General features: G+C 29.1%; 54 protein-coding genes, 1 riboswitch and 1 other annotated feature (2 of these 56 running past the window's edge). Of the genes, 49 read left to right on the top strand and 5 right to left on the bottom strand.

What is annotated here, in order from left to right; genetic code table 11:
* The 38 genes from topA to gdhA all read left to right on the top strand — a co-directional run.
* Positions 1-1,578, top strand: the 3' portion of a protein-coding gene (gene topA / locus FGL08_RS06970; RefSeq protein ID WP_138210097.1) for a type I DNA topoisomerase. The gene continues 483 nt to the left of window position 1, outside the view; 1,578 of the gene's 2,061 nt are visible here — the last part of the coding sequence; its start codon lies beyond the left edge, outside the window; its stop codon occupies positions 1,576-1,578.
* 262 nt (positions 1,579-1,840) lie between these two features.
* Positions 1,841-2,614: a GTP-sensing pleiotropic transcriptional regulator CodY gene (gene codY, locus FGL08_RS06965; RefSeq protein ID WP_138210096.1), complete on the top strand. Its 774-nt coding sequence runs from the start codon at positions 1,841-1,843 to the stop codon at positions 2,612-2,614.
* Between the two features lie 209 nt (positions 2,615-2,823).
* Entirely contained in the window at positions 2,824-3,525 is a 702-nt protein-coding gene (rpsB, locus tag FGL08_RS06960) for a 30S ribosomal protein S2 (protein ID WP_138210095.1), read from the top strand.
* A 50-nt stretch (positions 3,526-3,575) separates the two neighbouring features.
* Positions 3,576-4,496, top strand: a complete 921-nt coding sequence (tsf, locus tag FGL08_RS06955) for a translation elongation factor Ts (protein ID WP_138210094.1) — start codon at positions 3,576-3,578, stop codon at positions 4,494-4,496.
* An 86-nt stretch (positions 4,497-4,582) separates the two neighbouring features.
* Positions 4,583-5,293 carry a UMP kinase gene (pyrH, locus tag FGL08_RS06950; protein ID WP_138210093.1) on the top strand — a complete coding sequence of 237 codons (711 nt, stop codon included), beginning with the start codon at positions 4,583-4,585 and terminating at the stop codon, positions 5,291-5,293.
* Positions 5,294-5,313: 20 nt separating this feature from the next.
* Complete coding sequence (gene frr, locus FGL08_RS06945; protein WP_138210092.1) at positions 5,314-5,871, top strand: ribosome recycling factor; 558 nt, start codon at positions 5,314-5,316, stop codon at positions 5,869-5,871.
* A 127-nt stretch (positions 5,872-5,998) separates the two neighbouring features.
* On the top strand, positions 5,999-6,781 hold the full coding sequence (gene uppS / locus FGL08_RS06940; protein WP_138210091.1) for an undecaprenyl pyrophosphate synthase: 783 nt from the start codon (positions 5,999-6,001) through the stop codon (positions 6,779-6,781).
* A 2-nt stretch (positions 6,782-6,783) separates the two neighbouring features.
* Positions 6,784-7,587, top strand: a complete 804-nt coding sequence (locus FGL08_RS06935) for a phosphatidate cytidylyltransferase (protein ID WP_138210090.1) — start codon at positions 6,784-6,786, stop codon at positions 7,585-7,587.
* 149 nt (positions 7,588-7,736) lie between these two features.
* Positions 7,737-8,714: an AI-2E family transporter gene (locus FGL08_RS06930; RefSeq protein WP_171012007.1), complete on the top strand. Its 978-nt coding sequence runs from the start codon at positions 7,737-7,739 to the stop codon at positions 8,712-8,714.
* Positions 8,715-8,727: 13 nt separating this feature from the next.
* Positions 8,728-9,882 carry a 1-deoxy-D-xylulose-5-phosphate reductoisomerase gene (locus FGL08_RS06925; RefSeq protein WP_138210088.1) on the top strand — a complete coding sequence of 385 codons (1,155 nt, stop codon included), beginning with the start codon at positions 8,728-8,730 and terminating at the stop codon, positions 9,880-9,882.
* Positions 9,883-9,907: 25 nt separating this feature from the next.
* Entirely contained in the window at positions 9,908-10,918 is a 1,011-nt protein-coding gene (gene rseP / locus FGL08_RS06920) for an RIP metalloprotease RseP (RefSeq protein WP_138210087.1), read from the top strand.
* A 16-nt stretch (positions 10,919-10,934) separates the two neighbouring features.
* Positions 10,935-11,990, top strand: coding sequence for a flavodoxin-dependent (E)-4-hydroxy-3-methylbut-2-enyl-diphosphate synthase (gene ispG, locus FGL08_RS06915; RefSeq protein WP_138211292.1), 1,056 nt, complete (start codon positions 10,935-10,937; stop codon positions 11,988-11,990).
* A gap of 57 nt (positions 11,991-12,047) precedes the next feature.
* Positions 12,048-16,370, top strand: coding sequence for a PolC-type DNA polymerase III (locus FGL08_RS06910; protein WP_138210086.1), 4,323 nt, complete (start codon positions 12,048-12,050; stop codon positions 16,368-16,370).
* 187 nt (positions 16,371-16,557) lie between these two features.
* Entirely contained in the window at positions 16,558-17,016 is a 459-nt protein-coding gene (gene rimP / locus FGL08_RS06905; protein WP_138210085.1) for a ribosome maturation factor RimP, read from the top strand.
* Between the two features lies 1 nt (position 17,017).
* The gene (gene nusA / locus FGL08_RS06900) at positions 17,018-18,097 is read left to right on the top strand and encodes a transcription termination factor NusA (RefSeq protein ID WP_138210084.1); all 1,080 of its coding nucleotides are present in this window, start codon (positions 17,018-17,020) and stop codon (positions 18,095-18,097) included.
* Positions 18,098-18,121: 24 nt separating this feature from the next.
* Complete coding sequence (rnpM, locus tag FGL08_RS06895; RefSeq protein ID WP_138210083.1) at positions 18,122-18,391, top strand: RNase P modulator RnpM; 270 nt, start codon at positions 18,122-18,124, stop codon at positions 18,389-18,391.
* Entirely contained in the window at positions 18,381-18,692 is a 312-nt protein-coding gene (locus FGL08_RS06890; protein ID WP_138210082.1) for a ribosomal L7Ae/L30e/S12e/Gadd45 family protein, read from the top strand. The genes rnpM and FGL08_RS06890 overlap by 11 nt, the downstream gene beginning before the upstream one ends.
* A 20-nt stretch (positions 18,693-18,712) precedes the next feature.
* Complete coding sequence (gene infB, locus FGL08_RS06885; protein ID WP_138210081.1) at positions 18,713-20,797, top strand: translation initiation factor IF-2; 2,085 nt, start codon at positions 18,713-18,715, stop codon at positions 20,795-20,797.
* A gap of 12 nt (positions 20,798-20,809) precedes the next feature.
* Positions 20,810-21,163 carry a 30S ribosome-binding factor RbfA gene (rbfA, locus tag FGL08_RS06880; RefSeq protein WP_138210080.1) on the top strand — a complete coding sequence of 118 codons (354 nt, stop codon included), beginning with the start codon at positions 20,810-20,812 and terminating at the stop codon, positions 21,161-21,163.
* On the top strand, positions 21,164-22,123 hold the full coding sequence (locus tag FGL08_RS06875; protein ID WP_138210079.1) for a DHH family phosphoesterase: 960 nt from the start codon (positions 21,164-21,166) through the stop codon (positions 22,121-22,123).
* The gene (gene truB, locus FGL08_RS06870) at positions 22,116-22,991 is read left to right on the top strand and encodes a tRNA pseudouridine(55) synthase TruB (protein ID WP_138210078.1); all 876 of its coding nucleotides are present in this window, start codon (positions 22,116-22,118) and stop codon (positions 22,989-22,991) included. The genes FGL08_RS06875 and truB overlap by 8 nt, the downstream gene beginning before the upstream one ends.
* A gap of 17 nt (positions 22,992-23,008) precedes the next feature.
* The gene (locus FGL08_RS06865; RefSeq protein ID WP_138210077.1) at positions 23,009-23,932 is read left to right on the top strand and encodes a bifunctional riboflavin kinase/FAD synthetase; all 924 of its coding nucleotides are present in this window, start codon (positions 23,009-23,011) and stop codon (positions 23,930-23,932) included.
* A gap of 129 nt (positions 23,933-24,061) precedes the next feature.
* A complete protein-coding gene (rpsO, locus tag FGL08_RS06860; RefSeq protein ID WP_138210076.1) occupies positions 24,062-24,325 on the top strand; it encodes a 30S ribosomal protein S15 in 264 nt (87 codons plus the stop codon).
* A gap of 112 nt (positions 24,326-24,437) precedes the next feature.
* Positions 24,438-26,534 (top strand): polyribonucleotide nucleotidyltransferase, encoded by a 2,097-nt coding sequence (locus tag FGL08_RS06855; RefSeq protein ID WP_138210075.1) that lies wholly within the window; start codon positions 24,438-24,440, stop codon positions 26,532-26,534.
* Between the two features lie 90 nt (positions 26,535-26,624).
* Entirely contained in the window at positions 26,625-27,893 is a 1,269-nt protein-coding gene (locus FGL08_RS06850; RefSeq protein ID WP_138210074.1) for a M16 family metallopeptidase, read from the top strand.
* Between the two features lie 74 nt (positions 27,894-27,967).
* On the top strand, positions 27,968-28,228 hold the full coding sequence (locus FGL08_RS06845) for a YlmC/YmxH family sporulation protein (RefSeq protein ID WP_415578690.1): 261 nt from the start codon (positions 27,968-27,970) through the stop codon (positions 28,226-28,228).
* A 15-nt stretch (positions 28,229-28,243) separates the two neighbouring features.
* On the top strand, positions 28,244-29,428 hold the full coding sequence (gene dapG, locus FGL08_RS06840) for an aspartate kinase (RefSeq protein ID WP_138210072.1): 1,185 nt from the start codon (positions 28,244-28,246) through the stop codon (positions 29,426-29,428).
* A gap of 60 nt (positions 29,429-29,488) precedes the next feature.
* On the top strand, positions 29,489-30,187 hold the full coding sequence (locus tag FGL08_RS06835; protein ID WP_138210071.1) for a ClpP family protease: 699 nt from the start codon (positions 29,489-29,491) through the stop codon (positions 30,185-30,187).
* A 67-nt stretch (positions 30,188-30,254) separates the two neighbouring features.
* Complete coding sequence (locus FGL08_RS06830; protein WP_138210070.1) at positions 30,255-32,522, top strand: FtsK/SpoIIIE family DNA translocase; 2,268 nt, start codon at positions 30,255-30,257, stop codon at positions 32,520-32,522.
* 27 nt (positions 32,523-32,549) lie between these two features.
* Positions 32,550-33,881: a 30S ribosomal protein S12 methylthiotransferase RimO gene (rimO, locus tag FGL08_RS06825; RefSeq protein ID WP_138210069.1), complete on the top strand. Its 1,332-nt coding sequence runs from the start codon at positions 32,550-32,552 to the stop codon at positions 33,879-33,881.
* Positions 33,865-34,410 (top strand): CDP-diacylglycerol--glycerol-3-phosphate 3-phosphatidyltransferase, encoded by a 546-nt coding sequence (gene pgsA / locus FGL08_RS06820; RefSeq protein ID WP_138210068.1) that lies wholly within the window; start codon positions 33,865-33,867, stop codon positions 34,408-34,410. The genes rimO and pgsA overlap by 17 nt, the downstream gene beginning before the upstream one ends.
* A 172-nt stretch (positions 34,411-34,582) precedes the next feature.
* Positions 34,583-35,632: a recombinase RecA gene (recA, locus tag FGL08_RS06815; protein WP_138210067.1), complete on the top strand. Its 1,050-nt coding sequence runs from the start codon at positions 34,583-34,585 to the stop codon at positions 35,630-35,632.
* 286 nt (positions 35,633-35,918) lie between these two features.
* A complete protein-coding gene (rny, locus tag FGL08_RS06810) occupies positions 35,919-37,463 on the top strand; it encodes a ribonuclease Y (protein WP_138210066.1) in 1,545 nt (514 codons plus the stop codon).
* Between the two features lie 144 nt (positions 37,464-37,607).
* Positions 37,608-37,868, top strand: coding sequence for a stage V sporulation protein S (locus FGL08_RS06805; protein ID WP_138210065.1), 261 nt, complete (start codon positions 37,608-37,610; stop codon positions 37,866-37,868).
* Positions 37,869-37,961: 93 nt separating this feature from the next.
* Positions 37,962-38,675, top strand: a complete 714-nt coding sequence (locus tag FGL08_RS06800) for a pseudouridine synthase (protein ID WP_197733558.1) — start codon at positions 37,962-37,964, stop codon at positions 38,673-38,675.
* Between the two features lie 11 nt (positions 38,676-38,686).
* Positions 38,687-39,232, top strand: coding sequence for a tRNA 5-(aminomethyl)-2-thiouridylate-methyltransferase MnmM (gene mnmM / locus FGL08_RS06795; protein ID WP_138210063.1), 546 nt, complete (start codon positions 38,687-38,689; stop codon positions 39,230-39,232).
* A 110-nt stretch (positions 39,233-39,342) separates the two neighbouring features.
* Positions 39,343-40,248 carry a MurR/RpiR family transcriptional regulator gene (locus tag FGL08_RS06790; RefSeq protein ID WP_415578689.1) on the top strand — a complete coding sequence of 302 codons (906 nt, stop codon included), beginning with the start codon at positions 39,343-39,345 and terminating at the stop codon, positions 40,246-40,248.
* Between the two features lie 158 nt (positions 40,249-40,406).
* Positions 40,407-41,774, top strand: coding sequence for an NADP-specific glutamate dehydrogenase (gdhA, locus tag FGL08_RS06785; protein WP_138210062.1), 1,368 nt, complete (start codon positions 40,407-40,409; stop codon positions 41,772-41,774).
* Between the two features lie 27 nt (positions 41,775-41,801).
* Here gdhA and FGL08_RS06780 read toward each other — a convergent pair whose 3' ends face one another.
* Both FGL08_RS06780 and asnA read right to left on the bottom strand, forming a co-directional pair.
* The gene (locus tag FGL08_RS06780; protein ID WP_138210061.1) at positions 41,802-42,530 is read right to left on the bottom strand and encodes an HAD-IB family hydrolase; all 729 of its coding nucleotides are present in this window, start codon (positions 42,528-42,530) and stop codon (positions 41,802-41,804) included.
* A 273-nt stretch (positions 42,531-42,803) separates the two neighbouring features.
* A complete protein-coding gene (asnA, locus tag FGL08_RS06775; protein ID WP_138210060.1) occupies positions 42,804-43,817 on the bottom strand; it encodes an aspartate--ammonia ligase in 1,014 nt (337 codons plus the stop codon).
* 62 nt (positions 43,818-43,879) lie between these two features.
* Positions 43,880-44,138: a binding site (T-box leader), on the bottom strand.
* Positions 44,139-44,358: 220 nt separating this feature from the next.
* Here asnA and FGL08_RS06770 point away from each other — a divergent pair.
* From FGL08_RS06770 to FGL08_RS06760, 3 genes are all read left to right on the top strand, one after another.
* Entirely contained in the window at positions 44,359-45,510 is a 1,152-nt protein-coding gene (locus FGL08_RS06770) for a CapA family protein (protein WP_138210059.1), read from the top strand.
* Between the two features lie 80 nt (positions 45,511-45,590).
* On the top strand, positions 45,591-46,277 hold the full coding sequence (locus FGL08_RS06765) for a cysteine hydrolase family protein (protein ID WP_171012005.1): 687 nt from the start codon (positions 45,591-45,593) through the stop codon (positions 46,275-46,277).
* Between the two features lie 14 nt (positions 46,278-46,291).
* Positions 46,292-47,680 (top strand): ADP-ribosylglycohydrolase family protein, encoded by a 1,389-nt coding sequence (locus FGL08_RS06760; protein ID WP_138210057.1) that lies wholly within the window; start codon positions 46,292-46,294, stop codon positions 47,678-47,680.
* 43 nt (positions 47,681-47,723) lie between these two features.
* Here the strand turns inward: FGL08_RS06760 and FGL08_RS06755 are convergent, their stop codons facing one another.
* Positions 47,724-48,902, bottom strand: a complete 1,179-nt coding sequence (locus FGL08_RS06755; RefSeq protein ID WP_138210056.1) for an NAD(P)/FAD-dependent oxidoreductase — start codon at positions 48,900-48,902, stop codon at positions 47,724-47,726.
* A gap of 203 nt (positions 48,903-49,105) precedes the next feature.
* A riboswitch (TPP riboswitch) is annotated at positions 49,106-49,213 on the top strand.
* Positions 49,214-49,295: 82 nt separating this feature from the next.
* Between FGL08_RS06755 and thiC the strand changes: the two genes are divergently transcribed.
* Positions 49,296-50,603: a phosphomethylpyrimidine synthase ThiC gene (gene thiC, locus FGL08_RS06750; protein ID WP_138210055.1), complete on the top strand. Its 1,308-nt coding sequence runs from the start codon at positions 49,296-49,298 to the stop codon at positions 50,601-50,603.
* Positions 50,604-50,670: 67 nt separating this feature from the next.
* Complete coding sequence (locus tag FGL08_RS13385) at positions 50,671-50,826, top strand: hypothetical protein (RefSeq protein ID WP_171012004.1); 156 nt, start codon at positions 50,671-50,673, stop codon at positions 50,824-50,826.
* A gap of 39 nt (positions 50,827-50,865) precedes the next feature.
* Here the strand turns inward: FGL08_RS13385 and FGL08_RS06745 are convergent, their stop codons facing one another.
* Complete coding sequence (locus FGL08_RS06745; protein ID WP_138210054.1) at positions 50,866-51,357, bottom strand: YajQ family cyclic di-GMP-binding protein; 492 nt, start codon at positions 51,355-51,357, stop codon at positions 50,866-50,868.
* A 277-nt stretch (positions 51,358-51,634) separates the two neighbouring features.
* Here FGL08_RS06745 and potA point away from each other — a divergent pair, with 277 nt between their 5' ends.
* From potA to FGL08_RS06730, 4 genes are read left to right on the top strand one after another with little or no spacing between them, the layout of a single operon-like run.
* Positions 51,635-52,687, top strand: a complete 1,053-nt coding sequence (potA, locus tag FGL08_RS13380) for a spermidine/putrescine ABC transporter ATP-binding protein (RefSeq protein ID WP_171012003.1) — start codon at positions 51,635-51,637, stop codon at positions 52,685-52,687.
* Positions 52,688-53,509 carry an ABC transporter permease gene (locus tag FGL08_RS13375; protein ID WP_171012002.1) on the top strand — a complete coding sequence of 274 codons (822 nt, stop codon included), beginning with the start codon at positions 52,688-52,690 and terminating at the stop codon, positions 53,507-53,509. It begins immediately after the preceding gene.
* On the top strand, positions 53,503-54,279 hold the full coding sequence (locus tag FGL08_RS06735; RefSeq protein ID WP_138210053.1) for an ABC transporter permease: 777 nt from the start codon (positions 53,503-53,505) through the stop codon (positions 54,277-54,279). Before FGL08_RS13375 ends, FGL08_RS06735 begins: the two co-directional genes overlap by 7 nt.
* Positions 54,280-55,323, top strand: coding sequence for an ABC transporter substrate-binding protein (locus FGL08_RS06730; RefSeq protein ID WP_138210052.1), 1,044 nt, complete (start codon positions 54,280-54,282; stop codon positions 55,321-55,323). It begins immediately after the preceding gene.
* Between the two features lie 36 nt (positions 55,324-55,359).
* Here FGL08_RS06730 and FGL08_RS06725 read toward each other — a convergent pair whose 3' ends face one another.
* Positions 55,360-55,788, bottom strand: coding sequence for a CBS domain-containing protein (locus tag FGL08_RS06725; RefSeq protein WP_138210051.1), 429 nt, complete (start codon positions 55,786-55,788; stop codon positions 55,360-55,362).
* A 231-nt stretch (positions 55,789-56,019) separates the two neighbouring features.
* On the opposite strand from FGL08_RS06725, the gene purB reads away from it, so the two are divergent.
* Both purB and FGL08_RS06715 read left to right on the top strand, forming a co-directional pair.
* Positions 56,020-57,450, top strand: coding sequence for an adenylosuccinate lyase (gene purB / locus FGL08_RS06720; protein ID WP_138210050.1), 1,431 nt, complete (start codon positions 56,020-56,022; stop codon positions 57,448-57,450).
* Positions 57,451-57,665: 215 nt separating this feature from the next.
* Positions 57,666-57,671, top strand: the beginning of a protein-coding gene (locus FGL08_RS06715) for a tyrosine recombinase XerC (protein WP_138210049.1). 984 nt of this gene lie beyond the right edge of the window; the window shows 6 of its 990 coding nt (coding positions 1-6); it begins with the start codon at positions 57,666-57,668; its stop codon lies off the right edge, out of view.

The following is a 57,671-nucleotide window of genomic DNA, read 5'->3' as shown; positions in this document are numbered from 1 at the left end:
CTTAGTGCCGGAAGAGTTCAATCTGTAGCTTTAAAGATAATATGCGACAGGGAAAAAGAGATCGAAGCTTTTATTCCAGAAGAATATTGGACAGTTGAATGTGTGCTTCAAGATAAGAATAAAAGTAACATTAATGTGAAGGTGTTATATTATGGAAAAGAAAAGTTATCTATAAAAAATGAAGAAGAGAGTAACAAAATAATAAAAACATTAAAAGAAGGAAACTTTTTAATTAAAAAAGTAAAAAAGACTAAAAAGGAGAGAAGTCCACTAGCGCCATTTACAACCAGTACTATGCAACAAGAGTCTTATAAGAGATTAGGATTTTCTACACAAAGAACTATGTCAGTTGCTCAATCTTTATATGAAGGTATAGATATAAAAAAGATTGGGACAGTTGGTTTAATTACATATATGAGAACCGACTCTGTAAGGGTCTCCGAAGAGGCTAAAAATATGTGTAAAAATTACTTGCTTAATAATATGGGAAAAGAGTATGTGCCTGAAAAAAGCAGAGACTTTAAAGGAAAGAAAGATATTCAAGATGCACATGAAGCCATAAGACCATCTAATGTCGGATTAACACCACAACATATTAAAGAAAGTCTGAAACCCGAGCAATATAAATTATATAAACTAATATGGGAAAGGTTTGTTGCAAGTCAGATGAGAAACTGCATTTATGAAAGTACTACTATAGATATAGTGAATGGGGAGTATACTTTAAGGGCTAATGGAAGTGTGATTTTATTTGATGGGTTTACTAAGATATATGAAAATACTTCTGAAAATGATGAGGGGAGTCTTCCTCATGTAGAAGAAGGTGAAGAATTATACTATAATGATATCTTAGGTAAACAACATTTTACTCAACCACTACCTAGATTTTCAGAAGCTACATTAATAAAGACTATGGAGGAAAATGGCATAGGAAGACCAAGTACCTATGCACCAACAATAACAACTTTACTAAGTAGGCAGTACTTAGAAAGAGAGAAAAAAACATTAAAACCTACTGAGTTGGGTGACATAGTAAATGATATAGTAAGCGAATATTTTAAAGACATTGTGGACGTAGAATTTACAGCTGGCATGGAGGGAAAACTAGATAAAATTGAAGAAGGTAGCCTTAGTTGGAAAAAAGTAATTGAAGAGTTCTTCATTCCCTTTAAAAAGACCATAGAAGTGGCTGAAAATGAAATAGCAAAGATAACTATAGAAGATGAAGTTACAGATGTTAAATGTGATAAATGCGGTAAATTTATGGTTATAAAGAGAGGTAGGTATGGAAACTTTTTAGCTTGCCCTGGATATCCTGAATGTAAAAACACCAAACCAATTGTAGAAGAGTTAGATGTTAAATGCCCTTTATGTGATGGAAATGTACTAGTTAGAAAAAGTAAAAAGGGAAGAAAATTTTTTGGGTGTAGTAACTATCCTAATTGTAATTTTGTAAGTTGGTATGAACCAACAGAAGAAAAATGCCCTGAATGTAAATCTATTTTAGTTAAAAGAAGCTCTAAAGCTAAAGGTGATTATCTTCAGTGTATAAATAAAGAGTGTGGATACAAGAAATAATCTCATTGTATACCTAGATAAAAAAACCATTTATAATAAAAAATTACAAGGTGTATATAAATATATATAGTAAATTTAAATTAAGAATATTAATTTATTAAAAATTTGTCGAAAAAATTACAATTTCTTATTGAAATCAGAATTTTATTATGATATTATATATAAGGATAAGGTATAATTCGTAAAATTTAAAATTATAATTAAATTTTGAAAATTTGCAATATTTTAGATGAATAGATTCTTAAGGAGGAAATAAAGTAATATGTCACTTTTAAATAAAACAAGAATGTTAAATAAGATATTACAGAAGACAGGAAATGAGCCAGTTTCATTTTCAGATATATGTACTTTGCTAAGTGAAGTTTTAGAGTGTAATGTGTATATAGTTAGTAGAAGAGGAAAAATATTAGGTTATAATTTCTCAAGTAATTTTGAATGTGAAATTGTAAAAGAAGAAGTAGTAGATAAGTTAAGATTTCCTGAGGATTATAATAGTAAGCTAATGACTATAGAGGGAACTAGGGAGAATTTAACAAGTAAAGGGTACTGTGTATTCAAGGATAAAAAAGCATGTGACCTTGATAATAAAATAACTACAATAGTTCCGATTATAGGAAATAGAGAAAGACTTGGAACACTTTTACTTGCTAGATTTGATAAACCTTTCGCTGAAGAAGATTTAGTTTTAGCTGAATACAGTGCAACAATAGTAGGTATGGAGATATTAAGATCTAAGAACGAGGAAATGGAAGAAGAAGCTAGAAAAAAAGCTATAGTTCAACTGGCTATAGGAACATTATCTTATTCTGAGCTTGAAGCTGTAGAACACATTTTTAATGAATTAGATGGAAATGAGGGTTTACTAGTTGCATCTAAAATAGCTGATAAAGTAGGCATCACTAGATCAGTTATAGTAAATGCCCTTAGAAAATTTGAAAGTGCTGGAGTAATAGAGTCCAGATCTTTAGGTATGAAAGGTACTCATATTAAAATTTTAAATGAAAAATTATTAGATGAGTTAAATAAAATTAAATAATTTGTATATACTATTTTCAGGATGTTATGCATCCTGTTTTTAATGTAATAAATTTTTAATAATTTTATATTGAATACGTAGTTACCTTGTGTTATACTACATAAGGTAAGAATTACACACACTACCTAATTTATAAAAAAGGTTCCTAAAGTGTTAGGTATTTTATAAAGTCGAAGGTAGTGGAGGAAAAAACCAGGAGGTATATAATTATGGCAGTTATTAGCATGAAACAATTATTAGAAGCAGGTGTTCATTTTGGACATCAAACAAGAAGATGGAACCCTAAAATGGCTCCATATATATTCACAGAGAGAAATGGAATATACATAATTGATTTACAAAAAACAGTTAAAAAGGTAGATCAAGCTTATGATTTCATTAAATCAGTATCAGTAGAAGGAAAAGATATATTATTCGTTGGAACAAAAAAACAAGCTCAAGAAGCTGTTCAATCAGAAGCTATAAGATCTGGAATGCATTTTGTAAACAATAGATGGTTAGGTGGAATGTTAACTAACTTTAACACTATAAAGTCAAGAATATCTAGATTAGAAGAGATTGAAAAAATGGAAGAAGAAGGCGTATTTGAAGTTCTTCCAAAAAAAGAAGTAACACTACTTAAAAATGAGGCTGAAAAGCTTGAAAAGAATCTAGGTGGTATAAGAAACATGAACGTAGAAAACATCGGTGCTATGTTCGTTGTTGATCCAAGAAAAGAAAAAAATGCTGTATCAGAAGCTAAAATCCTTGGTATACCAGTAGTTTCTATAGTAGATACTAACTGTGATCCAGATGATGTTGACTACGTAATTCCAGGTAATGATGATGCTATAAGAGCTGTAAAATTAATAACAGCAAAAATGGCTGATGCTATTATTGAGGGCAGACAAGGGGAACAATTAGCTGAGTAATAATATGATTTAAAGTTAAATTGTTCAATTATCATTAAGGAGGAATATAAATGATTAGTGCAAGCATGGTAAAAGAACTTAGAGAAAGCACTGGAGCAGGTATGATGGACTGTAAAAAAGCTTTAACAGAAACTAATGGAGATATGGAAGCAGCTATAGAATTATTAAGAAAAAAAGGTTTAGCTGCTGCTGCTAAGAAAGCAGGAAGAGTTGCTTCAGAAGGATTAGTTAAAACTTTCATAAATGAAGATGGAAAAAAAGCAGCTATGGTAGAAGTAAATTGTGAAACTGATTTCGTTGCTGCAAATCCTGATTTTAATCTTTTCGTTGAAAATGTAGCAAAACAAGCATGTTTATCTTCAGTAAATACTGTGGAAGAATTATTAGAGGAGAAATTCATCGAAGATGAGTCTATTTCTTTAAAAGATGCTCTTACAGCTTTAATAGCTAAATTAGGTGAAAATATGTCTGTAAGAAGGTTTGAAAGATTCTCTGTTGATAATGGCATGATTAATAGCTATATTCACGGAGCTGGTAAAATAGGCGTTATGGTTGAATTAGGTTGTGAAAATTCAAGCCCAGAGCTTGCTGAAGTAGCTAGAGAAGTTGCAATGCAAGTTGCTGCAGCTAATCCATTGTTTTTAAATAGGGATTCCGTTGATAATGAAGCTTTAGAAAAAGAAAAAGAAATTTTCAGGGTTCAAGCTAAAAATGAAGGAAAACCTGATAATATAGTAGAAAAAATGGTTATGGGAAGAGTAAATAAATACTATAAAGAGAATTGTTTAGTAGAACAAATTTGGGTTAAAAATCCAGATCTAACTATTGAAAAATTCTTAAAGGAAGAATCTAAAAAAATTGGATCAGATATAAATATAAACATGTTTGTTAGATTCGAAAGAGGCGAAGGTATAGAGAAAAAAGAAGAAAACTTTGCTGAAGAAGTAGCGAAGCAAATGGGTGGTAAATAAAAATTAAAGAGAACACGCAGTGTTCTCTTTTTTTAAAATAAAGATCTTTTTATTAGTAAATTTTCGCTTTGGAGGTATAATATTAGATGAGCACAGCAAAGTATAATAGAGTTATGCTAAAGCTATCCGGTGAAGCTTTAGCCGGAGAAAAGGGTTTTGGGATAGATTTTAACTTAGTTAAAAATATATCGTCACAAATAAAAGAATTAGTTAATATGGGTGTGCAGTGTGGTATGGTTGTTGGTGGTGGAAACATTTGGAGAGGCAGGAATGGCGAAGAAATGGATAGAGCGACTGCTGACTATATGGGTATGATGGCTACCTGTATAAATGCTTTAGCTTTACAAGATTCATTAGAAGCTATGGGTGTACCAACAAGAGTTCAAACTGCTATAGAAATGAAAGAGGTTGCAGAGCCTTATATTAGAAGAAGAGCTATGAGACATCTTGAAAAAGGAAGAGTTGTTATTTTTGCTGCAGGTATAGGTAAACCATATTTTTCTACAGATACCACAGCAGCATTAAGAGCAGCAGAAATTGAAGCCGAAATTATATTGCTTGCTAAAAATGTAGATGGTGTATACGATAAAGATCCAAGAAAATTCGAGGATGCTAAAAAATACTCTTCTTTATCATATATTGAAATATTAGAAAAAGGTTTGCAAGTTATGGACTCAACTGCAACATCTTTATGTATGGATAATAATATACCAATACTTGTATTTGGATTAGAAAAACCTGAAAATATTATTAGTGCTGTTTGTGGAGAACAAATAGGTACAATTGTAAAAAAATAACTTCACGGGAGTGGTAAAATATGGTATCTAATGTTATAAATAATGCTAAAGATAAAATGAGCAAGTCCATTGCTGTATTAAAGGAAGAACTAGCAGGAATGAAGGCAGGAAGAGCAAATCCTAAGATGCTTGAAAAAATAGAGGTAGAATATTACGGGACATTAACTTCTATTAATCAGCTTGCTAATATATCTGTACCAGAGGCAAGAATACTTCTAATTCAACCATATGATAAATCATCTATTAAAGAGATAGAAAAATCTATTTTGAAGTCTGATTTAGGATTAAACCCATCAAATGACGGTTCTGCTATAAGACTTATAATACCTGAGCTTACAGAAGAAACTAGAAAAAATTTAGTTAAAACTGTTAAAAAATCCGGAGAAGATTTAAAAATTGCTATAAGATCAGTGAGACGTGATGCTAATGATAAAATTAAAAATCTTAAAAAAGAAGCTGAAATAACAGAAGATGAAGCAAAAACCTATGAAGATAAAATTCAAAAAGAAACTGATAATTATGTAGCAGAAGTTGATAAATTAGTTAATGAGAAAGAAAAAGAGATAATGACCGTTTAATTATAATAAACCTGCAAAAGCAGGTTTATTTAATAAATGAAAGATAAATATTTAATAATTTTTTAAATATTATAACATACATAAAATATACTCTACATATAAATTTATTAGGAGAGTGCTAACAAAAGTGAGAAATTTTTTTAAATGTTTTACTAAAAATAAAAAAAATATTGATACATATGCTACACTAATAGAGGATCTAGATATTAATAATATACCTAAGCATATAGGGATTATTATGGATGGAAACGGAAGATGGGCTAAAAAAAGAAATATGCCAAGAACATTTGGACATAAGGCAGGGGTAGAAACTATAAGAGATATTGTTAAAGAATGCAGTGCACTTGGAGTAAAATACTTAACTTTGTATGCATTTTCTACAGAAAATTGGAAAAGACCAAAAGAAGAAGTAAATACACTTATGAATCTTCTTGTTTCATATTTAAAAAATGAATTTGATGAACTACATAAAAATAATGTTATCATTAATAGTATAGGAAATATCTCATATTTACCAGAAATGTGTCAACATGAACTAAGATCTGCCTATGAAAAAACTAAAAATAATTCAGGATTAACATTAAATTTAGCTCTTAATTATGGTGGTAGGGATGAAATACTAAATGCAATAAAGATGCTCTATAAAGATATTGAAAGTAATAATCTAAATATAGATGATATAGATGAAGAGGTATTTGAAAATTATCTTTATACAAAAGGCATGCCTGAACCTGAAATACTAATAAGAACCAGTGGAGAACAAAGAATAAGCAATTTTTTATTATGGCAAAGTTCCTATTCTGAAATTTTGTTTACTAAAGTTCTTTGGCCAGATTTTACAAAAAAAGATCTTAGAAATGCAATAAAAGAATATCAGGGCAGAGAAAGAAGATTTGGAGGAATTAAATAGTTATGAATGCGGTTTACAACAGATACTTAGGGGCTATAGTTTTACTACCTTTAGCAATTTTTCTATTTATAGGTGGAAATCACTTGAAGTTTCTAGTTTTAATTTTGTCTTTAGTTGGATTATATGAATTTTATGGTATATTAAAGAAGAAAGATTATCATACTTTTAATTATTTAGCTTATGCCTTTGTAATTATATATTTTTTATATTTAGATAAGTTAACCACAGACTATTTTTTATTTATAGTAGTATTATTTATATGTATTTGTTTAAGTATTCCAGTTTTTCAGCTTAAGCATAACTTTATAGAATCTGCCTTGACTATATTTGGTTTTTTATATGTTCCTTTATTATTTAGTTTAATACCTAAAATAGAGATGAAAGATTTTGGTCAATATTTTACTTGGTTAGTTTTTATATGTTCTTGGGGTAGTGATACTTTTGCTTATTATAGTGGAAGATTATTTGGCAAAAATAAATTATGTCCTAATGTAAGCCCAAAGAAAACCATAGAGGGATCTATTGGAGGTCTTATTGGTAGTGTTGTAGGATGCTGCGTATACGGTGTTATTATCAATAAATTTGGGGTACATATAAATTTATATCATTATTTCATTATTGGACTCATTGGTGGTATACTTGGTCAAATAGGGGATTTAGTAGCCTCCATAATAAAGAGATATTTAAATGTTAAGGATTATGGAAATATAATACCTGGTCATGGAGGAATATTAGATAGATTTGATAGCATATTGTTTGTCTCTGCAGCTATATATTTTTATATAACATTAATAATAAAGTTATAATAAAAAAAGTTTAAGATTGATTATCTTAAACTTTTTTTATTATAATTGTTTTATTATTATTATATATAGGTTTTATTATCTACATTATTAATATATAATTATATGAGTGAATATAATTATATAGTAAAATAATACTAAAGGAGAATAGTTTGCTAAATTCATATAAGAAGTTACTTGTTTCAATCTTTTTATTTTTTTTACTATGTATTATATTTAGATTACTAGGTAGGTATTTTCAACCTTTATTTATTATGATATTTTTAATAATATTAATAAAACCTATATATAGATTTTTATGTAAGGTTAGGTTTTTAAATCATAAATTAAAAGTTATAATTAGCCTATTAATTGTAAATATATTTTTTTTAGGTATTTTATTAAGAATAGGTAATATCTTAATTAGAAATTATAACATTTTAATAGAGGGATTTTATTATATTATAGGAATATATAAAAATATTTGTAAAAATATTTTAAGTAAGAATAATAATTTAAATTTAATTTTTCATATGTTAAAACCTAATAAGATTAATTTTCTAAATGGTAATATTATAAAGCATGGAGCAGAAAGTACTACAAGTTTCTTATTTTCTTATTTTATAAGTAATATAATGACTTATTTTATTTTAGCAGATAAGGAAAAAATATTAGATTTTTCAAAACATGTTTTTCCTGAGAAAGTGATAGCTACAATATATAAAAGTTTAAAAACTTTGAGTTTTATACTTATAATAGAAATTAAACTAATGATAATCTGTACATTCATTACCACCATAGGTTTTTATATGTTAGGATTAAATAACTTCTTTTCAATGGGTATTTTATGTGGTATTTTAGATATTTTACCTTATGTAGGAACTATATTTATATTTTTACCTATTATACTGTACGGTATTATTATTAAAGATTACCTAAGAGTTATAGGATTTATATGCTTATATCTTTTAATTTTAATATTAAGACAAATATTGGAGACCAAATATCTTAGTAAAAGTTTTCAAATACATCCATTAGCTACGATAATTTCAGTATATATTTTTATAAAGTTCACTGGAATAATTGGTTTTTTCTTAGGACCTATGTATATAATTATTATAAAAGAAATAATAAATTTAGGTGATCAATAAAGGAGAGATTATTTTGAGGAACATAAGTATTTTAGGGGGAACGGGATCTATAGGAACTCAAGCCTTGGATATTATAAGAAAAGAAAGTGAAAAATTTAAGTTGATTGCTATAAGTGCTAACAACAATGTTAATAAAGTTATAGAAATTATAGATGAATTTAATCCTAAATATATAGCTATGATGGATGAATATGCAGCTAAAAAGATAGAAGAATACTGTAGAATAAATTATAAAAAAACACAAACACTAAAAGGAATGGAGGGATTAATTGCCACATCAACCCTTCCAGAAGTGGATATGGTTTTAACTTCTGTAGTTGGAATGATAGGTTTAAAACCTACAATAGAAGCTATAAGGCATAAGAAAGATATAGCTTTAGCCAATAAGGAGACATTAGTTGTAGCAGGCGATTTAGTAATGGGAGAGGCAAAAAAGTATAATGTTAAGATTTTACCAGTAGATTCTGAACATGGGGCTATTTTTCAATGCCTCCAAGGACATAAAAAGGAAGATATAGATAAGATATTACTTACAGGGTCTGGAGGTCCTTTTAAAGGAAGAAAAGCTGAAGAACTTCAAGAGGTATTACCAGAAGAGGCATTAAAACATCCTAAATGGAATATGGGTAGAAAGATAAGTATAGATTCTGCTACTTTAATGAACAAGGGTTTAGAAGTTATTGAAGCACACTATTTATTTGATATAGATTATGAGAATATAAAAGTGATAATTCATCCCGAAAGCATTATACACTCTATGGTACAATATAAAGATGGAACTGTAATATCTCAAATGTCATGTACTGATATGAAACTTCCAATTCAGTATGCCATGAATTATCCAAATAGAGGAAAGAGGTTAATTTCTAAATTAGACTTATTCAAAATAAAAAGTCTAAATTTTTCAGAACCAGATATGGAAACCTTTAAATGTTTAAAACTTGCATTTAAAGCAGGAAAAATGAAGGGAAATATGCCTGTGATTTTAAATGCAGCTAATGAAGTAGCAGTACAATTATTTTTAGAACATAAAATAAAATTTCTAGATATAGGTAACTTAGTAGAGGATTCTATGAATTATTTTGAGTATAAAAAAAATCTTTCTATAGAAGAAATAATAGAAACAGATTTAAATGTTAGGAAGTACATAAAAAATAAATTTAATTAGGTAAATTAAGAAGGGAGATTTGGAATTGACTATATTATATATAATAGCTGCCGTACTATCCTTTAGTGCGCTCGTAATAGGGCATGAATTGGGGCACTTTATTGCGGCTAAGTTAAATGGGGTTAAGGTTGAAGAATTTTCATTAGGCATGGGGCCTAAATTATTTAGTATAAAAGGAAAAGAAACAGAATATTTAATTAAAGCCGCACCTATCGGTGGATATGTTAAAATGTTAGGTGAGGATGGAGATATAAAAGATGAAAGGGCATTTTCTAGTAAAAGTCCTTTACAAAAATTAAGTATAGTAATAGCAGGTCCAATGATGAACATACTTATGGCTATAATTTTCTTTGCTATTACAAGCAAAAATTTAGGATATATAATACCTAAAGTATCAGAGGTTGTAGATAAATCGCCGGCTATGACTGCTGGGATAAAGGTTGGGGATGAAATAACTAGATTCAATAACGAAAAAATATCTTCATGGAATGACTTTTTACTTAAAATGTCTAAAATAGATGGAGAAAAAATAAATGTAACTGTAAATAGAGAAAATAAAGAACTTAGTTTCTATTTATCTCCAGATAAAAAAGACGGAAGATACATGATAGGAATAGCACCATCCTTAATTAAACCTAATACAGGTATGGCTCTTAAAAGTGGCTTAGACCAAACATGGGATACGACAAAACAAACATTTTCTTTCTTTAAAACTCTATTTAAAGGTAAAATTAAAAAAGATGATGTAGGTGGACCTATTACTATAATGAAAGTGTCAGTTAAAACTGCCTCTAGAGGAATAATTTATTTAATATACTTTATGGCTTTACTAAGTGTGCAACTTGCTATATTTAATATTATACCTTTTCCAGCCTTAGATGGGGGATGGATATTTATTTTAATTTTACAGATAATAACTGGCAAAAAGTTCGATGATGATAAAATAGGGGTATTAAATTATATAGGATTTATTATACTAATATCCTTAATGATATTAGTTACTTTAAAAGATATTATAAGTCCTATAAAACTTTAGGAGTGAACGTTTTATGATAGATAGAAGAAAAACAAGAGAAGTTAAAGTAGGGAACATAAAGATAGGTGGTAATAATAAAGTAGCTGTTCAGTCTATGACTAATACAGATACTCGTGATGTTTTAAAAACTGTTAATCAAATAAAAGAATTAGAAAGCGTTAAATGTGATATTGTAAGATGTGCTATTCCTGATAAAATAGCAGCAGAAGCGATAAAAGATATTGTAAAGTCTGTAAATATACCAGTTGTAGCAGATATTCACTTTGATTATAGATTAGCTTTAAAGGTAATAGAAAATGGTGTTTCTGCAGTTAGAATAAATCCAGGGAATATTGGTAGTGAAGAAAGAATTAGAGAAGTTATAATGGCTGCAAAGGATAGAAATATACCTATAAGAATTGGAGTAAATTCTGGTTCTTTAGAAAAAGAGCTTTTACAGAAATATGGTAGTCCCACAGCAGAGGCATTAGTAGAAAGTGCTCTAAGAAATGTTGAGATTTTACAAAAATACAACTTTGATAATATAGTTATTTCAATAAAATCTTCTGATGTATTTAAAACTATACAAGGATATAGGTTACTTTCAAAACAAGTAGATTACCCATTACATTTAGGTGTAACAGAGGCAGGAACTATATTCTCTGGTACAATAAAATCTTCTATAGGTATGGGAACATTGCTTGCTGATGGAATTGGAGATACATTAAGAATCTCCTTAACAGGTGATGTGAAAGAAGAGGTTAAAGTAGGAAGGGAGATTCTGAAGTCTTTAGGATATATTGAAGATGGAATAAAATTTGTTTCTTGTCCTACTTGTGGAAGAACACAAATAAATTTAATCAAAATTGCTGAGGAAGCGGAAAAAAGACTTGCAGGCATAAATAAAAACATAAAAGTTGCTGTTATGGGGTGTGCCGTTAATGGGCCTGGTGAAGCTAGAGATGCTGATATAGGTATAGCAGGTGGTAATGGTGAAGGCTTAATCTTTAAAAAAGGTATTATTATTAGAAGGGTTAAGGAAGAAGATTTAATTGAAGAACTTATAAAGGAAGTAAATAACTTTGAGGAATAATGGCTATGGTTTCATGGCCATTCTTTCTTCAAAAATATATTTATAAGGAGCTTTAAAATGGATGTAATACTACAGGTGCTTAAGGAAAAATTAAAAGAAGAAGAGTTTTTAAAACTTAAAGATTTTAGATTTCTAAAGGTACAGTATTATAAAACTTTAAATAAAATTAGTTTAATTTTAAAAGGTAAAAATGCTCTTGGAGTTTCCTTACAAGAAGACATAAAGATAATATTAAAAGACTTTTTTAAGTGTTTCGATGAAATTGAACTTATATTTTATAAAGATATTTCTGATATAAAATTACAAGATATTTGTAACGAATATTGGATAGAATTAGTTGAAAATATATCAGATAAAATGCCCCTTTTTAAAGAATGTCTTTTAAATTCTAAAAGGGTTATAAAAGAAGATACATTAAGTATCTATTATGGCAATAGTTTTGTATGTAAATTTTTAAAAGAAAAGAATATAGAAAAATTAGTTTCTGATCGTATTTATGAAATTTTTGATGTTAGATGTAATGTAATTATAGATTATATAGATGAACTAAAAGACATAAATTATTTTGAAGAAAAGGAAAAAGAGAACTTTGGAATAATAAAAAATGTTTTAAGTAATCAAATAGTTTCAAATAATAAATATGAAAATAATACTAAAAAGGATCACAGGAAAAAGGAATACAATAATTCTATTAAAGAAAATAGTAACCAAGTTTTAGGCAAAAATATTATTGAAGAACCTATACCTATTAAAGATATAAATCTAGATTTGGGAAAAGCGTGTATAGAAGGAGATTTGTTTAAGTTAGAAATAAAGGAAACTAAAACAGGAAAAACTTTCTTTATATTTAACATTACAGATTATACTAGCTCCATTACATTAAAATGTTTTCCAAATCAAAATGCGGTAGAAAAATTAACAGAAGAATTAAAGAAAGGTTGTCACTATAAAATCAAAGGGGATGTTACTTACGATAAGTTTATTAATGAAAATATCATTTTTGCCCATCATATAACAAAGCTAGATAAAATTGAAAAGTTAGATTTATGTGATGAAAAGAGAGTTGAGTTACACTTACATACTAATATGAGTTCTATGGATGGAATAACTTCCGCGAAAAAATTAGTAGAAAGGGCAGCTAAATGGGGACATAAGGCCGTGGCTATCACAGATCATGGAGTGGCTCAAGCATTTCCAGACGCCATGGAGGCTGGTAAAAAGAATAAAATAAAGGTTATTTACGGAGTAGAAGCTTATTTTGTAGATGATGGTGAATCTATAATATTAGGTGGAGAAGATACTACTATAGAAGATGAATTTGTAGTTTTTGATATTGAAACTACAGGATTTTCTAGTGAAAATGATAAGATTATTGAAATTGGTGCAGTAAAAATAAAAGATGGGGTAATAATAGATTCATTTAATGAATTTGTAAATCCCAATAAATCCATACCATATAACATCACAGAACTTACAGGCATTACAAATGATATGGTAATAGATAAAGATGATATAAGTATTGTTTTACCTAAATTTATGCATTTTTTAGGTGATTCAGTAGTAGTTGCACATAATTCCACCTTTGATACCTCATTCATACGAAAAAATTGTAGGGATTTAAATATGGATTTTAATAATCCAATTATGGATACTATACCTTTAAGTAAATTTCTATATCCAGAATTAAAAAGATATAAGTTAAATGTTGTAGCAAAACATCTTAATATTTCTCTAGAAAATCACCATAGAGCTGTGGATGATGCAAGAGCTACTGGTGAGATTTTAATAAAATCTTTTGAAAAATTGAAAGAACTTAACATACTAAAAATGGGAGATTTAAATAAAGAATTTTTAGGGAACTTTAATATAAAATCAGCATTTACCTCTCATCTTATAATTCTTTGTAAAAATCAGATAGGAATTAAAAATTTATATAAATTGATTTCTTTTTCTAATCTGGATCATTTTTATAAAAAACCACGTATACCTAAAAGCTTAATTGAACAATATAGGGAAGGTTTGATTATAGGATCAGCTTGTGAAGCAGGTCAAGTATTTAAAGAGGTTTTAATGGGAAAAACCTACGATGAATTAAAAGAAACCTTATCTTTCTATGATTATTTAGAAATACAACCTATAGGAAATAATAAATTTTTAGTTGATAGTGGTAGAGTAAAAGATGAAGAAGAGTTAAGAAATATAAATAAAAGAATTTACAATATAGGCAAAAAAGCTAATCTACCAGTAGTTGCAACAGGAGATGTACACTTTTTAGATCCTCAAGATGAGGTGTTTAGAAGAATTTTAATGGCTGGACAAGGATTTAGTGATGCAGATAATCAACCACCTCTTTATTTTAAGACTACAGAAGAAATGTTAAAAGAGTTTTCTTATTTAGGGGATGATATTTCAAGAGAAGTTGTAATTAAAAATACTAATTTAATTGCTGATATGATAGAAGAAGTTAAACCCATACCAGAAGAAACGTATACACCTAAGATTGATGGTGCTGAAGAAGATATAAAGAAAATGACATTAGACAAAGCTTATTCTATATATGGGAATCCGTTACCGGAAGTAGTCCAAAAAAGATTGGATAAAGAGCTTAACTCAATTATAAATAATGGATATGCAGTATTATATTTAATTGCACATAAATTAGTTGCAAAATCAGTGGAGGATGGGTACTTAGTAGGGTCTAGGGGATCTGTAGGTTCTTCATTTGTAGCCACTATGTGTAATATTACAGAAGTAAATGGTCTTCCACCACATTATGTATGTCCAAAATGTAAGTATAGTGAATTTATATTGGATGGCTCTGTAGGATCAGGAGTGGATATGGAAGATAAAAATTGTCCTAAATGTGGTGAATTGTTTTATAGAGATGGTTTTGATATACCCTTTGAAACTTTCTTAGGATTTGAAGGAGACAAGGAACCTGATATAGACCTTAATTTTTCAGGAGATAACCAGGGAGAGATTCATAAATACACAGAGGTACTTTTCGGTGAAGGACATACTTTTAAGGCAGGAACAATAGGAACTATTGCAGATAAAACTGCCTATGGGTTTGTAAAAAAATATTTAGATGAAAGAGGAATAAATGTACCTAATGCCGAGATAGAGAGGCTAACAGAGGGATGCACTGGAGTTAAAAGGACTACAGGGCAACATCCAGGCGGTATTATGGTTGTTCCTAGCGATAATGAAATATTTAACTTCTGCCCCATACAACATCCAGCTGATGACTCTCAATCAGATATTATAACTACACATTTTGACTATCATTCAATAAGTGGTAGACTTTTGAAATTAGATATACTTGGCCATGATGACCCAACAGTTCTTAGGATGTTAAAAGATATAACAGGATTAGATCCTAAAACCGTACCTTTAGATGATGAGGCTGTGCTAAGTCTGTTTACTTGTACAGATGCGCTAGGGATTACTAAGGAACAATTAGGTTGCGAAGTTGGAACATATGGTCTACCGGAATTTGGCACAAAGTTTGTACGTCAAATGCTCCTAGATACAAAGCCAGAGACTTTTTCTGATTTAGTGAGAATATCAGGACTATCTCATGGTACTGATGTTTGGCTTAACAATGCTCAATATTTTATTAAGGAAGGATACACTACATTAAGAGATTGTATAGCAACCAGAGACGACATAATGGTTTATTTAATATATAAAGGACTTCCTCCCAAAATAGCATTTACTATAATGGAAAAGGTAAGAAAAGGAAGAGGTCTTACTGAAGAACATGAAAATATAATGAAGGAGCATAAAGTACCTAGTTGGTATATTGAATCTTGTAAGAAGATAAAATATATGTTCCCTAAAGGTCATGCTGTTGCCTATGTTATGATGGCAATTAGAATCGCTTATTTTAAAGTTCACTACCCTAGAGCTTATTATGCTTCGTATTTTACTGTTAGAGGTGATGATTTTGATGGTGACCTTGTAATAAGAGGTGACGATGCTATCATAAATAAAATGGGTGAACTATATGAGCAGGGTAATAATATAAGTGTAAAAGACAAAGGTCTTCTTACAACTCTTGAAATATGTCATGAAATGTTTCAAAGGGGCATAAAGTTTTTACCTTGTGATATATACAAATCAAGTTCAGTTAAATTTATACTAGAAGATGATAGTATCAGACTTCCGCTTAGTGCACTTCAAGGTGTAGGTAAAAATGCAGCTAAGAGTATAGAAGAAGCTAGAGTAAATGGTGAATTTATTTCTAAGGAAGACTTGAGAAATAGAGCAAAAGTCACAAAAACTGTAATTGAGGCACTGGATAAACACGGATGCTTAAGAGGATTACCTGATACAAATCAACTTTCTTTTTTCACCGAAGAAATTGGAATTATATAAAGAACTTGCGAAATAGAGTATAATGTGATAATATAAGTATTAGTAATTTTGTATAACTTTTGTCACATTTTAAAGAGTGGGTTTATGCCCGCTCTTTCTATTTAATTAAACGCAGCGTATGTTGCGTTTTAATTATAATAAATATTTTTTTTATTTAGGTAAAAGCTAAACACAAGGAGGGATGAAAATGAATGAGACTTTAATAGCTAAATTAACAGAAGTTATAAAGCCATTGGTAATAAATGAAGGGTATGAGCTTTATCATCTTGAATTTGTAAAAGAGGGTGGAGAAGATTACTTAAGAGTTTATATAGATAATAATAATGGTATTACTCTTGATGATTGTGTGAAAATTAATAAAGTTGTAAGTGACGCTTTAGATATAGAGGATCCTATTCCAGGGTTTTATTATCTAGAAATTTCTTCACCAGGACTAGATAGAGTATTACATACAGAAGAACATTTAAATAGATATTTAAATTCTACAGTTAATGTAAAATTAAGAAATTTAATACAAGGTAAAAAAATATTAGAGGGTATCCTAAAGGGATTTAACTCAGAAAGTGTTATGATAGTTTTAAAAGAAGAAGAAATTTCTTTAAATAGAAATAACATCATCAGTATTACTTTAAAAGGGGAGTATTAAAATGAATGAAGAATTTATAGCTGCGCTTAAAGAAATTGTAAAGGATAAAGGCATTAGTGAAGACTTTTTATTTACTGCAATAGAAGATGCCCTTGTATCAGCTTATAAAAAGAATTATTCAAAATACACAAATAATAGTCAAAATGTTAAAGTTACAATAGACAGAGTTTTGGGTGATATTCATGTTTATGCACAGAAAAAAGTTATAGATGGACTTTGGGATGAAATAAATGAAATAGAACTTGAAGATGCCAAGGAAATTGACCCAAGATATGAAGAAGGCGATGTAATAGACATAGAAGTCACTCCAAGGGAGTTTGGAAGAGTGGCAGCTCAATCAGCAAAGCAAGTTGTTGTACAAAGAATAAAAGAAGCTGAAAGAAATGTAGTATATGAAGAATTATTGGAAAAGGAATTTGATATTATTACTGGTACTGTATTAAGAAAAGATAAGGGAAATGTATTTATTCACCTTGGAAAGCTAGAAGCTATTTTAGGACCTAATGAACAAATTCCAACAGAAAAATATGACTTTAATCAAAAAATTAAACTTTATATCGTAGAGGTTAAAAAAACTACAAAAGGACCACAGGTAGTTATATCAAGAACTCACCCTGGGCTTGTAAAAAGGCTATTTGAACTTGAAGTTCCAGAAATATTTGAAGGCATTGTTGAAATTAAAGGCATTTCTAGGGAAGCAGGTTCAAGAAGCAAAGTTGCAGTTTTCTCTAAGGATGAAAATGTAGATCCAATGGGTGCTTGCGTAGGGCCAAAAGGGATTAGAGTTCAAAATATTGTGGACGAATTAAATGATGAGAAAATTGATATTATACAATGGAATAGTGACCCTACAATATTTATTGCAAATGCTTTAAGCCCAGCTAAGGTTTTAAAAGTAATAATCGAGAGTGAAGAATCTAAATCAGCTAAAATAATAGTTGATGATAGTCAGCTCTCTTTGGCTATTGGAAAAGAAGGCCAAAATGTTAGATTAGCTGCAAGACTTACAGGATGGAAGATAGATATAAAAAGTAAATCTCAAGTAGATAACGTAGAAGAGATCCTAATAGAGGAAGAATAAAATCTAAATTAGGAGTGAGTCTATATGAAAATTAAAAAAGTTCCAGAAAGAATGTGTGTAGGTTGCATGGAGATGAAACCTAAGAAAAAGTTGATTAGAATTGTTAAAAGTAAAGATGGGGATATTTCCATAGACCTTGTAGGAAAAGCACCTGGAAGAGGGGCATACATCTGTCAAAGTATAGAGTGTTTAGATAAAGCCTTTAAAACAAGAAGATTAGAAAGGAATTTATCACATAATATACAAGAAGAAATTTATCTTAAGTTAAGGAATCAAATAAATAATGAAGAATAATGAAAAGTTTTATAACCTTCTTAGAATAGCTAAAAAAGCTGGTGCTTTGACAGAAGGATATAATAGAGTTGAGAATGCTATAAAAAATAAAAAAGTTTTTCTTGTTTTTATTTCTAAAGAGTTATCAATAAACTCACAAAGAAAATTTAAAAATTATGCTCTTAAAAAAGAGTTTTATTTAATTGAAAACGCTCCTTTAGATGATATAGGAGAGTTTTTAGGAAATAGTAATATAAAAGTGCTAGGAATTACAGATAGTTCCTTTAGTACTAGTCTTAAATCTTTATATATTAAAGATTAAGTAATTCGGGGGTGAATAGTTTGGCAAAAGTAAGAATTTATGAACTAGCTAAAGATTTGGATATATCAAGTAAAGAGTTAATAAATATTTTAATGGAAGAGTTTGATATTAAAGTTAAAAACCACATGAGTGTAATCGATGACGAAGATGCTGAGTTATTAATGGAGCTTTTTGAAGATAAAAAAACAGAAAAAACCGAATCAGAAGTAGTCGATCACTATGAAAAGTTAGAAGACGAAAATACATTAAAAAATATCAAGAAGAAAAAAATCAAGAAAAATGCAAAAGACGAATCTAACGAAGAAATGACTAATGCAAAAGAAGATTTAGAAGATATTAAAGTAATTGAAATGGCAGAAACCATAACTGTTAAGGAATTTTCAGAAAAGATTAATAAGTCTGTAACAGATGTAATAAAGCAACTTATGTTATCTGGTGTAATGGCTGCCATAAATCAAGAAATTGATGTGCCTACAGCAAAAAAAGTAGCAGAGAAATTTAATGCTGTTATTGAAGTTATTAATAGAAATGATGTTCTAGAAGAGGAGAATGACTCTCTTTTAGCACTTTCAGATAAGGAAGATGAAGAGTTAGTAAAGAGACCTCCAATTGTAACTGTAATGGGTCACGTTGACCATGGAAAGACATCCCTATTAGATGCTATAAAACAAACGAAAGTAACAGATACAGAAGCTGGTGGTATTACTCAACATATAGGTGCATATACAGTAGAACTAAATGGTGAAAAAATTACTTTCCTGGATACACCTGGGCATGAAGCGTTTACAGCAATGAGAGCTAGAGGTGCACAACTTACGGACATAGTAATATTAGTAGTTGCAGCAGATGATGGTATTATGCCTCAGACTGTAGAAGCTATTAACCACTGTAAAGCTGCAGGTGTTTCTTTAATTGTAGCTATTAATAAAATAGATAAACCAGCTGCTAACATAGATAGAGTTAAACAAGAATTAACAGAACATGGCTTAATAACAGAGGACTGGGGTGGAGATACTATATGTGTTCCAGTATCAGCACATACCAAAGAAGGTATAGATAACTTATTAGAAATGGTACTATTAAGTTCTGAAATGTTGGAGTTAAAAGCTGACCCTGATAGAAGAGCTAGAGGAACAGTAGTTGAAGCACAGTTAGATAAAGGTAGAGGTCCAGTTGCTACTTTAATAGTTCAAAATGGTACTCTAAATGTGGGAGACTCCATAGTAGTTGGAACAACTTATGGTAGAATAAGAGCTATGTTTAATGATAAGGCTAGAAATATTAAGTCAGCAGGACCAGCAATGGCAGCAGAAGTCTTAGGACTTTCAGAAGTTCCTGAAGCAGGGGATAAGTTTGTTGTAATGAAAGATGAAAAGACTGCAAGAAATACTGCTGAAAAGAGAAAAGACAAATTAAGGGAACAAAAGCTTTTAAAATCTCATAAGGTTTCCCTTGAAGATTTGTATAACCAGATACAAGAGGGAAAAGTTAAAGAGTTAAGTTTAGTAGTTAAAGCTGATGTTCAGGGTTCTGTAGAGGCCTTAGCTCAATCGTTGGAAAAACTAAGTACCGATTCTGTAAAAGTTAGAGTAATCCATGGTGCAGCAGGTGCTATTACTGAAACTGACGTTATATTAGCATCAGCATCTAACGCTATAATATTAGGATTTAATGTTAGACCAGATGGCAATGCTATAGCATTAGCAGAAAAAGATGAGGTAGACATTAAAACTTATAGAATAATTTACGATGCTATTGAAGATGTTAAATCAGCTATGTTAGGATTACTAGACCCAGAATATAAAGAAGTTGTTTTAGGAAGTGCACAAGTAAGACAAATATATAAAATTTCTAATGTAGGAACTATAGCAGGATGCTACGTTTTAAATGGAAAGATTACAAGAAATAGTGGAGTTAGAGTAATTAGAGATGGTATAGTAATTTTTGAATCTACATTAACATCTTTAAAGAGATTTAAGGATGACGTTAAAGAAGTTAATACTGGATATGAGTGTGGAATTGGTGTAGAAAAATTCAATGATCTAAAAGATGGGGATATAATTGAAGCTTTCACAATGGAAGAAATAAAGCCACAAAGTTTATAAAGGAGTGGTATTATGGCTAAATATAGAAGTGGAAGATTAAATGAAGAAATAAAAAAACATGTAAGTGATATTATCCAAAACAGAATTAAGGATCCTAGACTTTCAGGATTGATAAGTGTGACGAATGTAGATGTTACAAAAGATTTAAGCTATGCAAAAGTTTATGTTAGTATATTTGGAGATGAAGATACTGAGAAAAAATCTTTAGATGTATTAAAAAAATCTTCTGGATTTATAAGAACAGAACTTAGTCGTAATTTGAAGATAAGGCACATTCCTGAAATAATTATTGAAAACGATAAAAGCTTAGAATATGGTATGCATATAGACTCAATTCTTAAAAAGATGGATACTAAGGAAAAGTAAATGATAAGTAAAGTAGTTGATTATATAAAGAACCCTAATAAAATAGGAATCACGTTTCATACATCCCCAGATGGTGATTCCTTAGGGAGTTCTTTAGCTCTTTTACAAATCCTTAGAAAATTAAACAAGGAATCTTATATTATATGCAAGGAAAGAATACCAGATAATTTTAGGTTTTTACCTTATTCAGAAGAAATTACAGGAAAAGTTACAGTGCCATTAAAGGGAACGGAATGTATTATTGTTTTAGATTGTGGTAATATTGAAAGAATAAATGCAGATTTGGATTTCTATAGTCCAGAGTATAGTATACTAAATATAGATCATCATAAATCAAATGAGAATTATGGAAAACTTAATTATATAAACACTGAAGCATCCGCTGTTGCAGAAATCATATACACTTTAATGAAAAATTCAGGCGTAGAGCTAGATAAGAATATAGCAACTTGTTTATATACTTCAATACTAACGGATACAGGTTCCTTTAGACATTCTTCTACTACAAGCACTACTCATAACATAGTAGCTGATCTTATAAGAACAGGCATAGATTTTTCAAACATCCATAGGATAATATTTGACAATAAGAGTTTTAATAGAATAAAATTGTATGGAAAAGTGATTGATGATATGGAGTTATCTCCTAATGGAAAAGTAGCTTTTATATATGTTAAAAAAGATTATTTTGATCAACTTGATTTAGAAGAGGGAGATACATCAGATCTTCTAACTTTTGGTATGAAAATAGATACTGTAGAAGTAGTTGTTTTATTAAAAGAAAAAGAGGATGGCACAAAAGTGAGCTTGAGATCAAAAAATATTATTGATGTACGTCTTATAGCTGAAAGCTATAATGGTGGAGGTCATACAAGAGCTGCAGGCTTTATATCAAATTCTCCTGCCTTAGAAGTGAAAACAGAGTTATTATATAAGATAGGGAGATACTATAATGAATAACGTTAGTGGAATAATTATAATAGATAAACCTAAGGGAATTACATCTTTTGGTGTTGTGAATAAACTAAAAAAAATTACAGGCTTAAAAAAAATAGGCCATACTGGTACTTTAGACCCCTTAGCTACAGGGGTCTTACCTATATGTATTGGAAAAGCTACCAAAGCAGTAAACTATTTAATAAAAGACGATAAGGAATATATCGCGCAAATTAAATTAGGAGAAACTACAGATACTTATGACAAAGAAGGTAAAATAGAACTCATTAGACCTATAAATTCTTCAGTACAAGATATTATAAAAGTTTTGAATTCCTTTAAAGGAAATATACTTCAAACTCCACCTAAGTATTCAGCTTTAAAATTAAATGGTAAAAAGATGTATGAGCTAGCTAGGGCAGGGGTTGAATTTGAAGTTAAAAAAAGAGAGGTAGAAATATACAGTTTAGAAATAGTAGATATAAATCTTCCTTTTATAGAAATTAAGGTTAATTGCTCAAAAGGTACATATATAAGAAGTCTTGCCTATGATATAGGAGAAAACCTAGGCTGTGGAGCTCACATATATAATTTAAGAAGAGTATCTTCTGGAAACTTTAACTTAAATAGTGCTATAGAGTTGCAACAGATAGATTTGGATACTATAAATAAAAATATTATACCTATAGAAAATATCTTTGAAAATTTTAGTAAAGTTGAGTTAGATACTTATTTTGAAAAATTATTTATAAATGGAGTACCAATAAAAGATAAAAGGTTAACTTCTAAAATTATGGAAAATGGTTTATACAGGGTGTATAATATTAATAGACTGTTTTTAGGATTAGGTAATCGTGAAAAAGATTATTTTAAATTGGAAAGTTTATTTTAAGAAATAGGGGTAGTATAATGAGAATTATAGAAGATAACTTTAAAGAAAAGCTTTCAGAGTTTACTTATATTGCCTTAGGGAGTTTTGATGGAATACATAGAGGGCACTTAAACCTCGTTAGAAAAACGGTAAAATTGGCAAGAGAAAATAATTGTAAGAGCATGATATATACTTTTAAAAATCATCCTATGAGTATTATAAATAAGGATAAAATGCCTAAGCTTATCCAAAATAATGAGGAAAAAGTTGAAATATTAAGGCAAGAGGGTATAGATATATTGAACTTTGTCCAATTTAGTAAAGAGTATATGAAAATAAAAGCAAAAGAATTCGTTGAAAAATTAGTTAAATGTTACAATGTTAAAGGTATAGTAGTAGGCTTTAACTATAAATTTGGGTACAAAAATGAAGGAAATATAGAGCTTTTAAAGATTTTGAGTAAAAAATATAATTTTCAAGTTTTCATATGTGAACCTATAGAATATGAGGGAAACTTAATTAGTAGCACTAATATTAGAAACTTAATTAGTAATGGTAAAGTAGATAGAGCTAGAATTCTTCTAAGTAGACCATTCGCCATAGAAGGAACAGTAGTAGAAGGAAAAAAACTTGGAAGAAAGTTAGGATTTCCAACTATAAACCTAAGATTTAACCAAAACAAGATATTACCTAAAACAGGTGTATATTATACAGCAGTAAAATATAGCAATAGAATATTTAAGGGAATTACTGATGTAGGATATAATCCTACAGTAAATGGTAAAGTTTTGAGTATTGAGACATATATATTAGATTTCAATAAAGAAATATATGGTGAAGATGTTATAGTATATTTTTTAGAACGAATAAGAGATGAAGAAAAATTTGATTCCTTAAATGAACTTATTGAAGTTCTAAAGAAGGATAAAGTTTATGCTGAAAAAAGAAAATTATGTTTATAAGTAAATAAAAAAATAAAATAATTTACAATTAAATGTTTATTTGCTATAATTGTTGTGAACCTTATACTAAGATTAACGATTTGCCAACGGTTTCTTGGATTAAGGGGATATTTTTTGGAGGTGTTTTTAATGGATAAGGCAACTAAAGAACAAATAATTAAACAATTCGGTAAACATGAAGGAGATACAGGTTCTCCAGAAGTTCAAATTGCACTTTTAACTCACAGAATTAATCATTTAAATGAGCATCTAAAATCTCATAAAAAAGATTTTCACTCAAGAAGAGGTCTTTTAATGATGGTTGGTCAAAGAAGAGGTTTCTTAAACTATCTTATGAAACAAGATGTTGAAAGATACCGTGCAATAATCGGAAAATTAGGTTTAAGAAAATAAAAATAATAGAGCGGCTTAGCCGCTCTATTATTTTAAAAAAAATTTTTAAAAGGAATTAAATTTAATTTATTAGATAAGATAATAATATATTTTGTTTTTTGGAGGTATGCCAATGAGTCATATACATGAAGTGGATTTAGGTGGTAGAAAACTTAAAGTAGAATCTGGAAGAGTAGGAATGCTATCTGATTCTGCTGTTTTTATAAGTTATGGTGACACAGTTATAATGGTAAACGTAAATGGATCTAAGGAACCAAGGGAAGGTATTGATTTCTTTCCTCTTAGTGTAGAATATGAGGAAAGACTCTATGCTGTTGGAAAAATCCCAGGTGGTTTTATAAAAAGGGAAGGAAGACCTTCTGAGAAGGCAATTTTAAGTGCAAGAGCAATTGACAGACCAATTAGGCCACTTTTCCCAAAGGGGTATAGAAACGATGTTCAAGTAGTATGTACTGTTTTATCTGTAGAACAGGATAATTCACCAGAAATATTAGCTATGAATGGTGCGTCAACAGCACTTTGCTTGTCATCCCTACCATTTACAATTCCAGTAGGAAATGTGCTTGTAGGTTTAATTGACGGAGAGTTTATATTAAATCCAACAACAGAGCAAAGAGAAAAGAGTGAACTTCATTTAGTAGTTAGTGCCACAGAGAAAAGAGTAATGATGATAGAAGCAGGTGCTAATGAAGTAGACGAAGAAACTATGATAGCTGCAATAAACTTTGGATTTAAACATTGTCAAGAAATAGTTAAATTTCAAAAGGAAGCAATGAAGTTATTTGGTAAAGAAAAATTACAACCTTCTCTATATTCTCCATCTGAAGATATAGAAAAAGAAGTTAGAGACTTTGCTTTTGATATAATTAAAGAAGCAATGTATATTACTGATAAAGATCAGAGAAATCTTGCTATGGATGAAGTGAAGGTTAAAATACAAGAATATTTTGCAGAGAGATATGATGAAAATTCTTCTGATATAGGTGAAATCACATATAGGATTCAAAAAGAAGTTGTTAGAAATATGCTTTTAAATGATAATAGAAGACCAGATGGTAGGAGCTTTAATGAAATTAGGCAAATAGAATGCGACGTTAAAATATTACCACGTACTCACGGAACTGGCTTATTTAGAAGAGGCCTAACTCAAGTTATGACAGTAGCAACTTTAGGTGCCTTAGGAGATGTTCAGATAATTGATGGACTTGGAGAAGAAAGTTCTAAAAGGTACATGCATCACTATAACTTCCCAGCTTATAGCGTTGGAGAGGTTAGACCATTAAGAGGTCCAGGAAGAAGGGAAATAGGGCATGGAGCTTTAGCTGAAAGAGCATTAGAGCCTCTAATTCCATCAGAAGAAGAATTTCCTTATACAATTAGATTAGTATCTGAAGTTTTAAGTTCAAATGGATCTACATCTCAAGCTAGTGTTTGTGGAAGTACTTTAGCATTATTAGATGCAGGTGTACCAATTAAAAGACCAGCAGCTGGTATAGCTATGGGACTTATAACTAACGAAGATTTAACAGAAGAAAAAGTCTTAACAGATATTCAAGGCTTGGAAGATTTCTTTGGTGATATGGATTTTAAAGTGGCGGGAACAGAAGAGGGTATAACTTCAATACAGGTAGACACTAAGATAGAGGGATTATCAGAAAAAGTTATTCATGATGCTATTTATGGAGCAAAAAAAGCTAGGCTACACATTTTAGAAAAGATTAAAGAATGTATACCAGAAGCTAGGAATGAACTTTCACCATATGCACCAAGAATGTTAACTATGAAGGTTGATCCTGAAAAAATAAGAGATGTTATTGGAGCAGGCGGAAAAACAATTAAAAAAATTATAGCTGAAACAAATGTTACTATTGATACTAACGATGATGGTACAATTGTTATAATGTCAAGCGATATGGAAGCTGCAAACAAAGCTTTCAAAATCATTGAAACCATAACAAAGGATGTTAAGCAAGGAGAAGTTTATTTAGGAAAAGTTATTAAAATAGCTGCTTTTGGAGCTTTTGTAGAAATACTTCCTAATAAGGAAGGCTTAGTTCATATATCTAAGCTTGACAATAAAAGAGTAAATAAAGTTGAAGACATAGTATCTGTAGGAGATGAAATCCTAGTTAAAGTAGTGGAAATTGATAGTCAGGGAAGAATAAATCTTTCAAGAAAAGATGCTATGGAAAATCCTGAAGAAAAGTAAAATATAATAATTATAATTTAGAAGGGCATAATAAAAATGCCTTTTTATTTTTATCATAAATAAATATTAGAATATCTTAGAGGTGATTTTATGTATGAAGTTATTACTTTAAAAAATGGCCTACGAGTAGTATTAGAAAATATAAGTTATGTAAAATCTATAAGTATTGGATTATGGATAGAAAATGGTTCAAGAAATGAAAATATCACAAATAGTGGTGTATCTCATTTTATAGAACATATGCTCTTTAAGGGGACATATAATAGAACATCCAAGGAAATAGTCGAAACCATAGAAGATATCGGTGGTCAAATAAATGCTTTTACAAGTAAAGAAGTTACTTGCTTTTATACAAAAGCTTTAGATAATCATCTTGAATTATGTCTAGATGTTTTAGCAGATATGTTATTAAATAGTAAATTTGATGCAGAAGATATTGAGAAAGAAAAGAAAGTTATATTTGAAGAAATTAAGATGAGTGAAGATAGCCCAGAGGAAGTATTATCTGATATACATAATGTAGCTATATGGGGAGAAGATCCTATTTCAATGCCTATTTTAGGTACTTATAATAGTTTAAACAGGCTTAGTAGAGAACATATTCTAGATTATTTTAAAAAATATTATGTTCCAGAGAATGCTGTAATATCTATATGTGGTAACTTTAAAACAGATACTATATATAATGTAATAGAAAAATTTTTTGGCAATTGGGAGAGTTCTACAAGTAAAAAGAGTAATTATACTACACCTAAAATACTAAATAACAATGTATTTAGACATAAAGACGTGGAACAAACCCACTTTAGTTTAGGAATCCATGGACTTCCTACAGGACACGAAGATATGTATGCATTAAATCTTCTTACAAACTTATTTGCTGGTGGAGCGTCTTCAAATTTATTTCAAAAAATAAGAGAAGAGTTAAGTTTGTGTTATACGATATATGGATATAGTTCTTCTCTAATAAATACAGGTGTTGTAAATATATATACTGCCTTAAATTCAGAGTATATAAAAGAAGCTTACAAAGAAATTGAAAAGGAACTTTATGAATTTTCAAAAGAAAATCTATCTGAGAGTAAATTAAAAAAAGCAAAGGAACAATTAAAGGGTAATTATATATTAGCACTAGAAAGTACCACTAATAGGATGTTTAGCAATGGAAAGTCATGTTTGATTTTAAATGAAATAAAAACTCCAGAGGATATACTAAATAAAATAGATGGAATTAACTCTGTAGTAATAGATAAGGTTCTAAATGAGACTTTTAGAAAAGGAATTATTAATGGTGCATTTTTGAGTAAAGATTATGAAAAAGTAAAAAAATCTCTTCCATTTAAAATAGAAAATATATAATATATAATATACAAAGGTATACTCCGCCTTTTTAATTCATAAAATTTAAAGAATATAATAAGGAGGAGTATATTATGGATAATAATAAATTTTTTAGTGAAATGGAGAGATATGAAATAATTAATATAAATGATGGTGATAAATATAGTTTTTTGGGGAATAATGATGTTGCAATAGATGAGGAAGGCAATTTAAAATTATTATTATTAAACAATTCTAAGAATAGTTTTAGTCTTTTTTCTAAAAATGATTTTTTTGAGGTATCATGGGATTGTGTAAAAAAAATAGGATCAAAAACTATAATAATTGACATGGAGCGAGAATACAATAAGTAAATAGTAGGTGATATAATGAAGCTAATTATACAAAAGTTTGGAGGAACCTCCGTATCTACCGAGGTTAGAAGAAAAAAAACTGTAGAAAAAATAAAAGGTGCAATAAAAGAAGGATATATTCCTATAGTAGTAGTATCTGCAATGGGGAGAATAGGATCACCCTATGCAACAGATACTCTAATATCGCTAATAACCAAAGAATTTAAAAATAAAAATTTACAAGCATTAGATACTATAATGAGTTGTGGCGAAATAATTAGCACGGTAGTTATGTGTAATGAACTTTTTAATGTAGGAATTGAAGCGTTACCCCTATCAGGAGGACAAGCCGGAATCATAACAGATAATAATTATAATAATGCTAATATATTAGATGTTGATAAAAATAAAATTTTAGATATTATTAAAGATGGAAAAATTCCAGTAGTAGCTGGATTTCAAGGTATAACTAAAGATGGTTTTATAACTACAATAGGTAGAGGCGGAAGTGATGTAACTGCAGCTTTACTTGGGGCTGCATTAAAAGCCGATAAGGTAGTTATATATACAGATGTTGATGGTATTATGACAACTGACCCTAGAATAGTTCCTGAAGCCTCTTTAATAAAGGAAATAAACTATGAAGAAATATTCCAGTTTGCAGAACAGGGTGCAAAAGTTATTCATCCTCGTGCGGTAGAAATAGCTAAGAAAAATGGAATACCACTTTTAATAAAAAATACAATGAGTGAAAGCGAAGGAACCTTAATTGGAGATTTCTATCAACCTGATTTAAATAAGGTTGTAACAGGTATAACTAATATTAATGGAAGGACCCAATTTAGAGTTAAATGTTGTAATGAAAATTATTTTAAACTATTTGACACTTTCGCTGAAAATAATATAAGTTTAGATCTTATAAATGTATTTCCAAAAGAGAAGATATTTACAGTGGATCAAGAATATAAAGATAAAACAGAGAGTATAATAAATAACTTTAAACTTCAATATGAAATTATAGACAGATGTAGTAAAATTTCTATAATAGGTTCAGGCATGAAGGGAAAACCTGGAGTTATGGCAAGAATATTAACAGCACTTACAAGAAAAAAAGTTGAAGTACTTCAAACTGCAGATTCTCACATGACTATATGGTGCCTAGTGAGAGAAGATGATGTTAAGAATGCAATAAAATCTCTGCATGAAGAGTTTAAATTATAATACCTTTTGTATAAAAATCCTCTTAAAGCAAACACTAATTTTGAGTTAGGAGGAATATACATGATAGATTTAAGAAATAGTTCAAAAGAAGAAGAAACTCAAGGCGAAGATATGCGAGAAAATATTAAAGAATTGGGATTAACTAATATTTCAAAGGTAGATGATAGTATTCAAGTAGTACCAATAATAGGTCAAATAGAAGGACATATGGCACAAAATCCTCAAACTAAAACCACTAAGTATGAGCATATAATTCCATTACTCATATCTATGGAAAGAGATAATAATGTAAAAGGTATTTTGACAGTATTAAATACAGTAGGCGGAGATGTTGAGGCTGGGCTTGCTATATCAGAGATGATTAGAAGTTTGAGTAAACCTACAGTTTCCCTTGTTATTGGTGGAGGACATTCTATAGGAGTTCCACTTGCTACTGCTGCTTCATATTCATTTATTTCTCCTTCTGCAACTATGATAATTCATCCTATAAGAATGAATGGTCTAGTTATAGGTGTACCACAAACCTTTGAATACTTTAATAAAATGCAAGAAAGAATTTCAGACTTTATAGTTAGAACATCAAATATTAAAAAGGAGTCTTTAAATAAGTTAATGTTAGAGACTAAGGACCTTTTAAATGATATGGGAACTATATTAATTGGAAAACAAGCAGTAGACTATGGGCTTATTGATGAAGTGGGTGGAATTAAGGAAGCTTTAGAAAAACTAAATGAACTAGTAAAAAAGAATCATAGTTAAACTATGATTCTTTTTTAAAGGAAATATATCATTAGTGTAGAAATAATAAAAATGGAGGTGATTTTTTTTGGCAAGAACTAAAAAAACAAGTGGTAATAAAGAAGTAAAGGGAATAATATTAATTACTATAGGAATTCTTATACTATTTAGTTTATGTTCTATTTTCTTTGATAGTTCATCTCCAGGAATAGTGGGGAAACTTATAAGAAACATCTTATTTTGTTTTTTTGGACTAGGTGCATATGTATTACCATTTATTTTAATTTTCATTGGAAATTGTTTTATAATTAAGAAAGGAAAAATACAATTTAATGAAAAGTTTTATTTTATTATTTTAGGAATTATAAATACTATTCTGTTAATCCAAATGATTAATTATAATTCTTCTAGCCGTGGAAACTTATTTGAAGTTTTAATTAGCTTTTATGATTCTAAAGATATTTTACATGGTGGAATTTTAGGATATCTTATAGTTTGGCCACTTAAAGCTCTTATAGGAAAACTTGGTTCATATATTATTTTTATTTGTACTTATATAGTAACTTTTATTATGTTATTTGATGTTTCTATAGGAGAGGGCATTTTTAATTTTAAAAAAACTATCTGCAATAAAAAAGATAGTATCTTAAATATACGCAAAGAAAAAAAATCTAAAAAAGATAAAATAAAAATTGTAGATGATACAATAGACAATATAGGTGATATAGAACCAAGTATAGCTGTAGATGCAGAATGTACAAATAAAATTAAAGTCATGGATTTTCTAAAAACCACCAATTCATATGATGACCCTAGTAAAGAGGGTAGTAAGGAAGATACAGATATAATCGCAAAAGAAAAAGAGGATGATGTATCATCTCAAATAGAAAAAAATTATGCAATAAAGAAAGACTCAATAGATTATGTAACTCCACCTTTAAGATTGCTAAAAGAAAATATATCTTTAAAGGGAAAAAAAGGTGATAAAAAAGAACTGCTCAGTAATGCAACCAAACTTCAAGACACATTAGCTAGTTTTGGTGTTAATGCAAAAGTTACTCAAGTTACAAAAGGACCATCTGTAACACGATTTGAAATACAGCCTGAGACCGGTGTAAAGGTAAGTAAAATAGTAAACTTAGCTGATGATATAGCTTTAAACCTAGCTGCACCAGGTATTCGTATAGAAGCACCTATACCAGGGAAGGCTGCTATTGGAATTGAAGTTCCAAATCAAGATTTGACAGCCGTATTTTTAAAAGAAATAATTGAATCAAAGGAATACATAAACTCAAACAAATCAATTTCTTTTGCCTTAGGGAAAGATATTGGAGGAAATTCTGTGGTAGCAGATCTATCAAAAATGCCACATTTATTGGTAGCTGGGGCAACGGGATCTGGTAAAAGTGTATGCATTAATACTTTAATAGTAAGCCTCCTTTACAAATATTCACCAAAAGAAGTTAACTTACTTTTAGTAGATCCAAAAGTAGTAGAATTGAGTATATATAATGGCATACCTCATCTTCTAATTCCTGTAGTTACAGAACCTAAAAAAGCAGCTGGAGCTCTAAACTGGGCTGTAAATGAGATGACTAGAAGATATAATCTTTTTGCAGAGAATGGAGTTAGAAACATAGAGGGTTATAATCAAATGATAGGAAGCCTATCAGAAGAAGAAAAATTACCGTATATTGTAATAATAATAGATGAGCTTGCAGATTTAATGATGGTTTGTCCTAAGGATGTTGAAGATTACATAGCAAGATTAGCTCAGATGGCTAGAGCAGCTGGAATGCATCTTGTAATTGCAACTCAAAGACCTTCTGTAGATGTCATTACAGGAATGATAAAAGCTAATATACCTTCAAGAATTTCTTTTGCAGTATCTAGTCAAATAGATTCAAGAACTATATTAGATACATCTGGTGCAGAAAAGCTACTTGGAAAAGGAGACATGCTTTTTTATCCTGTAGGAGAATCTAAACCTCTTAGGATCCAAGGAGCATTTATTTCAGAAAAGGAAGTAGAGGAGATAGTTAATTTCATAAAAAATCAAATCGATGAAGTTGAGTATGATGAGGATATAATAGAACAAATTCATTCAGCTTCAGAAACAAAATCAGAAGATGAAAATAAAGAAGATGTAGATGACCTATTAAATGAGGCTATAAATTTTGTTGTTGAAAATGGTTATGCATCTACTTCTATGTTGCAAAGAAAATTTAAAATAGGTTATAATAGGGCAGCAAGAATTATTGATAGCATGGAAGAAAGAGGAATTATTTCCGGAAGAAATGGAAGCAAACCAAGAGACGTATTAATAACACAAAACGAATTAAACTATGTGGACTAAATTTACATTACTTTAGGAGGAACATAATTGGAAAAATTAAAGTTTGGATTTATTAATTTAGGATGTGACAAAAATAGAATTGATGGTGAAATAGCTCTTGCAAGTTTAAGTAAAAGTTATGAAATAGCCATTAATCCAGAAGAAGCCGACATTATAATTGTAAATACATGTGGTTTTATAGAATCATCTAAACAAGAATCTATTGATACGATTTTAGAAATGGCAAGTTATAAGCAAAAAAAATGTAAAATACTACTTGCAACGGGATGTTTAACTCAAAGGTATGGAAAAGAGTTATTAGAACTTATGCCAGAGTTAGATGGTATTTTAGGAGTAAATGATTATAAGCATTTAGATGAAATAATAGAAAAGGCCCTAAATAAAGAAAAAGTTTATCTCTGTAATTATAGTGACTCTAATATAAATGAGGGGGAAAGGATAATAACAACTAAAAGTGGAACAGCTTATATAAGGATTTCTGAGGGTTGTGATAATGTTTGTTCTTATTGCGCTATTCCTAAAATAAGAGGAAAATATAGAAGTAGGACTATGGAAAATATATTAAAAGAAGCAGAAAATTTAGCTAAAAGTGGGGTACATGAATTAATATTAGTAGCTCAAGATACTACAAGATATGGTGTAGATATATATAAAGAAAAAAAACTTCCAGTTCTTTTAAGAAAGCTATCAGAAATAGAAGGTATAGAATGGATTAGAATTTTGTACTGTTATGCAGAAGAAATAACAGATGAACTTATAGAAGAAATAAAGGTAAATAAAAAAGTTTGTAAATACTTAGATATACCGATTCAGCATATTTCAGATAATATTTTAAAAGCTATGAGAAGAAAAGGAAGAAAAAAAATAATTAAAGATAATATAAACAAATTAAGAAAAAATATACCTGATATAATACTTAGAACCTCATTAATTGTAGGTTTTCCAGGTGAGACAGAACAAGATTTTTCAGAGCTAAAGGAGTTTGTAGAAGAAATAATGTTTGATAAACTAGGAGTATTTAAATACTCTAGAGAAGAAGATACAGCAGCGTATCATATGGAAAACCAAATAAGTGAAGAAATGAAAGAAATAAGAGAAGCAGAAATTATGCTTATTCAACAAAACATTTCTAAAAAAATTAATGAAAATAAATTAGGAAAGGTATATAATGTAATAGTAGAAAGGTTTAATGGGGAATCATATTACGGAAGAACATATGAAATGGCTCCAGAAATTGATGGAGAAATCATTTTTCAAAGTAATAAAAACCTAAACTTAGGTGAGTTTGTTAAGGTTGAAATTACAGAAGCCTTAGAATATGATTTAATAGGAGTTGTATTGAATGAATCTAGCAAATAAACTTACTATACTCAGAATTTTTTTAATTCCTTTATTTTTAATGTTCATAGCTATTAAAGCTATTCCATATGGGACTGTTATAGCTACAGTAATATTTATATTAGCATCACTTACGGATAAGTTAGATGGTTATATAGCTAGAAGTAGGAATCAAATAACTACTTTTGGCAAATTTATGGATCCTCTTGCGGATAAACTCTTAGTTACTTCTGCTTTAATTTCCTTAGTAGAATTTCACGTTATACATTCATATGTAGCTGTAATTATTATAGCTCGTGAATTTGCAGTATCAGGACTTAGAACTATAGCTGCTTCTGAGGGGATAGTTATTGCAGCCAGCTGGTGGGGAAAAATAAAAACTGTTATTCAGATAATAGCGATTATATTAGCCTTAGTTAATCTAACTTATAAAACACCACTACTAGATGTACTAACTCAAATTTCTATGTTATTAGCAGTGGTAATAACGATATTATCTGGAGTAGATTATTTCAGAAAAAACAAAAGTGTTGTTAAAGTTAACAAATAGATGTTTAAATTTAAAATAAATGTAAATAATTTAAATAAGAAAAAAGTTCCTATAATATAAAAAATAGGAACTTTTTATTAATACATGTTGACTATATTAAAGAACTAGGTTATAATATGTTTAGAACAAATGTTCGAGCATGAAAGGATGGTGAACCCGAAAGGGTATTAATATGGATAATGAAAAGTTAAAAGCGTTAGAAGCGGCAATGGGGCAAATTGAGAAACAGTTTGGTAAAGGTTCCGTAATGAAATTAGGTGAAAAGACAGACTTAGATATAGATGTAGTTTCCACAGGTAGCTTAAGCTTAGATATAGCTCTTGGCATAGGTGGAGTTCCAAGGGGGAGGATCATAGAGATATATGGACCAGAATCCTCAGGAAAAACTACAGTAGCATTACATATAGTTGCTGAGACTCAAAAAAGTGGAGGAGTTGCAGCTTTTATAGATGCTGAACATGCATTAGATCCCGTATATGCTAAAGCACTTGGAGTAAAATCAGATGACTTGATTGTGTCTCAACCAGATACAGGAGAGCAAGCTTTAGAAATAGCAGAAGCTTTAGTTCGTTCAGGAGCTGTTGATGTAATTGTAGTGGACTCTGTAGCAGCCCTAGTTCCAAAGGCTGAAATAGAAGGTGAAATGGGTGACTCACATGTGGGACTTCAAGCAAGATTAATGTCTCAGGCTTTAAGAAAACTTGCAGGTGCAATAAGAAAATCAAATTGTGTAGCTATATTTATAAACCAATTAAGAGAAAAAGTTGGTATAATGTTTGGAAATCCTGAAACAACTCCTGGAGGAAGAGCTTTGAAATTCTATTCTTCTGTGAGAATGGATGTTAGAAGAATAGATTCTATAAAACAAGGAGACGAGATACTTGGTAACAGGACCAGAGTAAAAATAGTTAAAAATAAAGTAGCTCCCCCATTTAAACAAGCAGAATTTGATATTATGTATGGAAAAGGTATTTCAAGAGCAGGGAATATATTAGATTCTGGTGTTGATAATAGTATAGTTCAAAAAAGTGGAGCTTGGTTTTCATACGGTGATATAAGACTAGGTCAAGGTAGAGAAAACTCTAAACAATATCTCATTGATAATCCGCAAGTCGCACTAGAAATTGAAAATAAAGTAAGAGAGAAGTATGAACTACCTTTAGCAAAAGCTTTAACTCAAGATAAGAATGACACTTCAAAGGAAAAACAAGAAAAAAAATAGATGTAAATTATGAAAAAAGCACAAATTCTATTGTGCTTTTTTGTTTAGGAAAATAAGATTAAGTCTATAATTATAATATACTGATCATTATAGTATATATGGTTTTAAAAAGCTAACTTAAAGAAAAATATGGTGTATTTCCTAATTGCTTGACACAATTAAAAAAGTAATATAAAATAAAAATAAATGCTGGTTTAGTATATCAATTGTTACCAATTTTTTAAATATAACACCTTTTTCTAGCTTTTAAAAATGCTATTATTTTTACAAAAGGAGGTGTTGTTTTATGGAAAGTTCAATAATGCTTGTACTTGCAGCTGTTATAGTTGCATTAATTGGTATATTTGTTTTAATTTATGTAAGAAAAAATATATCTCAAGCGAACATAGTTAAGTCACAAGAAGACGCAGATAAAATAATTGAGGAAGCAAAGAAAAGTGCAGAATCAAAGAAAAAAGAAGCTCTTTTAGAGGCTAAGGAGGAAGTCCATAGACTTCGTTCTGATTTAGAAAAAGAATCAAGAGAAAGAAGAAATGAAATTCAAAGGCTAGAAAGAAGAAACATACAAAGAGAAGAATTACTTGATAAAAAAAGTATAGCTTTAGAAAAGAAGGAAGAAACCCTTAATAACAGGCAACAAGAAGTTGAGGCTTTAGAGGGCGAGATAAGTAAACTTTACGAAGCACAAAGAACTGAATTAGAGAATATATCTAGTTTAAGTTCTGAACAAGCTAAAGAAATACTTCTTGAAGAAATTAAGAAGGAAATAACACATGACGCTGCTATAATGATTAAAGAGGTTGAAACTAAAGCCAAAGAAGAAGCAGATAAAAAGGCTCGTGAAATCATTACGTGTGCTATTCAAAGATGCGCTGCAGATCATGTAGCTGAATCTACTGTCAATGTAGTTCCCCTTCCAAACGATGAAATGAAGGGTAGAATAATCGGAAGAGAAGGAAGAAATATAAGAACTCTTGAAACTTTAACAGGAATAGATCTAATTATTGATGATACTCCAGAAGCAGTAATAATTTCAGGTTTTGATCCTATAAGAAGAGAAGTTGCGAAAATAGCTCTTGAGAAATTAATAGTTGATGGACGTATACATCCTGCTAGAATTGAAGAGATGGTAGATAAGGCTAAAAAAGAAGTTGATAATGTAATAAGAGAAGAAGGTGAACAAGCAACATTTGAAACGGGAGTACACGGACTTCATTCTGAACTTATAAGATTATTAGGAAGACTTAAATACAGAACAAGTTATGGTCAAAATGTTCTAAAACATTCAATTGAGGTTTCATATTTATGTGGTATAATGGCATCTGAATTAGGTTTAGATCCATCTATAGCAAAAAGAGTAGGCTTACTTCACGATATAGGTAAAGCTGTGGATCATGAAGTAGAGGGACCACATGCTTTAATTGGTGCCGAAATTGCTAAAAAGTATCATGAGTCACCTATAGTAGTAAATGCTATTGCTGCCCATCACGGGGATGTTGAAACACAATCTGTAGAAGCAATCTTAGTTCAAGCAGCAGATGCTATTTCTGCAGCAAGACCAGGCGCTAGAAGAGAAACCTTAGAAGCTTACATTAAGAGACTTGAAAAGTTAGAAGAAATAGCTAATTCCTATGAAGGAGTAGAAAAATCTTTTGCAATTCAAGCCGGAAGAGAAGTAAGAATAATGGTTAAACCAGAAGTGGTAGATGACGCTACTGCAATTGAGATGGCTAGAAATATCATAAAAAGAATTGAAAATGAATTAGAGTATCCAGGACAAATAAAAGTAAATGTAATAAGAGAAACTAGAGCTGTAGAATATGCTAAATAAATATATATGAATAAAATGTTAAATATGTAAAAATCCTTTTAAAATGAGTTTTTTAAGCTCAAAATAAAAGGATTTTTTTTCTATTTGTAGAATATTATAAGAAGAAAGAAATTTATATAGTAATGAACTAGTAGGAGGTATACTATGGAAATATTAAAAGTTTCAGCAAAGTCAAATCCTAATTCTGTTGCAGGTGCCTTAGCAGGGGTTGTAAGAGAAAGCAAAATTGCAGAAATTCAAGCTATTGGTGCAGGTGCAATTAATCAAGCTGTTAAAGCTATAGCTATAGCAAGAGGATTCGTAGCACCGAGTGGTATGGATCTTGTGTGTGTACCTGCTTTTACGGATATAGAAATTGACGGAGAGGAAAGAACAGCTATTAAATTTATTGTTCAAACAAAATAATACTAATAAAATAAAAAACATGAGGATTATCCTTCATGTTTTTTTTATTTTGTTGTATTATATAAATTGTGTAAATATAAATTAGAAAAGGTGATTTATTTGGAAAGACTACAAAAGTATATGGCGGAATGTGGAATAGCTTCAAGAAGAAAATGTGAATTCATTATATTAGAGGGAAGAGTAAAAGTTAACGGATTACTTGAGAAAGAACTAGGGGTAAAAGTAGATCCTATAAAAGATATAATAGAAGTTGATAATAAAGTAATTAAAAAAGAAGAAAACAAAGTGTATATCATGTTAAATAAACCTATAAAATATGTTACAACAGTAAAAGATGAAAAGGATAGAAATACTGTATTAGATTTAGTAAACGTAAAAGAAAGAATTTACCCTATAGGAAGACTTGATTATATGACATCTGGTATATTGTTACTTACCAATGATGGAGATATATATAATAAAATCATTCATCCAAGAAGAGAAGTTGATAAAACTTATATAGCTAAAATAAAAGGGATTCCTACAAAAGATGAGATAAAAACTTTTGAAAATGGAGTGGATATTGGTGGATATATTACGGCTAAAAGTAAACTTAGGATTTTAAACAAAAGAGAGAATGATTGCACAGTAGAGATAAAAATACATGAAGGTAAAAATAGACAAATAAGAAGAATGTGTGATTCTATAGGGCATCCAGTAATAACTTTGAAAAGAATATCCATAGGTGATATAGTGATAGGTGATTTAAAAGAAGGAAAATGGAGAAATCTAACCTATAAAGAATTAGAATATATAAGAAGCTTATAGGAGGAATCTTAATGTTTTTGTATGCAAAAGATGTTAGCCTTATGGCACAAGATATAATAAAAAATTATTGTACTAATTTTAATGTAGCAGTAGATTGTACACTAGGAAATGGGTATGATACAGATTTCTTATGTAAAACTTTTAAAACAGTATACTCTTTTGATATTCAAAAAAGTGCTATTGATAATTACAAGAATAAAAATATCTCTAATGTAATATTAATAGAAGATTCTCATAGTAAAATAAAAGAATACTTAGGTCATATAAAGGCAGATTGTTTTATGTATAACTTAGGTTTTTTACCAGGTGGTGATAAAACTATAACTACAAAAGCTGAATTTAGTTTAGAGAGTATAAAACAAGCACTGGGTAATTTAAATTCTAAGGGAATAATTAGTATATGTCTTTATATAGGACATAAGGCAGGGAAACAGGAAGAAGAAATTCTACTTCCTTTTTTACAATCTTTAGATAAGTCAAAATATGCTATAACTTTACACACGTTTTTAAATAGAAGTGAGTCTGCACCTCTTTTAATAGTCATTGAAAAAAAGTAAAATGAAATTTATGTTGATATAAATTTCAAATAATGATAAAATGAAGATAATATTTCATGTTTTAATATATTGAAATATTTATTGCGAAATATAAAAGAGGGGTAATTTATATGGAACAAAATAAGGATTTGATGAAAGTTATGAAAGATAAAGATTTAATGAGAATTATACAAGTTAAATTTCCAAGGTTAAGTAAAGGACAAAAGTTGATTGCAGAATATATTTTAAAGCATTATGATAAAGCTGCTTTTATGACTGCTGCAAAACTTGGGATAAGTGTTGGAGTAAGCGAGTCTACTGTGGTAAGATTTGCAAATGAATTAGGGTTTAGTGGATATCCAAAACTTCAAAAAGCATTACAAGAAATGATTAAAAATAAACTTACAACAGTACAAAGAATAGAACTTTCCAATGATTATATTACACAAGAAAACGCTTTAAAAGGTGTTTTAAAATCCGACATGGAAAACATAAGAGCAACTCTCGAAAAAATAAATCACAAAACCTTTGATACTGTAGTGGACTCTTTATTTAAATCTAAGACTGTATATATAATCGGTCTTAGAAGTTCTAGTGCCATTGCAGAATTTCTAGGGTTTTACCTAAGTTTAATACTAGATAATGTTAAAGTAGTAGCTTATGGTGTAAGCGATATCTTTGAACAAATGCTAAATGTATCTGATGAAGATTTAGTAATTGGTATAGGATTTCCAAGGTATGCTACTAGAACAATTGAAGCTTTAAATTTTGCTCAAAGTAGAAATGCAAAGGTTGTAGCTATAACTGACAGCCTTCTTTCACCACTTGCATCTAAAGCTGATTTAACATTGATTGCTCAAAGTAACATGGCATCATTTGTTGATTCATTAGTTGCACCACTTAGTATTATTAACGCATTGATAATTGCTGTTGGATTAAGAGAAAAAGAGAAAATCTCAAAGACCTTTACTGACTTAGAAGATATCTGGCAAGAATATGGCGTATACTCCTATAAAGATAAAAAAAATGAATATTAATATAACATAATGCAAAACATAGTAGTGTTTAAATGTTTTTTGTTACCTTTAGAAGGAAATGTTATATAAGTATAGAATATAAAAAAACTAGTAAATATAAATACTAGTTTTTTATATTTATTAAATTAAAATTTTTCTGTGCCTTAGGAGGTTTTATCATGAATCAAGAAAACTTGGATTCAAAAGCGTATATTTCCAAAGTAATTGAGAATGTAAAAAAAAGAAATGTTTGTGAACTTGAATTTATTCAAGCAGTGGAAGAAGTTTTAATGTCTTTAACTCCTGTTTTGGATAAGCACCCAGAATACATTAAAGAAAACCTATTAGAAAGATTTTGTGAGCCTGAAAGACAAATTATGTTTAAGGTGCCTTGGGTTGATGATGAAGGAAATGTGCACGTGAATCGTGGCTTTAGGGTTCAATTTAACGGATCTGTAGGACCTTATAAAGGTGGGTTAAGATTTCATCCATCAGTATATTTAGGCATAATAAAGTTTTTAGGTTTTGAACAAATTCTTAAAAACTCATTAACTGGTCTCCCAATTGGAGGAGGAAAAGGTGGTTCAGATTTTGATCCTAGAGGAAAGTCTGATTCAGAAATAAGAAGATTCTGTGAAAGCTTTATGACTGAACTATATAGACATATAGGTCCAGATGTCGATATTCCAGCTGGAGATATTGGAGTAGGTACAAGAGAAATAGGATACCTTTACGGATACTATAGAAGGTTAAGAGGAGCATTTCAAAATGGAGTTTTAACTGGTAAGGGGTTATCTTACGGTGGAAGTTTAATAAGGCCTGAAGCCACAGGTTTTGGAGTAAGTTATTTTTGCCAAGAAATGTTACATCATGAAGGAGAAGATATTAAAGGAAAGACTGTTGCAATTTCAGGGTTCGGTAATGTTGCTTGGGGGGTGTGTAAAAAGGTTGCTGAACTTGGAGGTAAGGTTGTTACACTTTCAGGTCCAGATGGATATATTTATGATAAAGATGGTATAATAACTGAAGAAAAAATAAACTACTTAGTAGAAATGAGGGATTCTGGCAGAGATAGGGTGCAAGATTATGCAGATAAATTCGGAGTTCAGTTTTTTAAAGGCGAAAAACCTTGGGCAACTAATGTTGATATTATAATACCATGTGCAACACAAAATGATATTCATTTAGAACATGCTAAGCAAATAGTGCAAAACAATGTTAGATTTGTATGTGAAGCTGCCAATATGCCTTGCACAAATGAAGCCATTCAATATTTTTTAGAGAATGGAGTAATAGTTGGTCCTGCAAAGGCTGCTAATGCTGGAGGAGTAGCTGTATCAGCTTTAGAAATGTCACAAAATAGTATGAGATTATCTTGGACATATGAAGAGGTGGATTCTAAACTATATCATATAATGAGAAACATTCATGATAATGCTAAAAACTCTGCTGAAAGTTATGGATTAGGATATAACTTAGTTGCAGGCGCTAACATAGCAGGTTTTGTTAAAGTTGCTGAAGCAATGCATTCACAGGGGATATATTAATAAAAAGACAGCCATATTGGCTGTCTTTTAAAATTCTATATTTTCCGGTTTTAAGTTGTAAACAACATCTTTTCTTTCAACTATGATTTTAATCTTTTCTTTTATTTCGCTACAATCCATTATTTTCGATAAAAGTTCTTTAGTAGGATTTATAGTTACAGGATTTCCAACTGATTTTAACATAGTAAAATCTCCAGAAGTATCCCCATAGGCAAAACTTTTTGAAAGATCTATACCATACTTTTCACAAAAATAAGCTATAGCTTTCTGCTTGTTTGAACTATCCCACATAGGTCTAATATTTCCAGTATATTTATTATTATGATCTATTTCGTATACACTTCCAATAAAATCTGTAAACCCATACTTACGGCTCATATAAGTTACAAGTTCTATGGGACTACCAGATATTGCTATAACTAAATGTCCATTATCTTTATGATATTTTATGCTATCTCGAGTATAAGTATAAACTCTATCGCCCTTTTGTTTTATTACCAAATCTGCAATGAAGTCTACCTGTGATTGATGAAGTCCTTTAATGGCCTCAGTATAAATATCAGCCATTTTTAATAGATAATTATCATAGTTACCTTGTCTACGATCCCATTTTATATAATATGGTCTAACTTCATTATACCATCTAGAATTTTCTATTATTTCACTCTTAATCAGTTTTTTAAATACCTCCGTTATTAATCCTTCCCTGTATAAAGTACCATCTATATCAAAGAAAGCTGCTATTTTTTTAGACATTATAAATCCACTCCTTTATATTCATCGTATATTAAAACATTGATTGCATTTATTTCCATGGAAATTATAGTTAAGGATATTAATAATTATTATATAGAACATAGATAAAAAACTCAATACTTTATTAAAAATGATTTTATAAAACATATAAATAACTATACTAATATCTTATCTAAAAAGAGTAAATATTATTATTGATAAATTTTATTTAGTAATTAATTTGTACATATTTAGAAAAAATCATAAACAATTTAATGTTTATGATTTTTTGTTTTATAGTAAGTCTATTCCGTCTTTTTGGCAAAGGCATAGAGTTTCTTCATCCCAAATAGAGCATTGAACTTCACCTATATGTTTTTTCTTTAAGAAGAACATACATATTCTTGATTGACCAATACCGCCACCAATTGTATATGGTAACTTACCCTGAAGTAATGCCTTATGATAAGGTAATTCTTTTCTATCAGTTAAATTGCTTTTTTGTAGTTGTTCCATTAAAGATTTTTCATCTACTCTAATACCCATTGATGAAACCTCTAAGACAGACTCCAATTCAGGATACCAAAATAATATATCTCCATTTAAGTTCCAATCATCATAATCTGGTGAACGTCCATCATGTTTTTTGCCACTATTTAAAATATCACCTATTTTCATTAAAAATACTGCTTTTTTCTCATAGGCAATTTTATTTTCTCTTTCTTTTGGGGTAAGTTCTGGATACATATCTTCTAGTTCTTGAGATGTAATAAAGAATATAGAATCTGGCAATACTTTTTTGTATCCATCAACAAATGTTTGAATATATTCTTCTGTTTCTTTAAAAACCTTATATATAGAATTTACAGTAACTTTCAAAGTATCTAATGTCCTATTTTCTTTTGAAATTATTTTTTCCCAATCCCATTGATCTACATAAAATGAATGTATTTTATCTAAATCCTCATCTCTTCTTATAGCATTCATATCTGTATATAAACCTTCATTTATATTGAAGTTATAAGCTGCTAAGGCCATTCTTTTCCATTTAGCTAAAGATTGAACAATTTCTAGATTGTCGTTAATATTTTTAGCATCAAAGGATACAGGTCTTTCGTATCCATTAAGATTATCATTCATACCACTATTTTTTTTAACAAATAGAGGAGCTGATACCCTTATTAAATTTAATTCCTTTGCTAATTTATTTTCAAAAAAATCTTTAATTCTTTTAATATTAATTTCTGTAGTTTTTATATCTCTTGTAGTTTTCTTAAAAGTTAATTCCAATTTTTCTAAATCCACCATTTAAATCTCTCCTTCATTAAATAATATCTTTTGTAAATGAAAATAAAAAAACCCCTCATCCTCGCAGGGACGAAAGGTTGTGAATTCGCGGTACCACCCTAATTAGTCAAAAGACTCACTTATTAATCAGTACGAAATGTTATACTTTAATTTGATACTGTCCTTAATGTAACGGTAAGGCTCCGTCTAAGCCTACTATTTTAACAAGTTCGGTTAGAAACTCAGAGATGTTCTTCAATATAAATCTTAGTACCAATCTCACACTCTCATTGGCTCGCTGAAACTTTAATAAATATCTACTCTTCTCTTCATAGTTTATAAAATATAAAATTTATAAACTATTTTATAACTAAATTATAGTTATGTCAAGAGGTAATGTTCACCTTTTACACTAAGTGATATAGTATTTTTTATTGCATTATTAAGTATAATAATTTATTTTTTAATAAGTTTAAATATAAAACTACTCATCACTTTGTGTTTACATATATTAACAGTTGTTGTATAATACATTATATGTAAATTATAAGGAGTGGTGAAGGTGAATAAAAAGATAAAAAAGAAAAAAAGATTATTATATATGATGGCCATAACTTTCATGATATCAATTTTGAGTATAAGTTTATTTAAAGCTACTGAATTAAATAATTTAAGCCTTTCTCCTAAAGATGCCCAAAGTTCATCTATAAAATTGGATAAAAATCTTTTAGTATCAAATAAAGATTCCAATTCCAATAATATAGAAATAATTATTGGTGGGAATATAAAAATTGATAAAAGTATACATAAAAGACTACTTAAATACAATCAGAGCATGGATGAATTTTTATCATATATGAAAAAAAGTATGAAGAAAACTATATCTATATTTAATTTAAGTGAAAGTTTATTAAAAAATACTACTTCTTCAGAATTTACCAATGCTTTAAATAATATAGGAGTAGATATAATTAATACTAATGTTGAAAATGTTTTTAATAAGGGAAATAAAGCTCTTTTTGAAAGTTTAGATGTTTTAAAAAACAGTAAATTAAACGTTCTAGGATTAAAAGATAACTTGACAGATAAAGAATATAAAATTATTAATATAGATGGAGTAAATGTAGGTTTTGTAGATTATAATCTAACTGAAGATGTTTCAAACACTAATCTTTATAATCATATTTCTTCTTTAAATGTAAATGATATAGCAGCATGCTCTAAAAAAATAGATAAAGACATAGAATGCTTAAAAGAAAAAAAAGCTGAAATTATTTTTACTATGATTAACGATAATAGCATACCAAAACATAAGGCAAATGAAATAATATCTATATTGAATAAAAAAGAAAATAACTATATTATAAACTATAATAATAATAATTTTATAGAAGTAAATAAAGAAAAAAACACCATGCGGTTAAATAATAATTCTAACTTCTTATCTATGAACAATATCTATAATGCTAATAAATATGAAGTTAATTACTTAATAAAACTTAAACTAGAAAAAAGCAAAAACGAATATAAAGTTTCAGACTTAGAGTATATTCCCTTGACTATATATGAAAAAAACAAAAAGATGTATCTTATTCCTCTCATAGATAAGAAACAATACAAAAATTTAAACGTTAAGGATTTAAGAGATGTAAAAATTTTAGAAAGTAGGAGAGAAGAAACCTTAAGATATATACAAAATATTATCAGAAATTAGAAAAAGATATACTTTCATTGACAAGTAAATATTCCGAATTTATAATCAAGTTATAATTTAATAGAAAGGGGATGAGGTATATGATATTAAATAGGAATTTATTAAGTTATGAGGGCTTTCAAGAAGAATTTAAAATCATTGTAGATAATATAGATAAAGCTTATGAAAAAGTTATATCTGTAAACAATTTACCTAGTAATACAGTATTAGTTATTATAGATATGATAAATGGTTTTTCTAAAGGTGGAAACTTGTATTCAAAAAATATGGAAAATCTTATTCCTAATATAGTGGATATAAGTACTAAGTTCCATCATAATAATTACCCTATTCTTGCATATAAAGATAGCCATGAGAAAAGTTCTATAGAATTCGATTCATATCCTACACACTGTGTAGTAGGTACTGAAGAGTGTGAGTTAATTTCAGAACTAAAGAACATAAACTCTATAATTCAATTAGAAAAAAATTCTACTAATGCTTTTTTATCATATAATCCTGAAGAGGTTCTAAAAAAACATTTCGGAAAAGAGAATGAATTCAATAATTATGTAGTTGTAGGAGGGTGTACTGACATATGTATATATCAGTTTGCCTTAACCTTAAAAACTTATTTTAATGAGCATAACAGGAATTCTAGAGTTATTGTTCCTGTAAATATGGTGGATACTTTTAGCGCTAATGGTCACAATGACGATATTTCAAATATTTTATTTTTAAATAGCATGATAGCTAATGGAATTGAGGTTATAAAAACAATAGAATAAAGGGGAGTTAACTAATGAAAGCTTGGGAATATGAACTTACACTTAGAAAAAATGCAATACCTAAGATTTTAGATGAGGAAGAACAGACTTGGGATTCTTATAAAAAGACACTAATCGATGAAGACGGTAAAATAAGATTATTATGGGATAGCCACGTACCTGGTTCCTATGCACCAGAAAAAGTTTTAATCGGTGCAATTCAATCCGTAGAAAATATGGGTTATAAGGTTCAAGAAGCTGAAATACTTTTCGAAAAAGGTTTAGAGGCTTTAAAAAATAATAATATGTATTTATTACATCAAATAACTGCTGAAATTTTTTATGAATTAAACAACGCAGAAAAAGATGAAGATAATCCATATTGGAAATTTAAGGTTTATGAGAATTTTTTAGAATATGAAAAAGAAATAGATTTCCCTAAATATCCCAAAGTTAATATTGATAACAAATTTTATAATAAATTAAAAGCAGCGTGGGTATATCAGATATGTGCAGGGGCATTAGGTACTGCTATAGAAGGTTATACTTCTGAACAACTTAAAAATAAGTTTGGAGAAATAAATGAATATGTAAGAAAACCTAATACATTTAATGATGATATTACCTATGAAATTGCTTTTCTAAAAGCTTTTGAAAAGAAAGGCTATAGTATTAAGTCTAAGGATATTGCTAAGGAATGGGTAGGATTGATTCCTTCAGGTTGGTCTGCAGAAGATATTGCACTAAAAAATATAAGAATGGGAATATTTCCACCATATAGTGGTTATTTGAATAATCCATATAGAGAGTGGATAGGAGCTCAAATGAGAGGTGTAGTATGTGGATTTGTTGCACCTGGAGATCCATATATGGCTGCAAAGTTAGCTTATTATGATGGAGAGGTATCACATCATAATAATGGTATTATGGGAGAAATATTTAATGCTGTAATGACTTCTCTTGCTTTTGTTGAAAATGATATAAAAGAGATCTTAAAACTTGCAGTAAATACTATACCAAGTGATAGTGAATATTACTCAGTAGTAAATCATGCTTTAGAATTATGTATGGAAAAAGAATCCTGGCAAGAATGTTGGAGTATATGTGAAGAAAAATATAAAACTTATAATTGGATTCATGCATACCCTAATGCAGCAGCAGAAGTAATTGCCCTTTGGTTTGGAAACTTAGATTTTGATAAGACAATGAATATAATCTCCATGGAAGGACAAGATGTGGATTGTAATGCAGCCCAAATAGCAAGTATCATTGGTATAATAAATGGTTTAGAAGGCATAGATTATGAAAAATGGGTATCACCAATTGGTGATGAGATTTGCACATATGTAAGAGATAATGAAGAATTTAGTTTAGAAGAGTTTTGTAGATGGAATTTTGATATAATAAAAAAATATGAAAAATAGTAAAAGTGGGATTTCCCACTTTTACTATTTTAAAAAGTTTATATTAAGAAATAAATTCTTTATATTCTTGAATAAATTCTTCCAAAGACAACTTATTTAAAGATTTCATTAATTTCATTGCTGGCTTAATATCCCCAATTAAAATTGCACCTATTAATATATTATCTTGGAAAAATACCTTTTTATATATTTTATTTTCTTTATCTAAGTATTGCATAGAAATGGAATCTTTATTAGGTATAAAACCTATACTAAATACTTTAAGGTCTGCACCTACGAAATTTATAGAATCCTTATAACCTTTAAAAGCTAAATTTTCACCAATAGAATTTGCTCCTGCAACTTTCCCCATAAGTATAGATGCAGGCCAATTTCCGTAAACTCTTCCTTCTAGTTCACAAACATCACCACAGGCATATACATTTTCAATATTGGTCTCCATATTTTTATTTACAAGTATTCCCCTATTTATTTCAATGGAACTTCCAGTTATTACAGGAATATTTGGTTTTATACCAACAGAGAAAATAACCATATCAGCATCTAGGACTATATTTTTTGAAAGCTTAATACTAGATACCTTTTCTAATCCTTTTATTTCCTCTAACATAGTATTTGTATATATTTCTACACCTTTATCCTCTAAAGAATTTCTTAATATATCGGATGCTTCTGAATCTAATTGTTTATTCATTATATGTGAAGCAGCCTCTATAACGGATACACTAAAACCAGCTAGTTTTAGTTCCCAAGCAGCTTCAAGTCCAAGAATTCCACCACCTACAACGATAACTTTCTTACAAGTTTTCATCCATGATTTTATATTATTTAAATCTTCCATATCTTTTAAAGTAAATACACCTTTTTTATCGTGTCCAGGTATGGATGGGAATATATTATTACTTCCTGTAGCTATTATTAATTCATCATAAGCTATAAAATTATTATTAAAATAAACTTTTTTTTCTTTTGTATCTATTTTATCAATATTAATTCCTAACTTTAATTCAATTGAATTTTCCTCATACCACTCGTCTTTGGATAAGTAAAATTTACTATCTATTTTATCTTCATTCAAATAATCTGAAAGTAATGGTCTATAATAAGTTAATAAATTTTCATTTGATATAATTACTATATTTGAATTTTTATCTTTTTCTCTTATAGCTTTAGCTGCATTGTACCCAGCACAGCCATTTCCTATAATTATAATATTTTTCAAAAACTTTCACCTCACTAGTATGGTAATATATATTTTTATTATATTATACTATTATTTTTATATCTTCACAAAACATTATAATTAATATTATTATATATAATCAATTTATATATAATTTGTATATAATAAAAAATACATGTTGAAGTTTAGTAAAATTACTTTTATTGATACTGCTATAATGTTATAATATTATTATAAAACTTAATATTTGCTAGGGGAGCTTATATAATAGGCTGAGAGTGAAATGTTATTTCAGACCCTCATAACCTGATTTAGATAATACTAGCGCAGGGAAGTACTTAAATTAAAAATGATTATGAGCATTTTTATATTTTATACTGCATATGAGGGCCTTTTATAGGCTCTTTATTTTTTTATAAGGGGGAAATACATATGAATTATTCTACACAACTAGAAGCTGCTAAATTAGGCATTATAACAAAGGAAATGGAGATAGTAGCTAGAGAAGAAGGTATTGAGATTCAAGAATTAATTTCAAATATTAGAAAAGGAAGTGTTGTAATACCTTGCAATAAAAATCATAAAAATATTCATCCATATGGTATAGGAAAGGGTATGTCTACTAAAATAAATGTTAATTTAGGTATTTCAAAAGACTGCTCTAACATAGACATGGAAATGAAAAAAGTTAGAAAAGCTATAGAAATGAAAGCAGAAGCTATAATGGATTTAAGTTGCTATGGTGAAACTAAAACCTTTAGAAAAAAACTTATAGAAAAATCTCCATCTATGATAGGAACAGTTCCTATGTATGATGCATTAGGTTTTCATAATAAAGAACTACACGAACTTACCTTAGAAAACCTTTTAGAAGTTATAGAAGCTCACGCAGAAGATGGTGTAGATTTTATGACTATTCACGCTGGTGTTACTAAAAAGTCCTTAGATACACTAAAAAAGTTCCCAAGGACATTAAACTTAGTTTCTAGAGGGGGAACTTTAATATTTGCCTGGATGAATTATAACAATGCAGAAAATCCTTTGTATGAGTATTACGACAAGATATTAGATATATGCTATAAACATGATGTTACTGTAAGTTTAGGAGACGCCTGTAGACCAGGATGCATTGATGATGCTACAGATCATATACAAATAGAAGAGCTTATGGTTTTAGGAGAACTTGTGAAAAGAGCTAGAGAGAAAAACGTTCAAGTAATAGTAGAAGGTCCAGGTCATATACCTATAAACGAAATAGAAACAAATGTTCTACTAGAGAAAAAGTTTTGTTTTGATGCACCATTTTATGTCTTAGGACCTATTGTTACAGATATTGCTCCTGGATATGATCATATTACTAGTGCTATAGGAGGTGCCATGGCCTCATCCTATGGAGCGGACTTCTTATGCTACGTTACTCCTGCAGAGCATTTAAGACTTCCCAATTTAGATGATATGATAGAAGGTATTATAGCCACTAAAATAGCTGCTCATGCTGGAGATTTAGCTAAAGGGATAAAAAAGGCCAAAGAGTGGGATAGTAAAATGGGTCAGGCAAGAAAGACTTTAGATTGGGAAACTCAATTTAATTTATCTATAAATCCAGAGAAGGCTAGAAAATATAGAAATGAATCTAAACCCCAGCATAATGACACATGTACTATGTGTGGAAAAATGTGTGCTATTAGAAATATGAATAAAACTTTAGAAGGTAAGAAAGTAGATATAATTCAAGAATAATGCTTGACTAAAATAAAGAAAAACTCGTAAAATAATAATTAATAAGAAATTAATAAGGAGTTTTTTCATGGATAAAAATACTATAAATAAGATGAAAGAGTTAATTGAAGCTAAAAAGAATAAGGGTAATAACAATTCTAAAAAAAATAGACCAGATAAATCTATTGGTTATGTAATGGGGGCTAAAAGAACTAAGAAAACTGGAGGTCTATTTGATAAATAAAAATAAAAGTATTCACTTAATAGTGAATACTTTTATTTTTTACCTATAATTTATAAATTGAAGATCTATTCCGTAGTCATTACCTTTTAACATAGATATGACTTGTTGAAGGGAATCTTTATCCTTACCTTGGACCCTAATTTGGTTATCCATAATTTGAGTTTGAACTTTTAATTTACTTTCCTTAATGTCTGAAACTACAGCTTTTGCTTTATCCTTAGAAATCCCCTTAACTATTTTTGCTACTTGTCTTAAAGTTCCCATGGAAGCATTTTCAATTTTACCATAATCTAAGGCTTTTACAGATAGTCCTCTTTTTATTAGTTTTGCATCTAGTATATCTTTCATTGCATTTAACTTATACTCATCTTCACCATGAACTTTTATTTCTTCTTCAGTTCTCTCAATATTAGCTGTACATCCTTTAAAGTCATATCTATTAGTAATTTCTCTTACAGCTTGATTGATTGCATTATCTACTTCTTGAAGATCAACCTCTGATACTATATCAAAAGAATAAGTAGTTGCCATATAAAACACCTCTTTCATAAGTATTCAAAATTATATTAGCAAATATATGCATTTTAATCAATGTATAAATATAAAAAATATATATACTATAAATATAGGAGTATAATAAAAGAATTATGTGATAAATTAGTTTATTTATATAAAATAACAAGAAAAACAGGAAAATTAAAAAATTTAAAAAGAAAGATTGAATTTATTAGTTTTTTTTTATAGAATTAAAGGTGGTTTATTTTAAAAGTATAATAAATCTTTAATAATATTAGTAGGGGTGAAGCCAATGGATGAAAATATAATCGAAATTAATGGAATCTCTAAAGAATATGACGGTGTACAGATATTAAAAGATATTAATTTTGTCGTTAAGAAAAATGAGTTTTTAACCTTATTAGGACCAAGTGGATGTGGTAAGACTACAACACTTAGAATGATAGGAGGATTTGAAACACCTACATTAGGGAATATTATATTTGAGGGAAAAGAAATAAACAACACACCACCGTATGAAAGACAGATAAATACTGTATTTCAGAAGTATGCTTTGTTCCCACATATGAACGTATATGAAAATATCGCATTTGGACTTAAAATTAAAAAGCTACATAAAGATGAAATAGAAAAAAGAATAAAAAAAATGTTAAGGTTAGTAAATCTAGAAGGATATGAAAAAAGAAAGATAACCTCTTTAAGTGGAGGACAGCAGCAACGAATAGCCATTGCAAGAGCGTTAGTCAATGAACCAAAAGTATTGCTTCTAGATGAGCCTCTAGGCGCATTAGATTTGAAACTAAGAAAAGAAATGCAGATAGAATTAAAACATATGCAACAAGAGATAGGTATAACTTTTATATATGTAACACATGACCAGGAAGAAGCACTTACCATGTCTGATAAAATAATAGTTATGGATAAGGGTATAATTCAACAAATGGGTGTACCAGAAGATATATATAACGAACCTAAAAACTCCTTTGTTGCGAAGTTTATAGGAGAATCAAATATAATCCCTGCCGTAATGGAAGAAGATTATCTAGTAGAATTTTTCAATGTTAAATTTAAATGTGTTGATAAAAGACCAAATTCAAATAAAGAAGTTCAAGTAGTTATAAGACCAGAAGATATTAAAATTGTAGATAGTGATAAAGGAAAGTTAAAAGGTATAGTAGAATCTGTAACCTTCAAGGGTGTACATTATGAAATAGTTGTTAAGGGTGATGAAGATTATGCGTGGCTTTTACATAATACAAAACATGTAGAGATTGGAAATACAATAGGCCTTGATATATATCCAGACGATATACATATAATGAAAGCTGAAAAAGAGGAGATATAAATGAAAAAATACACTTCTTATCCTTATATAATTTGGAATGTTATATTTATAGTATTTCCACTACTATTGATAGCTTTTTTCAGTTTTAGTATTGATGGTAGAAGTTTTACATTTACTTTATCACATTATAAAAACTTTTTAGATCCTTTATATATAAATATTTTAATACGTTCAATTAAACTTGCACTTATTTCTACATTATTATGTCTTATAATAGGCTATCCTATGGCATACATACTAACTACATTACCTAATAGAAAAAAGAACATATTAATTCTCCTATTAGTTTTACCAATGTGGATGAATTTCTTATTAAGAACTTATGCATGGATGGCTATTCTAGGGAAGAATGGATTTATAAATTCCTTCTTGAATTTAATTGGATTTAAAAGTTTAGACCTATTATACAATGATAGTGCGGTATTATTAGGTATGGTGTATAACTTTTTACCCTTTATGGTACTCCCTATATACACTGTATTAAATAAAATGGATAAAAATTTGATAGAGGCTGCTAAAGATTTAGGGGCTAATAGCTTTATTGTATTTACTAAAATTATTTTCCCACTAAGTTTATCTGGAGTTGTTTCAGGAATAACTATGGTTTTTATGCCTGCTGTAACTACCTTTGTTATATCAAGACTACTTGGTGGAGGACAGTATATGCTTATTGGAAATTTAATAGAACAGCAATTCCTAGTAGTGGGAGATTGGAACTTTGGTTCTGCAGTATCCATTATAATGATGATACTAATTTTATTTTCCATGAGATTTGTATCTAAATATGATAGAGAAGAAAGTGGGGGTAGCGGATTATGGTAAAGTCTTTTATGAAGAAATTATATAGTTTTCTTGTATACTTATTTTTATATGCCCCTATACTGGTATTAATAATTTTTTCTTTTAACAATTCTAAGTCAAGAGTACGATGGAGTGGTTTTACTTTAAAGTGGTATGTAGGTTTATTTAATGATACGCAGATATTAAAAGCATTATACTACACCATACTTATAGCATTGCTTGCTGCTTTAATTTCTACTATTTTGGGAACCTTTGCAGCTATCGGCATTCATAACTCCTCAATACATATGAAAAAGTTATTACTAAATTTAAACTATTTACCAGTTTTAAATCCTGACATAGTAACTGCTGTAGGACTTATGTTGTTATTTAATTTAATGAGAATAGAGAAGGGCTTTTTAACTATGCTCTTAGCTCATATAAGTTTTTGTACTCCTTATGTAGTACTTGCCATTATGCCTAAATTAAAACAACTTCCTAAAAATATATTAGAGGCTGCTCTAGATTTAGGTGCTACACCTTTATATGCATTAAGAAAAGTAATTTTACCAGAAATTAAAGAAGGGATAATATCAGGGGCATTAATAGCATTTACATTATCTATTGATGATTTCGTAATAAGTTTCTTTAATACAGGTTCTGGAGTATCAAATCTTTCAATTAATATTTATTCTATGGCTAGAAAGGGAATAAACCCTAAAATTAATGCATTGTCTACACTAATGTTTTTAACAGTTCTTATACTGTTATTAGTAATTAATAAGAAGAGTTTGAAGGGAGAAAAAAATTAGATGAAAAAGTTTTTATCCTGTATTTTAGGAATGGTCTTACTTAGTACTATAATATTACTTCCATTAGGTTGTGGTAGTAAGAAAAAAGAGCTTAGGATATATAATTGGGGAGATTATATGGATAAAGATTTAATCAAAGAATTTGAAAATAGAACTAATATAAAGGTTAGATATAATGAGTTCGCAACGAATGAAGAGATGTACGTGAAATTAAAAAATTCCCCTGGACAATATGATTTAGCCATTCCATCTGATTATATGATAACTAAAATGGTGAATGAAGGGTTACTAGAAAAAATTGATTTTAATAATATAAAAAATTATGCACAAATAGATAGTAGATTTAAACACTTGCCTTTTGATCCTAACAATGAATATTCAGTTCCTTATATGTGGGGAACATTAGGTATAATATATAATACTAAAATGATAAAAGACGAGATTACAAGTTGGAATGATATTTGGAATCCTAAATATAAAGGTCAAATACTTATGTTAGATAGTCAAAGAGATTCTATTGGAATTGCTCTAAAAAAACTAGGTTATTCTGTAAATTCCAAGAATACAAATGAGCTAAACAAAGCAAAAGAAGAACTAATGAAACAAAAACCATTAGTATATGCTTATGTTGGTGATGAAGTTAAAGACCAGATGGTAGAAGGAGAGGCCGCTATAGCTGTAGTTTGGTCAGGAGATGCCTTAACCATGATGGAAAATAACGAGAATTTAGAATATGTTATTCCTAAAGAAGGAACTAACCTATGGTTTGATAATATGGTAATTCCTAAGGGAAGCGAACATAAAAAAGAAGCTGAAATGTTTATTAATTTTATGACTGAAGCTGAAATATCTAAAAAGAATGTAGAATACATAGGATATTCAACTCCCAATAAGGAAGCGCAAAAATTATTACCTAAAGAAATCATAGAAAATCCTACGGCTTATCCAAGTGATGAAGTTATAAAAAAAAGTGAAGTATTTATAGACCTAGGTAACTTTATAAAAGAATATGATAAAGTATGGACAAATGTAAAAGCAAAATAAATGTATATAAAAAAGCTCGCATATTAGCGAGCTTTTTTATATACATTCCTTAGTAGTTTTTAATTCTTCATAGCAAAAGTTAATTATAATACTTCTTTTTATTATACCTATAAAGGTATTTTCATCATCTACAACAGGTACAAAATTTTGAGATATAGAAAGTGTAATTAAGTTTTCAATGTTTGAATTAATTTTCACGGGAGAATTTTTAACTTTTCTTGATATCTGTTTTAAAGGAGTTATATATATATTTTCTAAATTTAAATTATTTTTATTTAATTTTTCTTGTATGTACCATAGGATATCGCCTTCTGTTAAAGTACCTACATATTTACCCTTATCATCAATTATTGGAATTGCACTGTATTTGTTTTTTTCCATGATTTTAAGTGTCTTACCTAAAGTAGAATTTTCAGTTACATAAACAACTTCAATTTTAGGTGTAAGAAAAAATGCTATATTCATTTTAAAAAACCATCCTTTTTTATGTTTCTTATCTTAATAGTATTATAACATAAAATAAGAAAATTATAATTGTATAAACATTGAAAAATCTTTAAGAAAAAAGTAATATAATATTAATTATAAAATAAAATTATGTAAAACACGAACGAAACTGTTACAAAAAAAATAACTATATGCTATAATATGAATAAATAGTATATAAATTAAATTTTTGTACGTGTGGAGGTAAACATGAGAAACAAGTATAGCACACCATTAAATTCAAGATATGCATCACCTGAAATGTCTTATATATTCTCTGATGAAATGAAATTTAAAACTTGGAGAAAGTTATGGCTAGCACTAGCAGAAAGTGAAAAAGAGCTAGGCCTTAGTATTTCAGAAGAGCAAATAGAGGAACTAAAAAGTAACTTAGATAATATAAATTATGAAGATGCTGAGAAAAAAGAAAAAGAGATTAGACATGACGTAATGAGTCATGTATATGCTTATGGTCTTCAATGTCCTACAGCTAAGGGAATTATACATCTAGGTGCTACTTCATGTTATGTTGGTGATAATACGGACCTTATAGTAATGAAAGAGGCTCTAATTTTAACTAAAAAGAAATTAATAAGTGTAATAGATTCTTTGAAAAAATTTGCTTTAGAAAATAAGAATATACCTACATTGGGTTTCACACATTTTCAACCTGCACAGCTTACTACTGTAGGCAAAAGGGCAACCCTATGGATGGAAGAATTATTATTAGACCTTGAAAACTTAGATTTTGTAATTTCAAATCTTAAATTAAGAGGTGTAAAAGGTACAACTGGAACACAAGCAAGCTTTATGAAGCTTTTTAATGAGGATGAGAGTAAAGTTAAATCACTAGATAAAATGGTTGCAGAAAAGATGGGATTCAAAGATACATACCCAGTAACAGGTCAAACTTATTCAAGAAAGGTAGATTCCATTATAGTAAATACCTTATCTGAAATAGCTCAAAGTGCTTATAAGTTTAGTAATGATTTAAGATTACTTCAAAGTATGAAGGAAATTGAAGAACCTTTTGAAAAAAATCAGATAGGCTCTTCAGCTATGGCATATAAACGTAATCCTATGAGAAGTGAAAGAATGGGCGCTCTTGCAAGATATATTATAGTAAATTCTTTAAATCCTGCCATAACTTCGGCAACTCAATGGTTTGAAAGAACCTTGGATGACTCTGCTAATAAGAGAATTGCTATACCAGAAGCTTTCCTTGCTCTAGATGGAGTTTTAAACCTATATCTAAATGTTTCTAGTAACCTAGTTGTTTATACTAAAGTAATAGAAGCTCATGTAAATCGTGAGTTACCTTTCATGGCTACAGAGAATATTATGATGGAAGCTGTTAAAAGGGGAGGAGATAGGCAAGAACTCCACGAGAAAATAAGAGTACACTCTATGGAAGCAGCTAGGCAAGTTAAAGAATTAGGTCTTGAAAACGATTTAATTCAAAGAATAATAGAAGATTCATCATTTAAAATGTCCAAGGAAGAAATTCTAGGTATTATAGATCCACAAAAATTCGTAGGAAGAGCTCCAAATCAGGTTGAAGATTTTATAGAAAACTATGTAAATCCAATATTAGATGCCAATAAGAGTTTAATTGGTATTAATTCGGAAATAAACGTTTAATTCTTAAAATAGATAAATAATTTAGTTAAATAAATTTCAGTATTATATTTATATAGTAGAAGACAAAAAATATTTTAAACTTCTACTATATATTTTTTATAGAAAAATATATAGTAATAGTATAAAATATAAAATAAAGGCATATATAGAAAACGACGTGAAATAAAAGTTTAACGTCGTTTTATTAAAAAACATAGTAGAGGGGGACTTATGTAATGAAT

Source organism: Hathewaya histolytica, from assembly GCF_901482605.1.
Classification (GTDB): Bacteria; Bacillota; Clostridia; order Clostridiales; family Clostridiaceae; genus Hathewaya; species Hathewaya histolytica.
Note: the sequence above shows the minus strand (reverse complement) of the source record. Positions and strands in the feature narration are given on the sequence as shown.

Bases quoted from the DNA above. Each gene is read 5' to 3' on its own strand.
- rpsO (WP_138210076.1), top strand. From the start codon at position 24,062: ATGGATAAGGCAACTAAAGAACAAATAATTAAACAATTCGGTAAACAT.
- FGL08_RS06865 (WP_138210077.1), top strand. From the start codon at position 23,009: ATGAGAATTATAGAAGATAACTTTAAAGAAAAGCTTTCAGAGTTTACT.
- FGL08_RS06735 (WP_138210053.1), top strand. From the start codon at position 53,503: ATGGTAAAGTCTTTTATGAAGAAATTATATAGTTTTCTTGTATACTTA.
- rnpM (WP_138210083.1), top strand. From the start codon at position 18,122: ATGAAAATTAAAAAAGTTCCAGAAAGAATGTGTGTAGGTTGCATGGAG.
- FGL08_RS06910 (WP_138210086.1), top strand. From the start codon at position 12,048: ATGGATGTAATACTACAGGTGCTTAAGGAAAAATTAAAAGAAGAAGAG.
- FGL08_RS06850 (WP_138210074.1), top strand. From the start codon at position 26,625: ATGTATGAAGTTATTACTTTAAAAAATGGCCTACGAGTAGTATTAGAA.
- FGL08_RS13385 (WP_171012004.1), top strand. From the start codon at position 50,671: ATGGATAAAAATACTATAAATAAGATGAAAGAGTTAATTGAAGCTAAA.
- recA (WP_138210067.1), top strand. From the start codon at position 34,583: ATGGATAATGAAAAGTTAAAAGCGTTAGAAGCGGCAATGGGGCAAATT.
- truB (WP_138210078.1), top strand. From the start codon at position 22,116: ATGAATAACGTTAGTGGAATAATTATAATAGATAAACCTAAGGGAATT.
- nusA (WP_138210084.1), top strand. From the start codon at position 17,018: ATGAATGAAGAATTTATAGCTGCGCTTAAAGAAATTGTAAAGGATAAA.
- potA (WP_171012003.1), top strand. From the start codon at position 51,635: ATGGATGAAAATATAATCGAAATTAATGGAATCTCTAAAGAATATGAC.
- dapG (WP_138210072.1), top strand. From the start codon at position 28,244: ATGAAGCTAATTATACAAAAGTTTGGAGGAACCTCCGTATCTACCGAG.
- FGL08_RS06730 (WP_138210052.1), top strand. From the start codon at position 54,280: ATGAAAAAGTTTTTATCCTGTATTTTAGGAATGGTCTTACTTAGTACT.
- frr (WP_138210092.1), top strand. From the start codon at position 5,314: ATGGTATCTAATGTTATAAATAATGCTAAAGATAAAATGAGCAAGTCC.
- FGL08_RS06835 (WP_138210071.1), top strand. From the start codon at position 29,489: ATGATAGATTTAAGAAATAGTTCAAAAGAAGAAGAAACTCAAGGCGAA.
- FGL08_RS06760 (WP_138210057.1), top strand. From the start codon at position 46,292: ATGAAAGCTTGGGAATATGAACTTACACTTAGAAAAAATGCAATACCT.
- FGL08_RS06875 (WP_138210079.1), top strand. From the start codon at position 21,164: ATGATAAGTAAAGTAGTTGATTATATAAAGAACCCTAATAAAATAGGA.
- thiC (WP_138210055.1), top strand. From the start codon at position 49,296: ATGAATTATTCTACACAACTAGAAGCTGCTAAATTAGGCATTATAACA.
- codY (WP_138210096.1), top strand. From the start codon at position 1,841: ATGTCACTTTTAAATAAAACAAGAATGTTAAATAAGATATTACAGAAG.
- FGL08_RS06845 (WP_415578690.1), top strand. From the start codon at position 27,968: ATGGATAATAATAAATTTTTTAGTGAAATGGAGAGATATGAAATAATT.
- FGL08_RS06765 (WP_171012005.1), top strand. From the start codon at position 45,591: ATGATATTAAATAGGAATTTATTAAGTTATGAGGGCTTTCAAGAAGAA.
- mnmM (WP_138210063.1), top strand. From the start codon at position 38,687: ATGTTTTTGTATGCAAAAGATGTTAGCCTTATGGCACAAGATATAATA.
- rbfA (WP_138210080.1), top strand. From the start codon at position 20,810: ATGGCTAAATATAGAAGTGGAAGATTAAATGAAGAAATAAAAAAACAT.
- asnA (WP_138210060.1), bottom strand. From the start codon at position 43,817: ATGGTGGATTTAGAAAAATTGGAATTAACTTTTAAGAAAACTACAAGA.
- FGL08_RS06890 (WP_138210082.1), top strand. From the start codon at position 18,381: ATGAAGAATAATGAAAAGTTTTATAACCTTCTTAGAATAGCTAAAAAA.
- FGL08_RS06745 (WP_138210054.1), bottom strand. From the start codon at position 51,357: ATGGCAACTACTTATTCTTTTGATATAGTATCAGAGGTTGATCTTCAA.
- FGL08_RS06725 (WP_138210051.1), bottom strand. From the start codon at position 55,788: ATGAATATAGCATTTTTTCTTACACCTAAAATTGAAGTTGTTTATGTA.
- pgsA (WP_138210068.1), top strand. From the start codon at position 33,865: ATGAATCTAGCAAATAAACTTACTATACTCAGAATTTTTTTAATTCCT.
- pyrH (WP_138210093.1), top strand. From the start codon at position 4,583: ATGAGCACAGCAAAGTATAATAGAGTTATGCTAAAGCTATCCGGTGAA.
- FGL08_RS06935 (WP_138210090.1), top strand. From the start codon at position 6,784: ATGAATGCGGTTTACAACAGATACTTAGGGGCTATAGTTTTACTACCT.
- rimP (WP_138210085.1), top strand. From the start codon at position 16,558: ATGAATGAGACTTTAATAGCTAAATTAACAGAAGTTATAAAGCCATTG.
- FGL08_RS06805 (WP_138210065.1), top strand. From the start codon at position 37,608: ATGGAAATATTAAAAGTTTCAGCAAAGTCAAATCCTAATTCTGTTGCA.
- gdhA (WP_138210062.1), top strand. From the start codon at position 40,407: ATGAATCAAGAAAACTTGGATTCAAAAGCGTATATTTCCAAAGTAATT.
- FGL08_RS13375 (WP_171012002.1), top strand. From the start codon at position 52,688: ATGAAAAAATACACTTCTTATCCTTATATAATTTGGAATGTTATATTT.
- FGL08_RS06780 (WP_138210061.1), bottom strand. From the start codon at position 42,530: ATGTCTAAAAAAATAGCAGCTTTCTTTGATATAGATGGTACTTTATAC.
- purB (WP_138210050.1), top strand. From the start codon at position 56,020: ATGAGAAACAAGTATAGCACACCATTAAATTCAAGATATGCATCACCT.
- FGL08_RS06855 (WP_138210075.1), top strand. From the start codon at position 24,438: ATGAGTCATATACATGAAGTGGATTTAGGTGGTAGAAAACTTAAAGTA.
- FGL08_RS06790 (WP_415578689.1), top strand. From the start codon at position 39,343: ATGGAACAAAATAAGGATTTGATGAAAGTTATGAAAGATAAAGATTTA.
- rpsB (WP_138210095.1), top strand. From the start codon at position 2,824: ATGGCAGTTATTAGCATGAAACAATTATTAGAAGCAGGTGTTCATTTT.
- tsf (WP_138210094.1), top strand. From the start codon at position 3,576: ATGATTAGTGCAAGCATGGTAAAAGAACTTAGAGAAAGCACTGGAGCA.
- rny (WP_138210066.1), top strand. From the start codon at position 35,919: ATGGAAAGTTCAATAATGCTTGTACTTGCAGCTGTTATAGTTGCATTA.